This window comes from Rhodococcus sp. T7 (assembly GCF_009872365.1).
In the GTDB taxonomy this organism is placed as follows: Bacteria; Actinomycetota; Actinomycetes; order Mycobacteriales; family Mycobacteriaceae; genus Rhodococcus_F.
Map to the genome: position 1 here is coordinate 1 of NZ_WXYH01000328.1, position 56820 is coordinate 56820.

Consider the following 56820-nt stretch of genomic DNA (forward strand, 5'->3'; position numbering starts at 1 on the left):
AGGACACCGCCGAACATCCGTTACCGAAAGCCCCCCAACACTTGTTGGGGGGCTTTCGGCATTTCACAACAGTTTTGTCGACGGCAACTTGATAACGCTGCGGTAACGTCCCCCCGGTTCCCCTTTGGCAAGTCCTTCGCCTGCGTAACGTGGCCCGGGCAGATCCGTTGGGATCGTGCCGTGCGGTGCGCGTCCTCCCGGATCACCCGAGGTGACGAAGGGGAATCTGTGGTGACGAGCACGATGTCGAAACAACGTCCGGCTGTCAGAGCGGCTGTCGCCTTTGCAGGCTTGATGGTGGCCGCCGGCTCTGTCGCGGGGTGCACGAAGACCGACACGGCCAGCGGCGGATCGCTCCTCCAGCAACTACAGGACAGCGGAACGGTGACCGTCGGTTTCGCCGGCGAGGCGCCGTACAGCTTCGAACAGGACGGCCAGCTGACCGGCGCCACCGTGGCGTTGCACCGGGAAATCTTCAAGAACCTGGGCATCGACAACGTCGAAGGTGTGAGCACCGACTTCGGAGCCCTCATTCCCGGACTGCAGGCGCGCCGCTTCGACGTCGTCAGTGCCGGCATGTCGATTCTGCCGCAGCGCTGCGAGCAGGCAGCGTTCAGTGAGCCGGAATTCAACTACACGACCGCGCTGATGGTGCCCAAGGGCAACCCCGCGAACCTCACCGACATGCAGTCGGTGCAGCAGAGCGGTGTGCGGATGGCAGCGATGACCGGGGCGATCGAATCGGACTACGCGCAGCAACTGGGAATCGACGCGATGCAGGTGGCGTCGCCGCAGGACGGAATGGACGCTGTCGCCAACGGGCGTGCCGATGTCTTTGCGCTCACCGGGATCTCACTGAACTGGCTGGCGCAGAACAACCCGCAGGTCCCGGTGGAGGTGACCAACTCGTTCGTCGCCGTGATCGACGGGGTACCCCAGGTCGGTGCCGGCGGCACGGTCTTCCGCAAGGAGGACACCGAGTTGCGCGACGCCTACAACGCCGAACTCGCCAAGATCACTTCCGACAAGGAGAAGTACCTGTCGATCGTCGGACCGTTCGGATTCACCGCAGAGGAACTGCCCGATCCGAACCTGACCACCGCCAAACTCTGCGGCGAGACCGGCTGATCGACGCCGGGGTCTGCTGCCTGTGAAGGAGAACATCGACGCGCTGCTGGATGCGTGGCCGAGCATCCAGGAAGGCATCGTCGTCACGCTCCAACTGACGGCGGGAGGCGCGCTCCTGGCGTTCGTGCTCGCGCTCGCTCTCGGGTTGGCTGCCCGTGCCCACAACATCGTGATCCGGGGATCGGCTCGCGCGTTCATCGAATTCTTCCGCGGCACTTCGCTGTTGGTGCAGTTGTTCTGGTTGTTCTACGTGGTTCCGCTGTTCGGCTATCTCATCGACCCGGTGCTGTGCGGGATCCTCGCGCTCGGGCTGAACTACGGTGCCTACGGAGCCGAGGTGGTCCGCGGTGCGATCAACTCGGTGCCGCAATCGCAGTGGGAGGCGGCGACGGCGCTGGACTTCAGTCACTGGCAGCGGCTGCGCCGGGTGGTCTTCCCGCAGGCGTGGGCCGAGATGATTCCGCCGCTGACGAATCTGCTGATCCAGCTGCTCAAGGGCACCGCCCTTGCGAGCTACATCCTCCTGCAGGACCTGACGTTCGAGATCGACCAGCTCCGGCAGACGACCGGGAACACGCTGTTCGCATTCGGTGTGGGGCTCATCATCTACTTCGTCATCGGCTACGTGCTGACCTTGTTGATGAACGCACTCGAGGTGCGGGCGAAGAATCGCCTCGGTACGGGACCGTCTCTGCGTGAGATCTTCAGCCTCGCACCGTCCGATCCGCGGGGATTGGAGGCCGCGAAGCAATGAGCGTCCACTGGAGCTGGGATCGTGCGTTCGAGGCTCTGCCCGTGCTGCTCGAGGGTTTCAAGATCACCCTGATCGCCACCGTGCTCGGGTTCCTGATCTCCGTCGTACTCGGACTCGTCATCGCGTTGATCCGGCAGGCCGCACCGCGGTGGGTGAGTGTGCCGGTCCGCGCGGTCAGCGAATTCATCCGCCTGACCCCGCTCGTCGTGCAACTGCTGTTCGTGTACTACACGTTCACGGGACTGTCGCCGCTGCAGATCGGTGTGGCGGTGCTCGGAATTCACTATTCGACGTACATGGCCGAGGTGTATCGGGCGGGGATCGAGGCGGTGCCCGTCGGTCAATGGGAGGCGGCGCGGGCGTTGTCCATCGCACCGACCCGGACGTGGCGGGCGATCATTCTGCCGCAGGCCATCCGTCGCGTCGTCCCGGCGCTGGGCAATTACGCGGTGTCGATGTTCAAGGACACCCCGTTCCTGTTCGCCATCACGGTGGTGGAGATGGTGACGGCCGCGCAGCAGTTCGGCGCCCGGCACTTCCAGTACCTCGAACCGTTGACGCTGGCCGGTGTGATCTTCCTGCTCGCCAGCTACCCGACGTCCCTGCTCATACGGCGATTGGAGAGACGTCTTGCCCGATGACGCGAGCACAGCAATCCCGATGATCCGATTCGACGACGTCGTGAAGCAGTTCGGCGACCACGTCGTGCTCGATCACCTGGACTTTCAGGTCGAGCGCGGCGACCGCGTGACCCTCATCGGCCCGAGCGGATCGGGGAAGACGACGATCCTGCGGCTGCTCATGACCCTCGAGAAGGTGAACGACGGCGTCATCTGGGTGGACGGGGCGCCGCTGACGCACGAGGAGAAGGGCGGCAAACTCGTTCCGGCGTCGGAGAAGTACACACGCCGGATACGACGCCGGATCGGCATGGTTTTCCAGCAGTTCAACCTCTTCCCCAACATGAACGTGATCGAGAACATCACCGAAGCGCCGATCCACGTGCTCGGCCTGGACAAGGCCGTGGCCGCGAAGCGGGCACGCGAGTTGCTCGAGACGGTTGGTCTGTCGGACAAGGAGACCGCGCACCCGACGCAGCTGTCCGGTGGCCAGCAGCAGCGGGTCGCGATCGCGCGCGCCCTCGCGATGGACCCCGACATCCTGCTGCTCGACGAGGTGACGTCGGCGCTGGATCCGGAGTTGGTGGCGGACGTCCTCGACGTACTCAGGGACGTCGCGCGTACCACGGACATCACGATGCTGATCGTCACGCACGAGATGCAGTTCGCGCGGGACGTGTCGAACCGGGTGATGATGTTCGACGCCGGTCGCATCGTGGAAGAAGGCGACCCGGCCACGATCTTCACCGCACCGAAGCACGAGCGCACCAAGACGTTCCTGAAGGCCGTGCTGGCCGACTGACTCCCGGGCTAGCGCGAGGTGGTCGCGAGTTCCGGCTTGTCGGCGGGAGCGCGCCGTGCCAGCCGGCCCGCCATCCACGCGCACACCAGCAACTGCAGTTGGTGGAACAGCATGAGCGGCAGCACGATCAGGCCGATCGGCTGACTGGCGAACAGGACCGTGGCCATCGGAAGACCGGTGGCGAGGCTCTTCTTCGACCCGCAGAACGTGATCGTGATCTGATCGGCGCGGTCGAACCCGAGTCGCTTCGACCCGAACCAGGTGAGGGTCAGGACGATCGCGAGCAGGACCGCGCACACCGCGAGCAGGCCGAGGAGCCGGCCGGCGGACAGTGTGCCCCAGATTCCCTCGTTCATTCCTTCGCTGAATGCGACGTAGACGACCAGCAGGATGGATCCGCGGTCGACGAGCTTGAGCGGTGCGCCGTGCTCCTTCACCCACGGGCCGATCCACCGTCGCACGGATTGGCCGGCGATGAACGGGAGCAGCAGCATGACGAGGATGCCGATCGCGGACGACGCGTCGAAGCCCGCCCCCTCGCTCGTCATCAGCAACGCCACGAGCAGCGGAGTGACGACGATGCCGAGAATGTTGGAGAACGACGCGCTGACGATCGCCCCAGGCACGTTGCCGCGGGCGATCGACACGAACGCGATCGACGACTGGACGGTCGACGGCAGCAGGCAGACATAGAGAAGGCCCAGATACAGCGGCTGGGTCAGGATCGTCGGGACCAGCACGCGGGCGGCGATTCCGAGGAGCGGGAAGATGACGAACGTCGCCGCGAGGATGGTCAGGTGCAGACGCCAGTGACGCAGGCCCTGCAGCGCCTCCTGCGTGGAGAGCCGGGCGCCGTAGAGGAAGAACAGAATTCCGACGGCCACCTTCGTGGCCCAGGTGAACGCCGTCAGGGCAGTGCCGTCGGCTGGGACCAGGCTGGCGATCCCGACGGTGATCAGGATGCCGATGATGAACGGATCGAGTTTTCCGAGCAGCGGGATCTTCGTCAGCATGGTTCGACCGTAAGGAATGCGCGGATATTTCGAAAGGCGATAGTGGCGTTTACTGTAATGCCGAAACGTGATAACAATGAGCCATGCTCGATCCGGTTCACCTGCGGAGCTTCCTGGCGGTCGCGCGCACCAAGAGCTTCACCGCCGCCGCCCGGCGCCTGGACCTGCGGCAATCGACGGTCAGCCAGCATGTCGGAAAGCTGGAGAACGCTGCGGGTCGCCGCCTGTTTCTGCGGGACACGCATTCGGTCGAGTTGACCGCGGACGGCTCCGTGATGGTGGGGTTCGCGACATCGATACTCGAGCGGCACTCCGACGCCGAACGCTACTTCACGCAGTCGGGGGTGCGCGGACGCGTCCGGTTCGGGGCGTCCGAAGATCTGGTTCTGCACGAACTCCCCCGGATTCTGGGCGAGTTCCGGCGCAGCCATCCGCTCGTGGATCTGGAACTCACCGTGGCGTTGAGCGAAGTGCTGTTTCGGCAACTGCACGAGGGCCGACTGGACCTGGTCTTCGGGAAGCGTCGCCGAGGAGACCAGCACGGGGAACTGGTGTGGACCGACCGGTTGGCGTTCTTCGCCGCACCCGATTTTGTGCCGGACTCCGAGGGGCCGGTGCCGCTGGTGACGTATCCGCCGCCCTCGATCACGCGGGCAGCGGCGCTCGACGCCCTGGAGAAATCCGGCCGCGGCGCGCGGGTTGCCTGCGTGACGGACAGCTTGAACGGGTTGCGGGCCGCCTGCCTTGCGGGTCTCGGGGTCGTGTTCCACGCGGAGACCCTTCCACCCGCGGGGCTGGTTCCGGTGCGGATGCGTTCGCGCGACGAGTGGGGGCCCGCGGTCGACGTCGAATTCGTGCTCGAGGCCCGCCGGAGTGTTCTCAGCGAACCGGAGCAGGCTTTGCGCGCCGCCATCCTCGAGAACGCGGATCGACTTCGCGCGTGACCTCGGTGGGAGGGCTGCTCCACCGAGGCCGCCGAGCTGTCAGGGATCGAGCCCCGGCGTCCGGCGCGCCCGTGGAGATAGAGCTCACAGTGGCCGTCACGGCATAGACCCGGCACCGGTGACCGGCGTATAAATACATCTTGTGTCTATGTTGTATTCCGCCGCGGAGCAGGCCTATCGCGAGGTCAAGGAGCTCATCCTGTCGGGCGGTCTGCCCGGCGGTGAGCTGATCAGCGAGGGCGAGATCGCCGGACGCATGGGGCTCAGCCGCACCCCGGTGCGCGAGGCCTTCCTCCGGCTCGAAGCCGAAGGCTGGATGCGGCTGTACCCGAAGCGGGGCGCGCTCGTCGTGCCCGTCGCGGACGGCGAGGCGGAACACGTGGTCGACGCCCGCCAACTCGTCGAGACACACAGCGTCCAGGTGCTCGCCGATCAGCCGCACGCCCGCCAACTCCTCGTCGCCCGCCTGCGCGAGAACCTCGCGGAGCAGCGCGAGATCGCCGAGCGAGGCGACGTCGCCGCCTTCAGCGCCGCCGACGCCGACTTCCATCGGATGATCGTCGAGGCAGGCGAGAACCCGCTGCTCGCGACGTTCTACTCCAGCATCCGCGAGCGGCAGCGCCGCATGACGGCACACTCCATCACCCGCGACCCGGGACAGCTGCCCGGAATCATCGCCGACCACGAACAGCTGACCGAACTCGTCGAAGCCGGTGACGCCGCCGGCTTCGACACCGCGGTGCTCGTCCACATGCGCCGGGTCCACGCCCTCAACCCGAGAGGAGTCGCGCGATGACCGCCGTCCGCGAATGCCCGACGGAGATGCCGCAGGCCCTCGCGTCGCCGCGCACCTGGATGCTGGTGGCCGCGACCATGTTCGCCGTCGCCTGGGGCGGCAACGAGTTCACGCCGCTCCTCGGCATGTACCGCGCCGATCACGGATTCTCACCGGTCACGGTCGATCTTTTCCTGTTCGCCTACGTCGTCGGGATCGTGCCCGCGCTGCTCCTCGGCGGACCGCTCTCCGACCGGCTGGGGCGCCGGCCGATCCTGCTTCCGGCCCCATTCCTGACGGTCGCCGGCTCCGCGCTCCTGGCCCTCGGCGCCGACTCCGCGGCGATGCTCATCGTCGGCCGCGTCCTGTGCGGCGTCGCGCTCGGCCTCGGCATGGCCGTCGGCGGCAGCTGGGTGAAGGAGCTTTCGACGGCGCCGTGGGATCCCGCGGCCACGGACGGTGCGGGTGCGCGGCGGGCCGCGATGAGCCTGACCGGCGGGTTCGGCCTCGGCGCCGGTGTCGCCGGTGTCCTCGCACAGTGGGCGCCGCTGCCGAGCGTCCTGTCCTACGCCGTGCACAGCGCGATCGCCGTCGCCGCCGCCGTCGCACTGTGGCGGGCGCCCGAGACCCGCGCGGCCCAGCCCGCCTCCGAACGAGTCTCCCTCGCCCGCGACCTCGCGATCCCGTCCGCCGCGCACAAGCGGTTCCTGTTCGTGATCGTGCCGCTCGCGCCGTGGGTGTTCGGCACGGCGGCCGCGGCCTACGCGGTGCTGCCGTCGCTGATGTCCCGGAACACAGGTGGGCTGCCGCTCGCGTTCTCCGCGCTCATGTGCATGGTGGGCCTCGGGGCGGGATTCGCCATCCAGGCTCTCGGCCGCAAGATCGACACTCCCCGCAACGCGCGGGCCGTCGTGGTCTCGCTCGTGGTCGTCGTCGCCGGAATGGGTAGCGCCGTCGTCGCGGCGTCCGCGCTGACCGTTCCGCTCGCGCTCGCCGCGGCCGTCGTTCTCGGCTGCGGATACGGCATGGCGATGGTGTCGGGACTGCAGGAGATCCAGCGGATCGCAGGCCCCGACGACCTCGCCGGACTGACCGCGGTTTTCTACTCGCTGACGTACCTGGGATTCGGGACGCCCGCCGTGATGGCCTATCTGTCCGAGACGTTTCCGGCGGTGACGTACCCGAGGATGTTCGTGTTCGGGGTGATCGCGGCCGCCGGCTGCCTCGCGCTCGCAGTCACGAAGTGGCGCGCGCACCTGCCGAATTCGGCAGCGGCGTCAGATCACATCGACGGCAGCGTCTTCTCCCCGAGCCACGAATCCCACAGCAGGCGCAGCGATTCGTCGGTGTAGTGGGCGGCCAGGTCGGTGAACTGCTCGCTCGTGACGGTGGAGTGGCGATGGACGTGGGTCCACTCGCGCAGCAACGTGAAGAACTTCTCGTCGCCGAGTCGGCGCCGTAGGGCGTGGAGGGTGAGCGCGCCGCGCTTGTAGACGCGGTCGTCGAACATCAGCTGCGGTCCCGGATCGGCGATCACCAGGTCCTGCGGTTTGCGGGCCAGGCCCTGATGCGCCAGCAGAGCGAGCTGATGCGCCGAATGTCCACCGGAGTTCTCCGACCAGATCCACTCGGCGTAACAGGCGAAGCCTTCGTGCAGCCAGATGTCCCGCCACTGGCGGAGCGTCAGGCTGTTGCCGAACCACTGGTGGGCCAGTTCGTGCGCCACCAGACGTTCGGCCCATCGCCTGCCGGTGCAATGGTTGGCGCCGAAGATGGACAGTCCCTGCGCCTCGAGCGGGATCTCCAACTCGTCGTCCGTCACGACCACCGTGTAGTCGGCGAACGGGTAGGGGCCGAACAACCGGGAGAACACGTCCATCATCTGGGGCTGCCTGCCGAAGTCCACGTCGAACGACGCCCGCAGCCGCGGCGGGTGGACGGCGAACATGGGAACACCGCCGGAACCGAACCTGCGGCGCTCGTACGGCCCGATCTGGATGGTGGCGAGGTAACTCGGCATCGGCTCGGTCTGCTCGTACACCCACGTCGTCTGACTGGCCCGGGTCTGCTTGCTCACCAGTGCACCGGTGGCCAGCGTGTAGTACGGCGAATCGGTCGTGATGGAGATGCGGTAGCTGGCCTTCGAGCTGGGATGGTCGTCGCACGGGAACCACGAAGCCGCGCCGTTGGGCTGACTCGCGACGAGAGCGCCCTCGGACAATTCCTCCCAGCCGACCTCACCCCACATGCTGCGGATCGGTTTCGGCGAACCGCCGTACTGGACGGTGAGCACGAGGGCGCCGCCCGCGGGGATCTTCTGCGCGGGCGTGACGATCAGCTTGCCGTTGCGGTGCAGCCACTTCGTGTTGCGGGAACCGTTGGCCGCGACCTTCGTGACGTGCATGCCGGGCACCAGGTCCAGGGCGAACCGGGACCGTACCGCGGTGGTGACCGCGGTGATGGTGGCCTTGCCCGCCAGCCGGTTGCTGTGGACCTTGTAGGTGAGGTCGAGTTCGTACCGGGACACCCGGTATCCGCGGTTGCCGTTCTGGGGGAGGTACGGGTCGACCGGCTCGTCCATCCCCTTGTCGGACTTCACGTGGCCGCCCAGGGGGCGATCGGGTTCCCCTGCCACCGCGTCGACGGCGGCACGGTGTCGCCGCGCATGACGAGGGAGGCCGGTCCGACCGTGCCGCCTTCGCCGATCCGGGCGGCGGGCAGCGCGACACAGTGCGGACCGAGGGTGGCTCCGGCTCCGAGGATGACGGTGTCCATGGACATGATCCGATCATGGAACAGGTGAGTCTGCACCACGCACCCCCGTTCCACGGTCGCTCCGTCGCCCAGCGTCACGAGATCGGCCTCGGGGAGCCAGTACGTTTCACACCACACACCCTTGCCGATGGTGGCGCCGAGGCCCCGCAACCAGACGTTCAGGACGGCGGTGCCGGTGGCGGCGCGAGCGAACCAGGGTGCGGCGACGGTCTCGACGAATGCGTCCGACACCTCGTTCCGCCACACGAACGAACTCCACAGCGGGTGCTCGATCTTCCCGATCCGACCCACCACCAGCCACTTCGCGATCACGGAGATCAGTCCGGCCGCCGCACCCGCGACGAGGAGGACGAGCCCGCTGGCCAGCGCCGCGAGCCAGAACCCGACGCGGCCGGCCATCACCTCCAGTGCGAACAGCACGCCGAGCCCGATCCCGAACGTCACCATCACCGGAAGGAGACGGCACGTTTCGACGACGGCACGCGCGACCTTGAGCCGGAACGGCGGACGGAACGTGCGGGAGGCGTCGGTGTCGCCGGGTGCCCGGCGGAGGCGGACGGGGGGACTGCCCAGCCAGGAGGAACCGGATTTCGCCTTCGACGGCGTGGCCGAGAGGACCGCGACGAGACCGTTCTTGGGGACCCGGCGGCCCGGACCGGTCATCCCGGAGTTGCCGAGGAACGCGCGCTTGCCGACCTTCGCGTGTTCGATGTGCATCCAGCCGCCGCCGAGTTCGTAGCTCGCGATCATCGTGTCGTCGGCGAGGAACGCACCGTCCGCCACGGTGGTGAACTTCGGCAGCATGAGGACGGTCGACGCTTCGACGTTCTTGCCGATCCGGGCGCCGAGCAACCGCAGCCATCCCGGGGTCAGCAGGCTCGCGTACAGCGGGAACAGGAACGTGCGGGCCGAGTCCATGAGCCGTTCGGTGGCCCACACCTGCCAGCCGACGCGGCTGCGGACCGGGTGGTAGCCCTCTCGCAACCGGATCGACAGCAGCCGGACGGACACCACCGTGAGAACGGCGAACACGATGAGGCTGACGAGCGTCGCGACGGGAAGGATCACCAGCGACTGGAGCGCGGCCGCCCCGACCGTGCCCGCGTCGCGGATCCACCACCCGACGACCACGATGCCTGCGACGAGGGCGAAGATCGGCAGACCGGCGATGAGCATGGACGTCACGCCGAACGTGGGAACCCAGTAGGCCGCGCGGCGCGGGGTCTCCTCGGGCCACGGGTGGACCGCCTTGCCGACCTTGACCGCCGGTGATCCGGCCCAGTGCTGATTGGCCTTGACGCGTCCGAACACGGCGGAACCGGCCTCGACCTCGGCGTTACGGCCGATGGTGGCGCCGGGCAGCAGCGTTGATCGCGCACCGACCGAGGCGCCGGGACCGATCTTGATCGCGCCGATGTGGACGACGTCGCCGTCCACCCAGTGCCCGGACAGGTCGACCTCCGGTTCGACCGAGCAGCCGTCGCCGAGTTCGAGCATGCCGGTGACCGGCGGCAGGGTGTGCAGGTCGACGCCCTTGCCGACGTCGGCGCCGAGCGCCCGCGCGTAGTAGAGCATCCACGGGGCCCCGGACAGGTTCGCGGCGCCGCTGGCCTCGGTGAGACGCAGCGCCACCCACAGTCGCAGATGTTCGCTGCCGCCGCGGGGATACGTTCCCGGTTCGAGTCCGCGCAGCAGGATCCGTGCGCCGAGCACCGAGATCGCCATCCGGCCGACCGGGCTGATGAACGCGAAGAACGCGAGCAGAATCCACCACCACGACACCGTCGGCGCCCAGGACACGGTCGTGAACCGGGAGAAGACATTGTTCGCGATGGCCAGCCACGTCACCCACTGCAGACCGGTGAGCGTGGTGAGCGGGACCGTCGCCGCGATCTGCGCAAGCTGGCTTCGCCGCGGAGTCGGGGTGACGATGCGGGGTTCGACGGCGTCGATCGGCGCCAGCTCGTCGAGGTATTCGGCAAGTGAACCGAGCCGCGGATGGTCGTAGAGTTGCGCGACCGTCACCTCGGGGAAGCGTTCGCGCAGCGCCGTGACCAGCTGGGCGGCGGAGAGGGAACCGCCGCCGAGTTCGAAGAAGTCGTCGTCGGTTCCGGTGATCTCGGCGCCGAGAATCGACGTCCACAATTCGGCGACCCACGCCGGAGTGCCCTCGAGGCCCAGCTTCTCCGCTGCGTCGTCGACGCCCGGCGGCGGCCAGGGAAGGGCGTTCCGGTCGACCTTCCCCGACGTCCGAGTGGGGAGTTCGTCGACCAGCACCAGTCGCGGGACCAGCGCGGCCGGGAGTTGCCCGGTGAGCGCGGTGTGCGCGGCCTTGAGGTCGAAGTCGGGATTGGTGCTGGCCAGGTAGCCGACGAGGATCTGATGACCGGCACCGGTCCGGCGCACGGCCGCCGCCGCACCGCCGACGCCGGGGAGGTTCTGCAACGCGTTGTCGACCTCGCCCAGCTCGATCCGCCTGCCGCCGAGTTTCACCTGGTCGTCCGCGCGGCCCTGGAACAGGAGTCCGCGCGTGTCGAGCCGGACCAGGTCGCCGCTCCGGTAGGCCCGATCCCAGCCGAGCGTCGGCATCGGGGCGTACTTCTCGGCGTCCTTCGCCGGGTCGAGGTAGCGGGCCAGCCCGACCCCGCCGATGACCAGTTCGCCGACCTCTCCCTCGGGCACGGGTTCGCCTGCTGCGTCGACGACGGCGAGATCCCAGCCGTCCAGCGGGAGGCCGATGCTGACGGGGCTCCGGCCGTCCATCAGGGCGCCGCAGGCCACGACGGTCGCCTCGGTGGGGCCGTACGTGTTCCACACCTCGCGGCCGTCGACGGCGAGGCGTTCGGCCAGTTCGGGCGGGCAGGCCTCGCCACCGAAGATCAGCAGGCGCACGGCCTCGAGGGCCTCGGCGGGCCACAGCGATGCCAGCGTCGGCACGGTCGAGACGATGCTGACGTCGCGGGCAACGAGCCACGGGCCCAGGTCCATGCCGCTGCGCACCAGCGACCGGGGTGCGGGAACGAGGCAGGCGCCGTGCCGCCACGCCAGCCACATCTCCTCGCAGGACGCGTCGAACGCCACCGACAGCCCGGCGAGCACCCGGTCGCCGGGCCGGATCGGGTCTTCCTGCAGGAACATCCGGGCCTCGGCGTCCACGAACGCGGCCGCGTTGCGATGGTTCACCGCGACACCCTTGGGGGTGCCGGTGGAACCGGACGTGAAGATGATCCAGGCGTCGTCGTCGACGGTCGGCGGGCGGGCGCTCGGCGCGTCGGCCCTGGCCGGCGCGGTGCCGGCGACGATCCCGGCACCGGTCACGACGCACCGCACCTGCGCCTCACCGAACACGAGTTCGGCGCGTTCCTCGGGGTCGTCCGCGTCGACCGGCACGTAGGCGGCGCCGACGGCGAGCGTCGACAAGATGGCGACGTACAGCGAGCACGACCCGGACGGCATGCGGATTCCGACGCGGTCGCCGGCCCCGACTCCCGATTCGGCGAGGACGTCGGCGGTCTGCCGGATCTCCTCGAGCAGTTCCTGGTACGTGAGCGACGTGGTGCCGTCGTCGATCGCGGGGGCTTCGGGGCTCGCCTCCGCTGTCGCGAACAGGATGTCGACGAGGGTGCGCGGCGCCGGTGCGAATTCACGGCGGAGGAATTCCCGGGGTATACGGAGCGACAGGTCCGAATCCGTCGGCGACTGGAGAGACAATCCAGGATTCCTTCTCTGAGCGGGTAGTGGTGCGTTCGGCTCGTTATCTCACGATCAAGTGGCCAGATGGTGAACAGTTGGTGTTCGGTACGACTCCTTCGACCATTCTTCACCTGCTGTTGGAGGTTTCTCGCCGCGGATGTAGAAGTTCGCTCCTTTTCTTCGTCGTCTGGTCAGAGGGAGCACCCGAGTTCCCTCGCATCGAGGAAGGATGACTTCATGTACTACCTGGCATTGCTGGCGGGCGAGAAGAACGCCACCGAATGGGGACCGGACAGTCCGGAGTTCGCCGTGGCGATGGGACGGCATCAGGCGTTCTGGGAAGGGGCGGGCTCCGCGCTCGTCGGCGGTGGGGCGCTGTACCCCAGCGCGGAGGCGGCGGCCATCCGGAACGAGGACGGCCGCGCGCTGATCACGGACGGTCCGTTCGCGGAGACGGCGGAGGTGATCGGCGGCTTCTACGTCCTCGAGGGTTCGGATCTGGACGAGGTGCTCGAACACGCGCGCCGCATCCCGGAGGCGTCCGAGGGTTCGGTCGAGTTGTGGCCGATGTTCGAGTGGATGCCCGTGACCGATCAGAAGGGCTGCTGGCTCGCGTTGCTCCGCGAACCGGTGGCGGCGGCCGTGTCGCCGGGCACACCCCAGTGGGACGAGGGGATGGCCGAGCACGAGAAGTTCGGCCGTGTCGCCGGTTCTGCGGTCCGCGGCGGCGGAGCCCTGTATCCGCCGGACTCCGCGACGACGATCCGCGTCCGGGACGGGGAACTTCTGCTCACCGACGGTCCCTTCGCCGAGACCGCGGAGGTCGCGAACGGCCTGTACGTGCTGGCCGCAAACGACCGGGAGAGCGCGATCGCGTTGTCGGCGAAGATCCCGGTGTCGCCTAAAGGGTGCATCGAACTCCGGCAGATCGTCGCCGACGCCGAGTGATGGACGGCGACACTCTGAGCCGCGTCTTCCGGGAGGAGTCCGGGCGGGCGCTGGCCACCGTGGCACGGATGGTCGGCGACCTGTCCCTCGCGGAAGACGCGGTGCAGGAGGCGTTCGCCGAGGCGATCCGCAGCTGGCCGGATTCTGGTGTGCCGAACAACCCGGGCGCCTGGATCACGACCGTCGCCCGCAACCGGGCACTCGACCGGTTGCGCCGGGAGTCGCTGCGCGGCGACAAGGAGCACGATGCGGCGCGGCTCGTTCCGCCTCCGGACGAGGAAGAGGTGTGGCCGGTGCGTGACGACCAGTTGCGGCTCATGTTCACGTGCTGCCATCCCGCGCTGTCCTCGGAGTCGCAGGTGGCGTTGACGCTCCGGCTGGTGGCCGGGCTGAGGCCCGCGGAGATCGCCCGGTTGTTCCTCGCCCCGGAACCGACCGTGTCCCAACGGCTCAGCCGCGCCAAGGCCAAGATCCGGACGGCAGGGATCCCGTTCCGGGTTCCGCCCGACCACCTGCTCCCCGAGCGCACCCCGCAGGTGCTCGCCTGCATCTACCTGGTGTTCACCGAGGGCTATTCGGCGACGTCCGGTGACACCGCGATCCGGGACGAACTCTGCGAGGAGGCGCTGCGGCTCGCCCGGTTGCTGTGCGAACTGATGCCGGACGAGGGTGAGGCGTGGGCGCTGATGGCGCTCATGCTGTTCCACGACAGCAGGCGAGCCCAGCGGATCGACGACGCCGGTGATATCGTCCCTCTCGAATGCCAGGATCGCCGGCGGTGGGACCGGGCGAAGATCGAGGAGGGCGTCGTGTGCCTGCGGGCTGCCCGGCGCCGGGGAGGCGGTCCGTACAGCGCGCAGGCCACGATTGCCGCCGCCCACGCGACGGCGCCGAACTGGGAGGCAACCGACTGGGACGCCGTCGTCGCCGGGTACGACGAACTCGCCGCGTATGGCGACTCGCCCGCGGTTCGTCTCAATCATGCTGTGGCCGTGAGTTTCCGGGACGGTCCCGACACCGGTCTCGCCGAGGTGGACGCCCTCGCCGGGGAGCCGAGGCTCGCCCGGACGCACACCCTGCACGCCACCCGCGCCGACCTGCTGCGCCGAGCGGGCAGGCCGGCGGAGGCGAGCGTGGAATACCGCGCCGCGATCGGACTGGCGGCGAACGAACCGACCCGGCGTTTCCTGACCCGGCGGCTCGCGGAAGTGGACGGCGAAACCGCTGCCCGTCAGATCCGCCCGCGAGGCTGATGCTGGGTGATGCAGTGGATGCCGCCGCCCCGCGCGAAGATCTGCCGGGCGTCGACGGTGACGACGCGGCGACCCGGGTAGACGCTCGACAGGATGTCCCGGGCGAGGGCGTCGTGGGGGTCGTCGAAGCCGCACGCGATGACGCCGCCGTTGACGACGAGATGGTTGATGTAGCTGTAGTCGACCCACCCCTCCTCGTCACGCAGGACCGTCGGCGCGGGCACCTCGACGATCCGCCACGGCGCACCGGACCGGTCACGGCTGTCGGACAGCACCTTCAGGATCTCGGCGGTCACCTCGTGGTCGGGGTGGGACGGGTCGCGCTGGCAGTGCACCAGGACCACCCCGGGTGCGGGCAGGGCCGCGACGATGTCGACGTGCCCCTTGGTGCCGAACTTCTCGGAATCCCGGGTCAGACCGCGCGGCAGCCAGACGACGTGCTCGGCGCCGATCGTGCGCGCGAGTTCCGCCTCGACGCCCGCCGCGTCCAGGCCGGGGTTGCGCAGCGGGTCGAGTTGCACCGTCTCCGTGACGAGCACGGTTCCGTGGCCGTCCACCTGAATTCCGCCGCCCTCGTTGACCATCGACGACGGGACCGGCCGGGCGCCGGACCACGCCGTGACCGCCGCGCCGATCGAGCGGTCGCGGTCCCACGTGGCCCACTCCTGTTGTCCCCATCCGTTGAACACCCAGTCGACGGCACCGAGGCGGTCCTCCTCGTCGAGGACGAACGTGGGACCGATGTCGCGCATCCAGGCGTCGTCGAGTTCCGCCTCGACCACGTCGATGCCCGGGGACAGGTACTGCCGGGCGACGTTCCGGTCCACCGGATCGACGACCATGGTGACCGGTTCGAATTCGGCGATCGCGTGGGCGACGGCCGCCCACGCGGTCCGCGCCTCGTGGGCGTCGTCGGCGGTCGCGGTCATCGACGCCCCGAGGGGCGGGAACGCCATCCAGACCCGCTCCTGCGGTTCGGTCTCACTGGGCATCCGCCAGGTCATGACCGGGTCTCCGCGGCGGCGACCGTCGACGGGAGACCGTAAGGGTGCTCGTGGTCGACGGCGTCCGTGAGCCGGGTGTACGTGTCCGGCCTGCGGGTGGTCAGGAACGGGAAGAGGTCGAGCCAGTCCTTGCGCTGATCGAGGTCGAGGTCGGCCACCAGGACCGCTTCCTCGTCGCGGGGAGCGGACACCAGCACCCGGCCGTACGGGTCGGAGATGAAGGAGGAACCGTAGAAGTCGATGCCGCCCTCGTTGCCGCACCGGTTCGGGACCACCATGAATGTGCCACTGGTGATACCGTTTCCGACGATCACGTGCTGCCAGATCGGCTGCGTGTCGAACGCCGGGAAGCTCGGCTCGGACCCGATCGCGGTGGGGTAGACGAGGATCTCCGCGCCGCCGAGCGAGTACATCCGGGACACCTCGGGGAACCACTCGTCCCAGCACGTCGGCAGTCCGAGTGCGGCGCCGCCCAGTTCGGTCGGCCGGTAGACGGGGTAGGCGTCGTCGGCGGGGCCGCCGCGGAAGTAGGTGTCCTCGTAATATCCGGCGCTGACGGGGATGTGCAGCTTGCGGGTCCGGGACAGCAGTTCACCGGACGGGGACACGAGGATCGCGGTGTTGAAGCCGAGACCGTCCGGCCCGTCGGCCTTCTCGTACAGCGAGGCGTGGACGCAGACCTGGTGACGGGCAGCGGCGGCGGCCGCGAACGTGTAGGTGGGTCCGGTCGTGAGGTCCTCGGCGTCGCGTCCGGGTGTCCCGGTCGCGCGGGTGTCGGCGGGGTACTTCGACAGTGTGAGTTCCGGCAGGAACACCACCTCCGCGCCGAGGGCCGCCGCCTCACCGATCGCGTCGGTCAATGCGGTGCGCAATGCGTCCGCGTCGGCGCGCCAGCGGTGCTGCACCAATCCGACCCGCAGCGGAGTGCGGGCGGTTGCCGTGGAACGTGCTGGGGAGGCGGGTGCGGGCAGCGCGGTGATCGTGCGGATGGTCATCGTTGTTCCTTCGTTCTGGTGGTGACGGGGTTGTCGGTGGTGCGGTCGGTGGGCTCGGACATCACGACGTCGATCGCGCCGAGCAGGTGGGAGCGGGCATCGTCGGTGGAGATCTCCTTGCAGAGCCACCGCCCGGACAGTCCTTCGACGAGGGCGGTCATCGTGACCGCGGTGCGCCGGGGGTCGAGGGAGGGCGAGATCTCGCCGGTAGCCTGCGCCTGCGTGATCGCGTCGGCGATCTCCGCGACCCACGCGGCGGTGGTCCGCGCGAGGGGCTCCCGCAGCGCCTCCTCGTACACGGCGGAAGCACGTAACTCGTTCCAGGCCAGCGAGTTCTCCACGACCTCGGGGCGGTCCTGGATCTCGCCGAGGAGCGAGCGGGTGAGCCGGTCGCGAGCGGAGTCCGCGGACCCCTCGCCTTCGCTGCGGTAGTCGCGGGCACGGTCGTTGATGTAGTTCAGGGCAGCCTCGAGCAGGCCGATGCGATCCTTGAAGTGGTAGTACAGCAGTCCCGGCGAGACGCCCGCGACCTCCGCGACGTCGTTGACGCGTAGCCCGCGGATACCTCGCTGGGCAATGGCCGTCGCGCTGGCCTTCAGAATCGCGTCGCGTCGCTCGCTCATCGGGAATCTCCTTCGGTTCGTGTCGCGCTAGGACGACGGCGCTTCGACCGGGGCCACGTGTTCGGGCCACAGTCGCAGCGCGACGAGGTAGCCGGCCACGGCGATGACCGACGATCCGATCAGACTGACATCGACACCGTGCGCGATGTCGGCAAGCGGCCCGGAGTACAGCGACGTGTCGACCGCGAGCAGGCCGAACAGCGATCCGGCTGCCCAGGGGATGACGGCGCGCAGGTTCCAGCCGCCGGTGAACCAGTACCGTCCACCCTTCCGGCCCAGGTTGAAGACCTGGAGATCGACGGCGTCGTACTGCCCGCGCCGCGCAACCAGGAATCCGGCGACGTTGATCGCGACCCACGGAGCGGCGAAACCGTTGAGCACCAACGTCATCGCGGTGATCGAATCGACGGCGTCGACGACGAAGACGCCGATGTAGAGCAAGGCCACCGCGAGCGCCGACGTGATCAGCGTCGTGTGGACGCGGCGCAAGCGGGGGATCAGCGCCTCCAGGTCGAGCCCGCTGGCGTAGACGTTGAGGACGCCCTGGCCGAGTCCGCCCGCGAGGGCGACGAGGACGATCGGCAGCACGTACCAGCCGGGAGCCTCCGCCACCAGGTCGGCGACGTAGGAGTCGCTCAGCGTGGTGAATGTCGACGCGGTGAACGAACCGAACGCTGCGGTCAGGAACAGTCCGAAGAAGATGCCGGCCATGGTGGCGGCGACGATCGAACGGTCGCTGAACCGCACCCGGGAGATCCGCCTGCTGTAGTCGCCGAGCGTCGGGGCGTAGGACAGCGGACCGCCGACGGCGAGGACCACGGCCAGAATCCAGGTGGGCCAGAATCCGCCGAGCAGGTAGTCGCCGCTGCCCGCTCCGCCGTCGAAGTGGCCACCGAACGCGAAGACCCCCAGCAGGAGCAGGGCCGCGACGACGGGCAGCACGAACTTCTGGAGCGCGACCACCGTGCCGTGGCCGAACAGTGCGACGGCCACGATCTCGGCGGCGATGATGCCGTAGCCGAGGGCGAGCATGCCGTTGTCGACCGGTGTGCCGAACAGGCGGTGGGCGGCGGCGATCAGTGCATCCCCCGACGTCCAGACCGCGATCGCGGCGTATGCGAGGGCGAAGAGGAGGGTGAGCCCCGAGCCGATCATCCGTCCGCTCACTCCGAAGTGCGCACCACTCGACACGGTGTTGTTCGTGCCGGTGCGCGGGCCCAGGAGTGACAGGGGAGCGATGAGGAGCGTGCCGAGCCCGATGCCGATCGCGCTGGCCGCCAGCGCGCTGCCGAAGCTGAGCCCGAATGTGATGGGGAGCCAGCCGAACACGATCACGGAGAACGCCAGATTGCCGCCGAAGAACACCGCGAGCATGTTGAGCGGTCGCGAGTCGCGTTCCGATTCGGGGATGTATTCCACGCCGATCGTCTCGACGTGTCCGAACCGGTCCTCCGGCGGGGAGGGGGCGGTGTCGTCGAGGGGCGTCGTCGGGTCGAGATTCGTGGACACTGCGGACCTCACATTCGGGGCGGAGGTGACCGGTATCACGTCCTGTTGGGTACCGAACATATTCCAAACTGAAAATTCAGTCAAGACCCGACGGTGACGTGCGCCACCGCGGGCGGCGCGGAGTTTGCGCTGCTCCGGCGACCGGACTAGATATATGTGTGACCGTTCGTATCATGTATCTACCTGCCATTGGAGTGCCTGTGTCTGCCGCCGCCATCACCAGTCGTCTCGTGATCCGGTGGCAGCTGATCGGCTTCGTGCTCGTCGCCGTGATGGGGCTCGTCTACGTGGGTGCGAACTATGTGCGCCTCGACAACCTCCTCGGCTTCGGTGAATACACCGTGAACCTCGAACTGGAAACGTCGGGCGGCATCTTCACCAACGCCGAAGTCACCTACCGCGGCGTGCCGGTCGGACGGGTCGGGAACATGTCCCTCGCCGCGGACGGCGTCGTCGTCGAATTGAGGATCGACAAGAGCGCGCCCGACATTCCCGCGTCCACGAAAGCCGTTGTGGCAAACCGGTCGGCGATCGGTGAGCAGTACGTCGACCTGCAGCCGTCCGCCGATCGCGGACCGTTCCTGGTGGCCGGCTCCCGCATCGCGGCCCGCGACACGTCCACGCCGGTAGCCGTCGAGGAGTTGCTCGCCAGTACACAGGGATTGACCGAGTCCGTGCCGATCGACGCGCTCCACACAGTCGTGACGGAACTCGGCGCGGCATTCGACGGAAAGGGCGAAGACCTTCAGTCGCTGGCGGACTCGCTGTCCGGGCTCTCGACGTCGGGCGCCGAATCACTCGACCGTACCGTGGCGCTGGTGCGCGACAGCCGGACAGTTCTGGGCGCGCAGTCCGAACAGTTTTCGGCGATCAAGGATTTCAGTGCCGACCTCGACTCGCTCGCGGATCGCCTGCGTAGCAGCGACCCCGACGTCCGGCGGCTGATCGACAATGGAAATCCGGCGAGTGGGCAACTGGGGCAACTGGTCTCGGACGTCGGCCCCGGCGTCACGACGAACCTTGCCAACCTGTCCGCCACGGCGAAGGTGATCTCGGTGCAGGCGGCGGCCCTGCGAACCCTGTTCGTGTACCTGCCGGGCGTGGCGGCGGCGTCGTCGACGATCGCGCCCGACGACGGAACCGTTCACCTGGGCCTGGTGGCCGAGACGAACGATCCGCCGTCGTGCACCGTCGGGTACGAGGGGACCCGGGAGATCCTCCAGGAGATGAAGCGGCAGGATCCGAACTTCGACGACACGCAGCAGGACTTCCCGCAGAACACCGCCGCCACCTGTGCGGCCCCGCAGGGCAGTCTCACCGGCGTCCGCAGCGCGAACCGGATCGTGTTCGGCGACCCCGCCACCGTTCAGCCGTGGGACTCCACACCCAAGAAGGACCCGAACAAGCTGGACCTCAACCCGATTGCGAATCAGCTCGCCCCGCTGCTCGGAGTCACCCCCAACTGACGCGAGTCGTGGGACTCGGCGCCCGGACCCTCCCGGGTGCCGAGTTGACAACTGCGCGCCGATCCTGCAATCTTCGAAACAGGTCACGAGTACCAGCGTCAAGCCCCGGCTAGCTGGTCGGCAACCCTCCACCGCGGCGGGGTGCTCCGGGTGACGACCAGGCTGAGGTCCATACCGGACCCGGCAAGCGCGGACTCCGAGAGGGCACCGACCCTGCGACGAGTCCCTGACTACGAGGGATGTCGTGATGACTGCTGTATTGACCGCTGACGTGTGTGTTGCCCCCCTGGCTCAGGTTTCGGGTTCCGACCTGCGGGTTCCGCTCGTTCAGGGCGGTGACTGCACCTACGTGAACTTCGACTACGCGGCCAGTGCGCCGGCGTTGGCGCAGGTCACGGACCGTATCGGGGCCCTGCTTCCGACGTACTCCAGCGTGCACCGCGGCGCCGGCTACGCCTCGCGGGTGTCGACCGAGTGCTACGAGAAGGCCCGCGACTCGGTGGCCCGGTTCGTCGGAGCGTGCGACGACCAGGTGGCGGTGTTCACCCGCAACACCACCGACTCGCTGAACCTGCTCGCCGGGTGCGTTCCGGGCAGCACTGTCGTCCTCGACATCGAGCACCACGCGAACCTGCTGCCGTGGAAGGACTCTCGCGTCGTGCGGGCGGCGGATACCCTCGACGAGACCGTCCGGCTGCTCGTCGCCGAACTGTGCTCGAAGCCCACCGCCCTGCTCGCGGTGACGGGTGCCTCCAACGTCACCGGTGAGGTGCTGCCGATCGCCGCCCTCGCCGAAGTGGCGCATCGTTGCGGCGCACGGATTCTCGTCGACGCCGCGCAGCTCGCACCGCACCGCCGCATCGACATCGAGGAGTGGGGTGTCGACTACCTCGCCTTCTCCGGGCACAAGCTGTACGCGCCGTTCGGTGCCGGCGTGCTCGTGGGCCGCCGGGACTGGCTCGACGCCGCCGAGCCCTACCTCGCGGGCGGCGGCGCGGTCCGGAACGTGACCGTCGAATCCACCCAGTGGGCGCCCGCCCCCGCCCGGCACGAGGCGGGGACCCCCAACGTGCTCGGAGCCGCGGCCCTCGCCGCCGCGTGCGATGCGCTGTCCGAACTGGACTTCGGCACGGTGGCCGAACACGAGGCGGCACTCACCGGCAGGCTCCTCGACGGCCTCTGCTCCGTCGACGGCCTGGAGTTCCTGCGGCTGTGGTCGGACGCCCCCGACACCGTGGGGATCGTGACGTTCACGATCGACGGTTTCGAGCCGGGGGAGATCGCCGCCTACCTGTCCGCCGAACACGGAATCGGAGTTCGCGACGGACGCTTCTGCGCCCACCCGCTGCTGGGCCGCCTCGGCAGGCCCGACGGCGCCGTGCGGGTGAGCGTCGGTCTCGGAAGCTGCTCCGACGACGTGGATCGGCTGGTCGACGCCGTGCGCACCCTGGTGGCGGGACGCCGGAACTGGGCCTACGCCAAGGAGAGCGGCCAGTGGAATCCGGTGCCCGAGACCCGCTTTTCGCGAGACGCGCTAGTATGACGGCATGGCATCGCAGGCTGGGAGCACAATGATTGCTCACTGGTGCCGTCGGCATGTCGATCTGTGCCGAACCGCCTCGGGTATGTGTTCGAGCTGACCGGTCTTCCCGTTCCGTTTCACTCACACGCACACGTCATTCCCGAGGAACCCTTATGTCTCGAGACAATGCCTTCGTTTCCCGTCCCCTCCGCGTCGCCGTCGAACTGACCGGATCGGGACACCACCCGGCCGCGGAGGGCGCCGCAGGCACGCGGCCGATCAACGGCGCCGACTACTGGGTGGACCTGACCGCCGACTCGACGGATCAGCTCGACCTCACGTCGTTCCCGCCGAACGTCGTCCGGATCCGGGCCGCCGATCTGCGTGAGGCGCAGCAGGAGCGCGCACGGATCCGTGCCGAGATCGTCGCCGACGGCCGCGACCCCGACAGCGTCACCGTCCTGGTGGACCTCGAGGTGCTCATCGCCGCAGAAGCCCGCGCCGCGCGCAAGGAGCTGGCCCTCCTCGACAGTGCGCTGGACGCACCGCGCGCACCGGTGTCGTTGCAGTACATCGGAACTCCGGCCGGCCTCGCCGGGCTCATCGCCGACATCCAGGCGGCCGGCGTCGCCGACGGCGTGACCCTGCTCCCGCTGTCGCTGCCCAGGGTTCTCGAGCAGCTCGTCGACGGCACCCTCCCGTGGCTGGAGCAGCGCGGTCTCGTCACGTCCGCCGAAGCCGTGGACGAAGCGCTGCGCCGCTTCGACCTCCCCCGCGTCGAACGGGTGCTGGCGTCCTGACCAGGTCAGTTGCCGTTGTTCGCTGACCCCAGCGGAGTGGGCCGGTAGTACCGGCCCTCGTGATACAGCAGTGGAGCCGACGCGGAATCGTCGTCGGCCTCGGCGTGGACGCGGGTGACGAGGCCGATGACGAGCGTGTGGTCGCCGACCGGAATCAGCTGGTCCACGACGACCCGCATCCAGCTGGGAGTTCCGTGGAGCACCGGTTCGCCGGTGTCGAGCCGCGCCCACAGCGACTCGTCGGAGAACCGCTGGTCGGCGCTCCGCGAGAACCGCTGAGCCAGGTGCTGCTGGTGCTCCCCGAGCAGGTGGATCACCAGCGAGCCCGCCGAATGGAGCGCGTCGATGCTCGACGACGTGTTCGCGATGTTGAACGACACCAGCGGCGGGGCCAGCGAGACGGACGAAAACGAGGAAGCGGTGAAGCCGACCGGGCCCGACCCCGAGTCGAGGGTCACGATGGTGACGCCCGCCGGGTGACGACGCAGCGCTGCGCGGTAATCCTCCGCACAGATTCCGGGGGCGAGTTCGGGGTGGCGGGGGAGGTCCGAACCATCGACGGTATCGGCGTTCTCGGCTCTGTCGGACAAATCATTCTCCGGGTCGGCCCGTGTGGGCGCTGTGTCACTCGTTCACGAGATCTGACGTCAACTATAAGGGCGGGAACCGCCCGGTATTCAGTCGACGTCGATCGCCAGGCCCGCGGTGATCCGGACCAACTCCGAGAACGACGTGCGGAAGACGGTGTCCGGGTGACCGGCGGCCGCCCACAGTTCCGGGTACTCCGACAGGGCGTTGTCGACGTAGGTCGGGAGGTTCGTGGGATGGCCGAGCGGGGCGATACCGCCGATCGGCTGCCCCGTCGCGATCCGCACCATGTCGAGGGGCGCCTGGGTCAAATTTCCCTGCAGTCGTTTGCCGGTGTTCGCCAGGTCCACCTCGTGCGCCCCCGATACGAGGAGCAGGATCGGGTCGTCGTCGAGGAGGAACACCAGCGACTTGGTGATGGCGCCGACATCGACCCCCAGGGACTCCGCCGCCTCGGCCGCGGTGTGGGTGGAGTCGGGCTGGGTCACGATCACCCCATGGTGCCCTCGCGCGATCAGAGTCTCGGCGACATGCGCGGCGTGGGGGTGCAGGGGCGTCGGCATGAACCAAGAGTAGGTCCATTCCCCTGGAACGACATCAAGAAGCGTCTTCCGACACGACATCGGAACGGGGCGTAGTCGATTCCAGCTTCCGGAGGCGCCGGACGGTGAACCCGAACAGCAGTCCCAGCCCGACCGCGGAGTACAGCGCGAGGGCGAGCGCGGGCTGTCCCAGCCCCACGTCGTCGAAGTACACGATGCTACGGATTCCCTCGGTACCCGCGCCGGGAGTGATCCACCGCCCGATGGCCGCGTAGAACGTGGGGATGACGTTCGAACCGAACGCGCCGCCTGCGCTGGGATTGCCCAGGATGACGAAGACGGCGATCGCGAGCGGCACCGCGAGGATGCCGACCGAGGCGCGCAGGCCGAGCGTGAACACCGCCGTGCCGAAGACGACACCGGTCCCGAGGAGCCACAGCGGGAACCAGTGACCCGCGAACGTGCCGAGCACGTGCGTCGTGATCAGGGCGCCGAGCGCGCCGGAGAGCAGGGCGTAGCCGAACAGGACGGCCGTGTGCGCCGACGCTTGGCGCAGCGTCCGCGGGGCGCCGATGAACAGGCCGATCGCGGCCGCGAGCAGGTAGCCGCCGACCACCCATCCGACCGCCAGATAGAAACCGGACAGGCCGCGGTTGTCGTGCGCGCCGACGGGAATCTCGTCGCGAACCGTGAACTCGCGACCCTGACTGTTCTCCACCTGGGTGAAGACCGATTCGAGCGCGCTGGAGATGGAACTGCCACCCGCGCTCGCCGTGATCAGGGTGTCGGGGCCGACGGGATTCACAACGAACGCGCCCTGGATCTCACGGTCGTGGAGGAGGCGGCGGCCTTCCGCGGTGTCCGAGACGACGCGTGCGCGGAGCGGGTTGCCGTCGATCGCGTCGAGCCGGTCGGCGACCTGCTGGTCCGTCCCGGCGGGCAGTCCCGCCGCGGCGACGACCCCGACCTCGATGTCGCGGGGCGTGGGCTGATGGAACGCGGCCACGTAGCTGAGGATGAAGCCGAGTTGGAGGAGGAGAACGCCGAAGACCAGCGCGGCCATCACCTTGGGCGCGCCGTACTTCGACACCGGGCTGTCGTGGTGCACGGGAGCCGGGGTGGTGGTTTCGCTGGCGGTGGTGGTCATCGGACGTCCTTGATCCTTGTCGATACCGTGGGTATTGAATACCCTAGGTATCGTGACTGAAGAACGTCAACGGGACAGTCGTCACACCGAATGGGCGCCGACGACGCGTCCCGGTCGCGACGTCGTGCGGCAGCGCCTCCTCGACGCGGCGGCGGAGGAATTCGCGGAACGCGGATTCAGTGCGGCCCGGCTCGCCGAGGTCGCTCGCCGGGCCGGATTCACCAAGGGCGCGGTCTATTCGAACTTCGAATCGAAGCAGGACCTGTTCGCGGAACTCTTCGCGGCGCGCTCACTCGAACTGGCGGGACGGGTGCTCGCCGAGATCGCCGGCATGAATCCCACGGACGCCGCGGGCAAGGGCGGGGAGGCCGTCGCGTCGTGGATGGTGCGCGAGCCGGGGTGGTTGCTGCTGGTACTCGAATTCGGCGTGCTCGCCGCCCGCGACCCGCAGATCGCGCAGGCCTACCTGCGGGAGCGGCGGCAACTCCGGGGACGGCTCGTCGAATTGATCGGCGAGCGCGCGCGGGAGTGGGGAGTCGACGACACGTTCGACGTCCGCACCACGGCCATCTCGCTGATGGCCCTCATCTCCGGCCTCGTGCTCGAACACTCCGTCGACCCGGAGGAAGTGGACCAGCCGACGATGGGCGCCGCGGTCACCGCGTTGTTCGCCGGTGCGGTCGCCCGGGCCGGGCTCGTCTGAACAGCCCGGGCCGGGCTCGTCTGAACAGCCCGGGCCGGGCTGGTGTGATTTCAGGCGGTCTGTGCGACGACCCCGTCGAGGAAGCCGCCGATGTGCGCCCACGTGGAGTCCTTGGCCTTCGGGCCCGCGACGAGTCCCAGGTGGCTGCCCGGCGCGGACTCGAACCGCACCGACGGTGACCCGGTGAGCACGTCCGTCGCCGCCCGGACCGACGGGATCGGGGCGATGACGTCCTCGGTGCCGCCGATCGCGAGGACCGGCACCGTCAGATCGGCCAGCGTGATCGCGCCGTTCCGGGTCTCGAAGCTTTCCTCGGTGAGTGCGTTCCCGAGGATCAGCTGCGTGCAGACCTGGCGGAAGAAGCGTGCGGGGTATCCCGGCATGTCGGCCATGAACCGGTCGATGGACTCCATGCGGGCCAGGGTCTCGGTGTCGTGCAGGTTCCGCGCGATGAACCACGGCTTGGTGAGCTCGCGCTGGAGTGCGGTGAAGCGGTAGCTGGCCTGGACCAGCGGCGCGGGCAGTCCGCCCATCGCGCCCGTGGCGGTGGTGAGGGGGCGGTCGCCGGTGAACCGGCCGACGGCCCGCAGCGGCGCGATCATGGTCACCGACTCGTAGTCGATCGGCGTGCCGATCGCGGTCACCGAACCGATCGGCAGATCGCTTCGGCCCGCGGCTGTGAGCAGCGACATCGTTCCGCCGAGGCTCCAGCCGATCAGGTCGACGGGTGCGCCGTCGTGGAGCCGGGACACCCGGTCGACGGCGGCGGGGATGAAGTCGTCCACCCAGTCCTCGAACCCCAGGCCGCGGTCGGCGTAGCCCATCGTTCCGTAGTCGACGAGATATGTGGCCTTGCCCGACCCGACCAGGTGCGCGGCCAGGCTCTGGCCCGGCCGGAGGTCGAAGCACTGTGCGGGCGCGGCGAGTGGCGGCACGAGCAGGATGGGCCGGTCGTCGTCGGTCTCGGAACCGTCGAACCGATACAGGTCCTGATGGGGTGCCTCGTGGATGCGCGTCGACGGGGTGCGCTGGACGGGCGCGATGCCGCCGCCGAAGGACAGTCGCCAGGCGTTGCGGGTCAGCGTGTTCAGCGTCGGGTTCCAGGCGATGTCGAGCACGGATTTCCTCTCGTGGCGGCGCAGATCCTTCAGGTATCTGTGACGTCAACATACAGGTAATCCTGCGGTGGTCCGTCAGCGGGAGGCGAGCAGAACTCGCAGCACGGTCGCCGGCCGCAGCAGCGCGCCCGGCCGGTCCAGAAGATGCGTCACCCGGAGAAACGCCGCGCCCACCGCCGGATCGACGGACGCCGCCCTATCGAGCCGGGCCGCGTACGCATTGACCGACCGGACCCGCGCCGACCGTCGTCCCGGCACGGCCGGGATCCGGAGGTCGTTGTCGACGGTGAGATTCCACGCCGCATCGATGCACCGGTTCGCCCGCCGCAGGAACTGGCGAGCGAGATGCGCCCGCCCCGACCGCAGGCAGTCCCGCAAGATCTGCGCCTCCACCGCGGCGACGCTCATCCCCTGACCGTAGATGGGATTGAACGAGCAGACGGCGTCCGCGAACGGCAGATAATTCGACGGCAGATCGTCCGCCGAATAGTGCCGCCGGACGGTCGTCGGGATCCGGTAGCGCACGCCGTCGTCCACCGGCACGGCGGTGAGCAAGGCGTCGTACATATCCGGGGCCGGGAACGACTTCACGAAATCGAGGAACCCGTCCGGATCCAGCGGCGGCACGTCGTCGCCGTACCCGGCCAGCGTGACGATCCACGTGCCGTTCTCCTGTACGCCCATGAATCCACTCCGCGGACTCGACGGTCCCGGCGCCATCCCGATGCCGGAATCGCCGTCGAGGTGCGGCGGATCGAGCCGGAAGTGTCTCGTCGCGTAGCTGACGTCCACGGCCACCTGCGACTCGGACGGCGGCGAAAACCCCAGCGCGCCGAGCCGGGCGACACTCTGCGAACTGCGGCCCGACGAGTCCACGACGAGATCGGCCCCGACGACCTCCGGCGGAACCCCGCCCCGGTGCTGCACGGTCACGCCGGTCACTTCTCCGCCGTCCAGGGCGAGGCCTGTGACGTCGGAACGGTCCAGGATCCGCACGTTCGGCAGGGCCCGGACCCGTCGGCGCACCTGCCACTCGACCAGCGGCCTGCTCGCGAGAATGCCGGGAACCCCGCTGGTCCCGCGGGCCATCCGATGCCCGTCGACGATCCACCGGATGTCGCCGAGCGCGTCGCCCGCAGTGGCGCCGAGCGCCAGGAGTTCGGGCACCAGGCCCGGCAGGAGGTCTTCCATCGCGGCCTGCCCACCGGCGAGGAGGGCGTGCACGTGCCGGGCCTGCGGCACACACCGGCGCGCCGTGGCCTCGTCGGGCAGGACGTCGCGGTCGAGGACGACGACGTTGCGGAACGTGCTGCCGAGCGCCGCCGCGGCCAGCAGACCGCCCATTCCGGCGCCGACGACCACGGCGTCGCCATCCGGGGTCGTCCGGTGCGTCATCGCGGCTGTCCGTTCGCAGACGGTGCAGAGACCTCCAGGGTATTTCGCCGGACACCGGCGAGCGGAGGTTACTCTCGAGTAATGACCGAACAGAAGACCTGGAATGCGTTCACCGTCGAGCGCAAGGATCACGTCGCGCAGGTGACGCTCATCGGGCCCGGTAAGGGCAACGCGATGGGGCCGGATTTCTGGAGCGAGCTTCCCGAGATCTTCGGTGAACTCGACTCCGATCCCGACGTGCGGGCCGTGGTGGTCGCCGGCTCGGGCAAGAACTTCTCCTTCGGCCTCGACCTGCCCGCCATGAGCGGCAGCTTCGGTTCCGTCCTCGCGGACAAGGCGCAGGCGGGCCCGCGCACCGCGTTCCACGACATGATCAAGCGGATGCAGTCCGGCATCAACGCGGTCGCCGACTGCCGCAAGCCGGTGGTCGCGGCAATCCAGGGCTGGTGCATCGGCGGCGGCGTCGACCTCATCTCCGCGTGCGACATCCGGTACGCCAGCGCGGACGCCCAGTTCAGCATCCGTGAGGTGAAGGTCGCGATCGTCGCCGACATGGGCAGCTTCGCCCGGCTGCCCGCCATCATCGGCGACGGACATCTGCGGGAACTCGCACTCACCGGCAAGGACATCGGCGCGGGTCATGCGGAGAAGATCGGTCTCGTCAACGGTGTCTACGCGGACGCCGACGCCGTCCTCGCGGCCGCGCACGCCACCGCAGGCGAGATCGCGGCGAACCCGCCGCTCGTCGTGCACGGCATCAAGGACGTCCTCGACCACTCCCGGGCGGCCGCCGTCGACGACAGCCTGCGCTATGTCGCCGCGTGGAACGCCGCGTTCCTGCCGTCACAGGACCTGACCGAGGCGATCACCGCCGTCTTCGAGAAGCGCACCCCCGACTTCAAGGGCGAGTAATCAGTCCGCACCGTCGGCGGTGGACGCTTATCCGCAGGTAAAGCCCAGTCCATCAGTTGCCCGAGTCCTCGCTGCGCTCGCATACTTGCCGACTACAAGTAAACGACCAGCGCAGCGAGGATACAGTGTCGAATTCGGTCGAAACGCCGGTGGCCTACACCCACCGGCAGATCCTGGCTGTACTCAGCGGGTTGATGCTCGGCATGTTCCTCGCCGCGCTCGATCAGACGATCGTGGCGACGGCGATCCGCACCATCGCCGACGACCTCGACGGCTACTCGCTGCAGGCGTGGGCCACCACCGCCTACCTCGTCACCGCCACCCTGGCGACGCCGCTCTACGGCAAGCTGTCCGACATCTACGGCCGCAAACCGTTCTTCATGTTCGCCATCACGGTGTTCGTGATCGGCTCGGTGCTGTGTACGTTCTCGACGTCGATGTACATGCTCGCGGCCTTCCGCGCGGTGCAGGGACTCGGCGCCGGCGGTCTGTTCTCGTTGGCGCTCACCATCATCGGCGACATCGTCTCCCCGCGTGAGCGTGCCAAGTACCAGGGCTACTTCCTGGCCGTGTTCGGCACGTCCAGCGTGCTCGGGCCGGTCCTCGGCGGACTGTTCGCCGGGCAGGACGCGATCCTCGGAATCGACGGCTGGCGTTGGGTTTTCCTGGTCAACGTGCCCGTCGGGCTGGTCGCGCTCACCGTCGTCTCCCGGGTGCTGCACCTCCCGCGACGATCGGGCGGAAGCCGGCGGATCGACTGGTGGGGCGCGATCGCCCTCGCGGTGGGGGTCGTGCCGTTGCTCATCGTCGCCGAACAGGGGCATACCTGGGGATGGGACAACTCGAAGTCGTTGGTGTGCTATGTGATCGGCGTCCTCGGCGTGCTGGCGTTCGTGCTCGTGGAACTCGCGATGAAAGACGACGCACTCATCCCGATGCGCTTCTTCCGCAACAGCACTTTCGCGCTCGGCGTCGTCATCAGCCTCGTCGTGGGCGCCGTCATGTTCGGCGGCATCAGCCTCCTGCCCCAGTACCTGCAGGTGGTGAAAGGCTCGAGCCCCACCCTCGCCGGATTCCAGATCCTGCCGATGGTCCTCGGCCTCATGGCGGGTTCGGTGGTGAGCGGCCAGATGATTTCGCGGACCGGGCGTTACCGGTACTTCCCGATCCTGGGGACCGCCCTCATCGCGGTCGGCGCGTTCCTGCTGCACACGCTGGCAGCGGACACCCCGATGCCCGTCGTGATGGCGTTCATGCTGATCCTGGGACTCGGTCTCGGAAACCTGATGCAGCCGCTCACCCTCGCCATTCAGAACGCCCTGCCGCCGCAGGACATGGGAGTGTCGACCGGAGCGGCCACCTTCTTCCGGCAGATCGGCGGCACCGCAGGCGTCGCGATCTTCCTGTCGATCCTCTTCTCCCGCCTCACCCCGGCCATCGGCGAGCGGGTGACGGCCGCAGCGGGCACGTCCGACTTCCGGCGGGCCGTGGTCGCCGCCGCGCAGAGCAACGACCCCGCCGAGGCCGCCATGGGTCAGGGAATGCTCAGCCCCGACCACGCAGGCGTCAGCGGCGTCCTCACGGACAGTTCGGTGATCGGAAGGCTCGACGACGTGCTCGCCCTGCCCTTCCGGGAAGGATTCGCCGACGCCATCGGATCCGTCTTCCTCACCGTGTCGATGCTCGCCGTCGTCGCATTCGTCCTCACCGTGCTGTGGAAGGAAGTGCCCCTCCGCAGCGAGTCCGGACTCCAGGCCGCGGCACGGGGCGACGCGGGGGAGTGAGACGGCAACGGCGCCCAGCCCACCCGATGACCGGGGAACTGGACGCCGTCGCCGCGAACGTCGGGAGGGCTCAGTGCCCGCCGTTGTCCTTCAGACGCTTGATCGACGCCTCGACCTCCGCCTTCGCCTCGGCGAGCCCGACCCAGTCGGCGCCCTCGACGTGCTTGCCCGGCTCGAGGTCCTTGTAGTGGACGAAGAAGTGCTTGATGGCGTCCAGTTCGAACTGCGGAACGTCGCCGATGTCCTGGATGTGGTCCCAGCGCGGGTCACCGGCAGGCACGCACAGCACCTTGTCGTCGCCGCCGGCCTCGTCGACCATCTTGAACATGCCCACGGGGCGTGCCTCGACGATGACGCCGGGGAACACCGACTCGGGGAGCAGGACCAGCGCGTCCAGCGGGTCGCCGTCCTCGCCGAGGGTGTTCTCGATGAAGCCGTAGTCGGCCGGGTAGCCGAACGCGGTGTACAGGTAGCGGTCCAGCTTCACGCGACCGGTCACGTGGTCGACCTCGTACTTGTTTCGCTGACCCTTGGGGATCTCGATGGTGACGTCGAACTCCACGCCGATTCCTCGCTGTCGTGTCGATGATGATTCGGGGAGAGGATATCGGGTCGAGGATAAGGTTGGTTGTCTGACCACCCACGAATCACAGTGAAGACGGAGGCGCGTTGCCGGGCCAGGGAAAGAAGAAGATGGGCTCGTTGGCGGGACGCCACCGTCGGAACATGCGAATTCTGTTCGCGTCGGTCGTCGTCGTGGTGCTCGCGATGGCCGCCGTGCTGGTGGTCGCGGTGAGCGCGCACAACGCGTCGGCGGGGCGCGGCGAACTGACGATCGTCCCCGAACCGGCTCCGATCATCGCGGCCCCGCAGGTCACGCCGGTCCCGGACGACGCGCCGATGCCGAGCGCGCAGGGGATTGCCGCCGCGGTCGGTCCGGCCGCCGCCAACCCGGACCTCGGCAAGTTCAGCGGAACGGTCGCCGACGCCGTCACCGGCCAGGTGCTGTGGAGCGTCAACCCGCAGACCCCGATGACGCCTGCGTCCACCACCAAGGTCCTCACCGCCGGATCCGCGCTGCTGTCGCTGCCGTCCGATCACCGCGTCACGACGACGGTGGTGCAGGGGGCGGCTCCCGGGGAGATCGTCCTCGTCGCCGGTGGTGATCCCACTCTCACCGCGAAGCCGGTCGGGGAGAACGGCTACTACCCGGGTGCGGCGCACATCTCGCAACTGGTCGATCAGATCCGCAATGCGGGCATCCAGGTGACGCGCATCGTGGTCGACACGAGCATCTACTCGGGCGACACCATGGCGCAGGGATGGTTCCCGACCGATGTCGGCGCCGGATTCATCACCCCCACCGAGCCGATCATGATCGACGGCGGACGCGCCGACCCGCTCGTGGACGAGTCGCCGCGCAGTTCGACGCCCGCGCTCGACGCCGGGCGGACGCTGGCCGGTGCGCTCGGTGTCGACCCCTCGGCGGTCGCGTCGGGGGTCGCGGCACCCGGCGCCGCTACTGTCGCGAGTGTGCAGTCCGCGCCGCTGCGCGACCGGTTGCGGCAGATGATGGAACACTCGGACAATGTGCTTGCCGAAGCGATCGGGCGGGAGGTTGCCATGAATGCCGGCGCAGAAGCATCGTTCGCGGGCGCCGTCGCGACCATCGGCCAGACCCTGACCGGCGCCGGATTCGATCTGTCGGGGCTCACCTTGCACGACGCGAGCGGGCTGTCTGTCGACGACCTCATCGCACCGCACACGCTCGACCAGGTCCTGACGGCCGCCGCCGGGGAGGGGAATCCCGCCCTGCGGCCGATGCTCGACTACCTGCCGGTGGCAGGCGCCACGGGCAGCCTGTCGGACCGGTACGCGTCGGGCAACCGCACCGGCGCCGGATGGGTGCGCGCGAAGACCGGCACCCTGTCCACGGCCAGCGCCCTCGCCGGCTACGTGGTGGACCAGAACGGGCGCGTCCTCACGTTCGCGCTGATGTCCAACGACCGCCCGCCGGAGGTCAGCCGTCCCGCACTCGACGCACTTGCGGCCGCGCTCCGCACGTGCGGGTGCCAGTGATGGCCGCCGAAGGAAACGCCTTCAGCGGTGCCGTCGACTGGAAACTCGCAGCCAGGACGGGGGTGAGGCTGGCGCGCAGCGGGCCGGCCACGTCGCGGTATACGGCCGAGACCGTGGTCGCGGAACTGGCCGACGCGTCGATGCGTGCGGAACTGCCCGTGCGGGAAGTCACCGGACTCGCCGACGGACTGCCGGTGCCCACCGCCCAGATCCTCGACCGGGCGGGGTGGATCCACGCAGCCGCGCATTCGATGTCGCAACTCACCGGCGGCGACGCCGCCCCCGGCATGCTGCTCGGCAAGCCGGCGGGCATTCAGGCCGGGGCGATGCTCGCCTACCTGTCCTCGGCGATCCTCGGCCAGTACGACCCGTTCACCGGCGACAACGGAACCCTGCTGCTCGTCGCGCCCAACGTGGTGGCCGTGGAGCGCACACTGCGGGTGCAGCCCAGCGACTTCCGGCTCTGGGTGTGCCTGCACGAGGTGACGCACCGGGTGCAGTTCTCGTCGTCACCGTGGCTCACCGGGTACATGCAGGAATCGGTGGAGACCCTCGGATCCGCCGAGGACGAGTCGATCACCGACATCGTCGGCCGGTTGTCCTCCGCGCTGCGCGACCGCGGGCGCACGGAGCCCGACGAGTCGGGTGCACCGGGCGGCATCGTCGGACTCCTGCGCGCGACCCAGGCCGAGCCGCAGCGTGACGCACTCGACCGCCTGCTGGTGCTCGGAACCCTCCTCGAGGGACACGCGGACCACGTGATGGACGCGGTCGGTCCCGCGGTCGTGCCGTCGGTGGCCGCCATCCGCGCGGCCTTCGACAGCAGGCGCCGCCGCAAGAGCAACCCGGTGCAGCGCCTCATCCGGGCGCTGCTCGGGATGGACGCGAAGATGGCGCAGTACGTGCGCGGTAAGGCGTTCGTCGACGCCGTCGTGGACAAGGTCGGGATGGACCGGTTCAACGTCGTGTGGACCGGACCCGACACGTTGCCCCGCCTCGCGGAGATCGACGCGCCGGACGCCTGGGTGTCCCGGGTGCTGGGCTGATTCGCGAAGGGCTGAGCCGGTGACAGTGCTTCCCGAGGAACCGGCGATCCTCGAGGTTCGTCACGCCGTGCGGCGCTGGATCGTGGCACACGCCCCGGACGGCGACGTCGCGGTCGCGCTGTCGGGTGGCGCCGATTCGCTGGCCCTGACCGCGGCGGCCGCCGCCGAGGCGCGTTCGGTTACTGCCCTGGTCGTCGATCACCGGCTGCAACCGGGGTCAGCAACCGTCGCCGACGAGGCGGCAGAGCGCGCCCGGGACCTCGGCTGTGTGTCCGCCGAGGTGCTTCCCGTCGACGTGACCGGATCCGGCGGGCTGGAGGCCGCCGCCCGGCAGGCCCGCTACCGGGCCCTCGACTCGGCGCGCGGAACCCGCCCGGTGCTGCTGGGACACACCCTCGACGATCAGGCCGAAACGGTGTTGCTGGGCCTGTCTCGCGGTTCGGGCGGTCGATCCATCTGGGGGATGAGCCCCTACGACAGTCCGTGGGGCAGGCCGCTGCTGGACGTGCGACGCGCGGTGACCCGGCAGACCTGCGCGGAACTAGGCCTCAGCCCGCACGAGGATCCGCACAACGCCTCACCCGACTTCGTCCGGGTGCGGCTGCGCACCGAGGTGCTGCCGCTGCTGGAGGACGTCCTCGGCGGCGGCGTCGCCGGGGCCCTCGCCCGCACCGGGGAACACCTGCGCGAGGAGGGGGCGGTCCTCGACGCGGTGGCCGCCGACGCCGAAGCGAAAGTCGTGGTGGACGGGGAAATCGACGCAGCGCTTCTCGCCCTGTCGGCGCCGCCCGTCCGCAGGCGGGTACTGCGTAGCTGGCTCCTCGCGGCCGGTGCGCGCGGTCTCGGAGACACCCAGTTGCGGGCCGTGGACGACCTCGTCGCCCGATGGCGGGGGCAGGGACAGGTGGCGGTCGGGGGCGGAACACCGGACGCGAGGTTGGTGGTCCGACGGCGACGTGGCAGGCTGAACGTCGGATTGGACGACCGACGAAGGGTTTGATCGCGTGTACGAAGGCGACATCGCATCGGTACTGATCTCCGAGGACGAGATCCGTCGACGTACCGTCGAACTGGCCGAGGAGATCGCCAAGCGCTACCCGGAGGGCGCCCCGGAAGGGGATCTGCTCCTGGTGGGTGTCCTCAAGGGCGCCATCTTCTTCATGACCGACTTCGCGCGGGCCCTCCCCATCCCCACCCAGATGGAGTTCATGGCCGTCAGCTCCTACGGGTCGTCCACGTCGTCCTCGGGTGTCGTGCGCATCCTCAAGGACCTCGACAAGGACATCGCCGGCCGCCACGTGCTGATCGTCGAGGACATCATCGACTCCGGTCTCACACTGTCCTGGCTGATGCGCAACCTCTCGACGCGGAACCCGGCGTCGCTCGAGGTCGTCACGTTGCTGCGCAAGCCCGACGCCATCAAGGTCGACATCAACGTCGCGAACGTCGGCTTCGACATTCCCAACGAGTTCGTCGTCGGATACGGCCTCGACTACGCCGAGCGGTACCGCGACCTGCCGTACATCGGAACGCTCGAGCCCTCCGTCTACGGCGGCTGAACCCAGCCCGTCAGCGGGCGGTTTCGTGGGACACGGCGAGTTCCAGGGCCCGCAGATCCTGCTCCAGCTGCCGGAACAGCCAGTACACGCCGACGAACGCGAAGATGCCACCGACGCACAGAATGCGGACGGCGATGATCACCAGCGTGATCTCGTCGGGCGACAGGAACGTCACCCCGGCCACACCGGCCAGCGGAACCGACGCGGCCACCGCGAGATACAGCGTGCTGCGGCGGTCGAGGCCCCGCAGTTTGTGCGCGTCGGCGCTGCTCGCGATGTCCTGCGGTAGCAGGGTCGGGTAGATGCAGCGCACCGCGAAGAACGCCACCACGAAGAACGGGTACGCCACCGACACGGCACCGCACACGATCAGCGACGCGATGAAGTGCACGTACGCGCCCGGCGGCACGTTCCCCGCCGCCAATTGCAGGGAAATCGGATAGGCGATTCCCGCGATCACCCACAACCCGAACACCACGAGCACCACGCGGTCGCCGAGCAGCAACGTGTCGGTGCGCGCACGGGCCAGGGTCTGGCGGTCGTACGTCCGGCCCTTGCGCAGACCCCGCGGAACCAGCAGCGGGTAGCGGCACCAGTAGAGCAGCATGATCGCGCCCAACGGGAACGCGATCGAGTTGATCACCAACTGGATCCCCTCGAACGACTGCTGCGCCTCCGGCGTCAGATTGCTGATGATCAGCATCTTGTTGTGGTGATAGTTGTACGCACCCGCGAGGGCGTTCGGCACCGCGATACCGAAAACCAGAATCGGGAGGGCGAACCGGCGCAACCGCATGCGCCAACTGTTCGGCGGCGGATCGACGAGATCACGGGCCCGCGGGTTCAGGCACAGGTCGAACTGCTGGGCCAGTTCGGCGCCCGTCGACCACCGGTCCTCCGGCTTCGGCGCCAGACACGTCAGCAGTACCCGGCGCAGCGACGGCGGGCAGTCGGCGGGCAACTGGTCCAGGAACTCCGGGTCGACGTCCCGGCTGCGGCTGTCCAGCATCGCCTCGAGCGCGGCGAGCGACTCGCTCGACACGTCCTCGTCCTGGAACGGGCGCCGCCCGCACATCAGCTCCCACAGCATCACCCCGAGCGCGAAAATATCGCTGCGGGTGTCGAGGTCCGCCGCCGTTCCCGGCATTCCGCGGTGACACGCCTCCAGTTGCTCGGGGGACATGTAGGCCAGGGACCCGCCGAAGTAGGCGAGCGGTGACGCCCCGGTGACGGAGTCGCTGAAACTGATGTTGAAATCGGCGAGCTTGGGCACACCCTCCGCCGTCAGCAGGATGTTGGCGGGTTTGATGTCGCGGTGCAGGACGCCCCGTTTACCGGCGTAGTCGAGGGCCTCGGCCAGTCGCCGTCCCAGCCACGCGATCGTCTCGGGCCAGGTGAGCGACGCGATCTCGTCCCGCACACTCGAGTCGGTGGGCCTGAGCTCGCCCTTCTCCCGCATCTCCTCGTCGACGACGTCGAGCAGCAGGCTGCCGGTCCGCTCCTGCTCGGGCGTGACGCGCACCCGCCGCAGAACCCGCAGCAGGGTGCCACCCGGCAGGTACTGCATGTAGAGCAGGCGCAGTTCGCGGTCCGCGAGCAGCCGCTGGTCGAACACGCGGACGATGTAGTCGTGATCGAGCTTCGCGAGGGTCTGCGGCTCGTTCCCCTTGTCGTGGGAGATCTTCACCGCCACGAGACGCTGCATCGACCGCTGACGTGCGAGGAACACGCGGCCGAACGCGCCGCTGCCCAAACTCATCAGCAGATCGAAGTCGTCGACCTGCTGCCCGACCTCCACGTCGTCGAGCGCCGCATTGCCCGGCGGCATGGTGATGAGCGTGTCCGGCTGCCGGGCGGTCACGGTCGGACCGGCCTCCGCGGTCTGTTCCGCGGCAGCGGTTTGTTCGGCCGCGGCGGTCTGCTCGGCGAGTGCGGTCTGCTCGGCGGTTATCGTCCGTGCGGACCGGGTTTGCTCAGCCGTCACCGTCGGCGGGCCGGCCGCGACCGTCGCTTCGCTGCTCTCGTGTTCGGAGTTCGTGACTCCGACGGTCCGTTCGGCAGAGTCCGATCCAGCGGCCGATCCGTCTCTGCCCGACCCGTTTCCTCTGGTCATTGCACATCGAGGGTTCTACTGGGCGGGTTCTCTGGGCACATCGAGGTTGTCTGGAGCGGTGTGAAGAGTCCCATCCAGGGACAAGCGAATGGTAACCCCGCAGACCTGCCGTATCCAGCGCGAATACTCGAAATTGCTGCTGCGCTGCACCATATACTCAGGTGATGGGGGACTCCCCGTTCACCTCAGCCGTCGTCGTCGCCGAGCAGGTCCGCTCGGGCGTCTCGAGCCCGATGGAGCAGGTCGAGGCCGCGCTCGCGGCCATCGCGGAGCGTGAACCGAAGATCCAGGCGTTCGCCGCCGTCCTCGGCGACCAGGCCCGAGCCGAAGCGCTCGCCCTGTCCCGCCGACCGGATCTGGCCACCCTTCCACTGGCCGGAGTGCCCGTCGCGATCAAGGACGTCATCCCCGTGGCCGGGTGGCCTATGCGCGAGGGATCGGGCGCGACCAGCGCCGAACCGAAGGCCGCCGACCATCCGGTCGTGGCGCGACTGCGTGCGGCGGGAGCGGTCGTCGTGGGCCTGACGACTCTTCCCGAACTGGCGGTGTGGGGAACCACCGACGCGCCCGGGCACATCACCCGCAACCCGTGGAATCCGTCGCGGACCTGCGGCGGCTCGTCCGGGGGAGCCGCCGCCGCCGTCGCCGCGGGAATGGTGCCGCTGGCACACGGGACCGACGGTCTGGGTTCGATCCGCATCCCCTCGGCCAACTGCGGAGTGTTCGGCATCAAACCGGGCAGGGGAGTCGTGCCGTCCGAACTCGGCGCCACCTCGTGGTTCGGCATGGCCGAGAACGGGCCCATCGCCACGACCGTCGACGACGCCGCCCTCATGCTGTCCGTGATCGCCGACCGTCCCGAACTCGCGCGGATCGGGCCGTCGGAGCCGCTGCGGATCGCGGTGGCGTCGGGGTCGCCGACGTTCCTGGCGACGGTCGATCCGCAGTGGCGGGACGCGGCCGTGCGCGCGGGGACGGAACTGACCGGCTCGGGCCACGACGTGGAGCCCGCGACGTTGCCGTACCCAATCAACCTGATTCCGGTTCTCGCCCGCTGGACGGCGGGAACGGCCGCCGACGCGAAGGGCCTCGACCGCAGGCGACTGCAGCCGCGGACCCGCAGGCACGTCGCGCTGGGCCGCGCACTCGGCCGGTTCGTCCGCCCGGAGCAGGTGAACAGGCTCGAGGACTCGCTGCGCGCCTTCTTCGAGAACTACGACGTCGTGATCACCCCGGCGCTCGCACAGCCGCCGCTCGCGGCGACGACGTGGAGCGAGCGGTCGTGGTTGTCGAACATCGTGGCCAACGTGCGGTACGCCCCGCTCAGCGCGCTGTGGAATCTCGTCGGCTGGCCGGCGGCCAGTGTCCCCGTCGGCACGCACTCGCATTCGGGCACCCCGCTGGCCGTGCAGATCGCGGCGCCGCCCGGTGGCGAGGCCAGGATCCTGGCCCTGGCCGCGCACATCGAGCGGGTCGGCGGCGGCTGGCCGAGGGTCGCGCCCACGCGGTGAACTCGCGCACATCCGGACCCGGATCGAGGCGGAGGGAACCGATGGGCCGCCGCGTGCGTTGAACGAAATAGCGACCGCTCGCGACAGCGGTTGGCTGCTACCTGGAGTCGCCGGGGTGCCTTCGCGGTAACCTGGTTTGTCCGGTTGGCAGCCGGAAGGCGCACCCGGAAGACCCGCACTCTCGAAAGGACCGGCCATCTCGGCCGACCTGTATGAACCGTAAGACTGTGTTTCGAAACCTGGCGATAGTTGCCGGCATCCTGCTGGTGATCTACGCCTTCAGCTACTTCGGCAACGACACGCGCGGATTCAAGGGTGTCGACACCTCCGTGGCGATCGCGCAACTCGACGCGAACAACGTCGACAAGGCGCAGATCGACGACCGGGAGCAGCAGGTGCGCCTGTGGCTGAAGGACGGCAACGACGCCACCGACGGCAAGACCGAGATCCTTGCCAAGTACCCGGCGTCGGCGTCCGAGCAGATCTTCAACGAGATCTCCGACAAGGGGCTGCAGAGCTACAACACCACGGTCACGCAGGAGAGCTGGCTCACGTCGATCCTGCTGTTCGTGCTGCCGATGGTGATCCTGCTCGGCATCTTCTTCTTCGTGATGAGCCGCATGCAGGGCGGCGGTCGCGGCGGCGTAATGGGCTTCGGCAAATCCAAGGCCAAGCAGCTCAACAAGGACATGCCGAAGACCACGTTCGCCGACGTCGCGGGTGCGGACGAGGCGGTCGAAGAGCTGTACGAGATCAAGGACTTCCTGCAGAATCCGGCGCGCTACCAGGCATTGGGCGCGAAGATTCCCAAGGGCGTCCTGCTATACGGTCCGCCCGGAACCGGTAAGACTCTGCTCGCCCGCGCGGTAGCAGGCGAGGCCGGTGTCCCCTTCTTCACGATCTCCGGTTCGGACTTCGTCGAGATGTTCGTCGGTGTCGGTGCGTCCCGTGTGCGCGACATGTTCGACCAGGCCAAGCAGAACAGCCCCTGCATCATCTTCGTCGACGAGATCGACGCCGTCGGACGTCAGCGTGGCGCCGGTCTCGGTGGCGGTCACGACGAGCGTGAGCAGACCCTCAACCAGTTGCTCGTCGAGATGGACGGTTTCGGTGACCGCACCGGCGTCATCCTGATCGCCGCCACCAACCGCCCCGACATCCTGGACCCGGCGCTGCTGCGCCCGGGCCGCTTCGACCGGCAGATCCCGGTCGGCGCCCCCGACCTCGCCGGCCGACGCGCCATCCTGAAGGTTCACTCGCAGGGCAAGCCGATCGATCAGCACGCCGACCTCGAGGGCCTGGCCAAGCGCACCGTCGGAATGTCGGGCGCGGATCTGGCCAACGTCATCAACGAGGCCGCGCTGCTCACCGCCCGCGAGAACGGCACCGTCATCACGGAGGCCTCGCTCGAGGAGTCCGTCGACCGGGTCGTCGGCGGCCCCCGCCGCAAGAGCCGCATCATCAGCGAGCACGAGAAGAAGATCACCGCGTACCACGAGGGCGGGCACACGCTCGCCGCGTGGGCGATGCCCGACATCGAGCCGGTCTACAAGGTCACCATCCTGGCCCGTGGCCGCACCGGTGGTCACGCGATGACGGTGCCCGAGGACGACAAGGGCCTGATGACGCGGTCCGAGATGATTGCACGCCTGGTCATGGCGATGGGTGGCCGCGCCGCCGAGGAACTCGTGTTCCACGAGCCCACCACCGGCGCATCCTCCGACATCGACATGGCGACAAAGATCGCCCGGTCGATGGTCACCGAGTACGGCATGAGCGCCAGGCTGGGTGCGGTGCGGTACGGCCAGGAGGGCGGCGACCCGTTCCTGGGCCGGTCGATGGGGCAGCAGTCCGACTACTCCCACGAGGTCGCGCGCGAGATCGACGAAGAGGTCCGCAACCTCATCGAGGCGGCGCACACCGAGGCGTGGGCGATCCTCAACGAGTACCGCGACGTGCTGGACATCCTGGCGACCGAACTGCTCGAGCGCGAGACCCTCACCCGCAAGGATCTCGAGAAGATCTTCCACAGCGTCGAGAAGCGCCCCCGGATCACGGCGTTCAACGACTTCGGCCACCGGACTCCGTCCGACAAGCCGCCGGTCAAGACGCCGCGGGAACTCGCGACCGAGCGTGGCGAGCCGTGGCCCCAGCAGGCCGAACCGGTGTTCGCGCAGCAGCAGTCGCAGTCGGCCCCGCCTCAGCAGCAGTACCCGCAGCCGTCGCCGGCCAACGGCTACTCGCAGCCCACTCCGGCCAGGCCGCAGGGCGGCATGACGCAGCAGCCGCGTCCCGACTACGGCGCCCCCGCCGGATGGTCGGCTCCGGGCTGGCCGCCGCGCGATCCGGGCAACCAGAATCCGGAGGGGCAGTACCCCGGAAACCAGGGCCCGGGCACCAACCAGGGTCCGGGGAACCAGTGGAATCCGCCGCACGAGCAGCGGGGCACCGGGGACGACGACGCGCAGACGAGGGCCTGGAAAGGACCGGACGGATCGAACTGATCCGCCCGACACTAGGCTGTTGCTTCGGGACGATCGGTCCCGGTACTGGAGGAGTTTCGGTTGTCGGTGAATCATCTCGGTAGTGAGCCCGTGGCACTCGAGACAGGCCGGGTGTTCGATCAGCCGCGGGCCGAGGCTGCGGTGCGGGAACTGCTGATCGCGATCGGTGAAGACCCGGATCGTCCCGGACTCCGCGATACGCCCGCCCGCGTGGCGCGGTCGTACCGCGAGGTCTTCGCGGGCCTGTACACCGACCCGGACACCGTGTTGAACACGACGTTCGACGAGGGCCACCAGGAGTTGGTGCTGGTCCGCGACATTCCGCTGTACTCCACGTGTGAACACCATCTCGTGTCGTTCCACGGGGTCGCGCACGTCGGGTACATCCCGGGCCGGACGGGCAAGGTCACCGGGCTGTCGAAGCTGGCCCGCGTGGTCGATCTGTATGCCAAGCGCCCGCAGGTCCAGGAGCGTCTGACCAGTCAGATCGCCGACGCCGTCATGCGCAAGCTCGATCCGCGCGGTGCGATCGTGGTCATCGAGGCCGAGCACCTGTGCATGGCGATGCGGGGGATCCGCAAGCCTGGTGCGAGTACCACCACCTCTGCGGTGCGTGGTCTGCTCCAGTCCAGCGCGGCCTCACGTTCCGAGGCTCTGGACCTTATTCTGCGGAAGTGACCGTGATCGAGCTGCCCTCCCCGGGCCGCACCGTGGTGATGGGGATTCTCAACGTCACCACCGATTCCTTCTCCGACGGCGGACGCTTCCTCGACCGTGACGCGGCGCTCGAACGCGGTCTCGCGCTGAAGCGTCTCGGCGTCGACATCGTCGACGTCGGCGGCGAGTCCACCCGGCCGGGCGCGGCGCGGGTCGATCCCGACGTCGAGGCCGGACGGGTCGCACCCGTCATCGCGGACCTGGTCGCCGAGGGCATCTGCGTGAGCGTCGACACGATGCGGGCCTCCGTCGCGGAGGCCGCGATCGAGGCGGGCGCGTCGATCATCAACGACGTGGCCGGTGGCCGGGCCGATGCGGCGATGGCGTCGGTGGTCGCGGACGCCGGAGTTCCGTGGATCCTGATGCATTGGCGTTCGGCCGGCGACTACGTGCACCGCGGCACCGCCGACCACTACGACGACGTGGTCCGTGAGGTCCGGGACGAACTGATGACGCAGGTCGACCTTGCCGTGAAGGCCGGGGTGGATCCGGGCTCGCTGGTGCTGGATCCGGGTCTCGGTTTCGCGAAGAACTCCGATCACAACTGGGCGCTGCTGAAGGCGCTGCCCGAGTTCAACGAGCTGGGATTCCCCGTTCTCGTCGGCGCATCCCGCAAGCGGTTCCTGGGTTCGCTGCTCGCGGATGCGGACGGCGAACCCCGTCCCCCCGCGGGCCGGGAGACCGCGACCGCCGTCGTGTCGGCGCTCGCCGCGACCCACGGAGCGTGGGGAGTGCGCGTGCACGACGCGCAGGCCTCCCTCGACGCCATCGCGGTCGCCGAGGCCTGGACGAGGGGTGCAGCCGGACGTGAGTGATCGAATCGAGTTGCGCGGATTGAAGGTTCGCGGCAATCACGGTGTCTTCGACCACGAGAAGCGGGACGGTCAGGACTTCTACGTCGACATCACCGTCTGGATGGACCTCGCGCCCGCCGCGGCGTCGGACGACCTCGACGACACCCTGGACTACGGCGGCCTCGCCGAACGCGCGGCCGCGATCATCGCGGGCCCCTCCCGGGACCTCATCGAGACCGTCGCCGCCGAGATCGCGGACGGGGTGATGACCGACCCCCGCGTCCGGAGCACCGAGGTGGTGTTGCACAAGCCGTCCGCGCCGATCCCGCTGACCTTCGCGGACGTCGCGGTGGTGGCGCACAGGTCGAGACCATGAGTCGCGCGGTGCTGTCGATCGGGTCGAACGTCGGCGACAGCCTTGCCCACCTGCAGTCCGTCCTCGACGGTCTGGGTGACGCGGTCGTTGCGGTCTCCCCGGTGTATTCGACGGCACCGTGGGGCGGCGTCGAGCAGCAGGACTTCCTCAACGCGGTCCTCGTCGTCGACGATCCCGCACTCGACGGCTACGGCTGGCTGCGGCGTGGGCAGGAACTCGAGGCCGCCGCCGACCGGGTGCGGGTCGAACGATGGGGTCCGCGGACGCTCGACGTCGACGTGGTCACGTGCGACGACGTCCGCAGCGACGACCCGGAACTGACGTTGCCGCACCCGCGAGCGCACGAACGCGCCTTCGTGCTGATTCCGTGGCTGGACGTCGAACCGGACGCCGTGTTGCCGGTCGACGGCACGACCACCCGTGTGGACGCGCTGCTGCCGCTGCTGGACGACGAAGAGCGGTCCGGTGTGCACCGGACGGACCTCGCCCTGGACCGGCGGTCGCGATGAAGCCGGAACCGACGGGCACGATGAAACCCACCCGCATCTGGGATCTGCTGTTCCTTGCCGCGCTCGCCGTCGCCGCCACCTGGATCCTGGTGCGCGTGTTCTACGGATCGTTCCCGCCCATCCCCGTGTACGCCGGGGCGTCGCTGTATCCGGTCGCGCTGATCGAGGTCGTGCTCGCGTTCATGGTGCGATCCCGGGTCAGCAACCATCAGGTGGGCGACGGGCCGCGCCAGTTGCACCCGATCACCGCCGCCCGGGTTGCCGCTCTGGCCAAGGCATCCGCACTCGTGGGCGCCGCGACGGCCGGGGTGTGGGGAGGCGTCCTGCTGTATCTGCTTCCGCAGCAGTCGGTGCTGCGCGCAGCCGCCTCGGATACTCCCGGCGCGTGGGTCGGTCTCGTCGCGGCACTGGCGCTCGTCGGCGCCGCGCTGTGGCTGGAACATTGCTGCCGCACCCCCGACGACCCCTCGGACGAGCCCGCGCATTAGGGCACAGGGGATCGCCGCAGGTCGGATGGAATGCGCGGCGCACCCTTCGCGGCCAAGTACCCTTGGCACCATGACGAATCCTGGTCGCCTCAAGTCTGCGCGCCGCAAGAGGCGCAGCGCGAGCCAGATGATCGTTGCGGGTTTGCTCGCCCTCGCGGTGATCGCGTCCCTCTTCCTGATCTTCAGTGACAGCGTCCAACTCCTGCGGGTGGGGCTGGTGGCCGCGCTCTGGGCCGCCACGGTCGGTGCCATCGCCATGACGAAGTACCGGCGCGAGTCGGCGCTCGACAAGGCGAAGGTCAGCGACCTGCAGACCGTCTACGAGTTGCAGCTCGAGCGGGAGATCTCGGCACGGCGCGAATACGAGCTCACCGTCGAGAAGCGGGTGCGCAGCGAAGTGCGCGCCGATGCAGAGGAACTCGCCGCGCTGCGCGCCGAACTGTCGTCGCTCCGCAAGAATCTCGAGGCACTGTTCGACGGCGCGATGCCGACCGAACGGATCGCGCTGCGGGCGGATTCGACGCGGGTGCAGGAACTGGCAGGCCGCTCGTACAGCAGCTATCAGCCGGCCGCGTCGGGCCTGTACGTCCCGGGTGCGGGGCACGCGGCGGGCGCCGGGCATCAGAGCGGTTCCGCGCAGTCCTCGCATTTCGCGAATCCCGACGACGATCCGGTCACTGCCGAGACGTCCATCGTCGAGCCTGCCGGTGCCGGACAGACCGAACCCGAGATCGAGGTCGAACCCGAGCCTGAGCCCACGCCGGAGCCGGTCGCCAAGACCGCAACGGTCGCCGCGCCCGCACCTGTCGCGAAGGTCGCGCCCCAGCCGGTCGTCGAGCCGGAACCAGAGCCCACGGAGCCCGAGGCGGCCGAACCGGAGCCCGAGGGGCGGCGGGGCCGCAGGCGGGCGGCCGAGGAGGACGAGACTTCGGGCGCGCACTCGAACGGGCTGTCCGTCGCCGAGATCATGGCCAACATGCAGTCGGCGTCCGGGGCGTCCCAGAGCGCCGGCGGCAGGCGTCGCCGCGCCGAATAGGTCCGGACTCGCCCGGGGATCAACCCGCATTGTGTGAGGCATATATCACTCTGCCTGCTCATGGCGTGGTGAGTTCGCGCCGGGCTATCCTCACCGTGGAACGTCTGGTACCCGCCGAGCGGGACTGGAACGAACGAGAGGACGAAGGTGACCTCTTTCGGGATCACTAATGGCCCTGCGCCTGCGAGATTGACGGTAGGAATCGTCTCCGCAGGCCGGGTCGGAACAGCAATCGGTGCCGCGTTGGAGCGGGCGGGTCACGTGGTCGTCGCCTGCTCGGCCGTCTCCGACGCGTCACGGCATCGGGCACGCACCCGGCTCCCCGAAACGGAGATTCTGCCGGTCGCAGAGGTCGCGGCCCGCTCCGAACTGCTCATTCTCGCAGTCCCGGACTCCGAACTGCCCTCGCTGATCGCAGGGCTGGCCTCAACCGGTGCCGTGCCGGGTCGCGCGATCGTGGCCCACACGTCCGGCGCGAACGGCATCGGCATCCTCGGCCCCCTCACCGAGCAGGGTGTCGTTCCGCTCGCGATCCACCCTGCGATGACGTTCACCGGTCACGACGAGGACACGGTTCGTCTCGCGTCCGCCTGTTTCGGTATCACCGCCGCCGACGACATCGGCTACGCGATCGCGCAGTCGCTGGTCCTGGAGATCGGCGGTGAGCCGGTGAGGGTCCGCGAGGACATGCGGCCGCTGTACCACGCCGCACTCGCTCACGGCAGCAATCACCTGGTCACGCTCGTCGTCGACGCCGTGGCTGCGCTGCGGGTCGCGCTCGAAGGCGAGGAACTGCTCGGCCAGGAGTTGATCGGCGACGATCCGAACGGCCTCGCCGAACGAGTTCTCCAGCCGCTGCTGTCGGCGGCGCTCGACAACGCCTTGCGCCGCGGGCCTGCGGCGCTCACCGGGCCCGTCGCCCGGGGTGACTCCGAGGCGGTGGCCACACATCTGCGCGTCCTCGAGGAAGTCGATCCGCGGATTGCGGCCGGCTACCGGGCCCTCTCACTGAGGTCGGCGCAGCGCGCCGGCGCGACATCTGAACTGCTGGACATCCTGGAAGACCGGAGGTGAGCCCCGTGAGCGATCTGCAGGGCGGATACAAGCGCGGCGAACTGACCGTGCACCACGACCCGAGTGTGCTGACCCGGGTCTCGAAGGCGCTGCGCGGCGTCGGCCGCCAGGTCGCGCTTGTGCCCACGATGGGAGCCCTCCACACGGGTCACCTGGAGTTGGTGCGGCAGGCCAAGCTCACCGGCGCGGTGGTGATCGTCTCGATCTTCGTCAACCCGCTGCAGTTCGGTGCCGGCGAAGACCTCGACGCCTACCCGCGCACTGTCGACGCCGACCTCGAACTGCTGCGTGAGGCCGGAGTCGAGCTGGCGTTCGTGCCGACGGCGGCCACCATGTACCCGGCCGGTCCGCGGACGACGATCCATCCCGGACCGCTGGGCGCGGAGCTGGAGGGCGCGTCCAGGCCCACGCACTTCGCGGGCATGCTCACCGTCGTCGCCAAGCTGCTGCAGATCGCCGCACCGCACGTCGCGTACTTCGGCGAGAAGGACTACCAGCAGCTGACGCTGATCCGGCAGATGGTGACCGACCTGAACTTCGATGTCCGCATCTTCGGGGTGCCGACGGTGCGTGAACACGACGGACTCGCGTTGTCCTCGCGGAACCGCTACCTCGACGAGGATCAGCGGAACGCGGCGACGACGCTGTCCGCGGCCCTGATCGCCGGTGCCCATGCCGCGGCCGGTGGCGCCGAGGCGATCCTCGCCACCGCGCGCGAGGTGCTGGCGTCCACCCCCGAGGTGGAGGTCGACTACCTCGAGGTTCGGGGCGTCGACCTCGGTCCGGCCCCCGAACGAGGCGACGGCAGGCTGCTCGTCGCCGCCAAACTCGGCAACACCCGCCTGATCGACAACGTCGGTGTCGCCGTCGGCACCGGTTTCCTCGAACGTGACACCGAGGCGTCGGACGCGTCGGTGACAGACGAACTTCTTTCCCGCTAGAAGAGTAAGGACCGGAACATGTTTCGCACCATGATGAAGTCGAAGATCCATCGCGCCACCGTCACACACGCCGACCTGCACTACGTGGGCTCGGTGACGGTCGACCAGGATCTGATGGATGCCGCCGACCTCCTCGAGGGCGAGCAGGTGTGCATCGTCGACATCGACAACGGCGCGCGGCTCGAAACCTATGTCATCGCCGGCGAGCGGGGAAGCGGCGTCATCGGGATCAACGGTGCGGCAGCGCATCTCGTCAAGCCCGGCGACCTCGTCATCCTCATCGCCTACGGCGTCATGAACGAGCAGGAGGTGCGCGACTACGAGCCGCGCGTAGTGTTCGTCGACGCCGCCAACTCGCCGGTCGAACTCGGTGCCGACCCGGCGCACGCGCCGGAGGGCTCCGGCCTGATCACCCCGCGCATGCTGTCGACGCTCGACGCCGAGCGCGAATCCAGTTTGGTGTAACCCGTGCTCCTCACCGTCGACGTCCGGAACACGAACATCGTTCTCGGACTGTTCACCGGTACCGGTGAACATTCGAAGTTGGTGCAGGACTGGCGGATGCGCACCGACGCGAGGATGACGGCCGACGAACTGGCGCTCATCTTCCGCGGGCTCCTCGGCGCACACACCGATCAGATCACCGGTGTGTCCGCGCTGTCGACGGTGCCGTCGGTGCTCAGGGAGATCCGCGTGATGCTGACGCGGTACTGGGGGCACGTCCCGCACGTGCTGGTGGAACCCGGGGTGCGAACCGGTGTTCCGCTGCTCGTCGACAACCCCAAGGAGGTCGGCGCCGACCGGATCGTGAACAGCCTTGCGGCGCATCACCTCTACGACGCGCCGTGCATCGTGGTCGACTTCGGGACGTCCACGTGCGTCGACGTCGTGTCCGCCAAGGGTGAGTTCCTCGGCGGCGCCATCGCGCCCGGCCTCGAGATCTCCTCGGACGCACTCGCGTCGCAGTCGGCGGCGCTGCGCAAGGTCGAACTGGTGCGGCCCCGCTCCGTCGTCGGCAAGAACACCGTCGAATGCATGCAGTCGGGTGCGGTGTTCGGTTTCGCCGGACTCGTCGACGGACTGGTGCGCCGGGTGCGCAAGGAACTGACCGCCTTCTCCGGTTCCGACGTGGTGGTGATCGCGACCGGTGACCTGGCGCCGCTGATCATGCCCGAGACGGAGACCGTCGACGAGCACGAACCGGATCTCACACTCGAAGGGCTGCGCCTGGTGTACGAGCGGAATCAGGCTCGCCGGGGAGCGCGCCGCAGCCCGCTCGACTGAAGGGTTCCCTCTTTCCGGAAGTTATGTCAGAATGGTCCCCGTGAATCTCTGCACGAGTGCTCAGGAGTGTTGTCGAGGCTGAACGCTGCCTTGACCAATTCACACTTCTGGGAGTCTCTCTCGTGCTCGCAACGTATTCTTCTGCATCTGTACCCACCCGTCTTCGCCCGGCTGACCTGCTGCGCATCACCGATCAGGGTGCTTCCGAGGTCCTCGACGGCCGCCACGACGCCCTGCTCCCGCAGGGCTGGCCCACCGACGAGCGCTGGTCGACACGGCTTTACTCGGACGACGACGTCGATGTCTGGCTGATCAGCTGGGTTCCCGACCGGAACACCGAATTACACGACCACGCAGGTTCTTTCGGTGCGCTCACCGTTCTCAGTGGCGCGCTGTCCGAGTTCCGTTGGGCCGGTGATCAACTGCGTCATCGCACCCTCGGCGCCGGCGATCAGGCCTCGTTCCCGCTCGGCTGGGTCCACGACGTGGTGCGGGCGCCCGACGCACCCGGGGCGGAGGTGGTGACGCCGACGCTGAGTGTGCACGCCTACTCGCCACCACTGTCGGCCATGTCCTACTACGAGGTGACCGATCACGGCACGCTGCGCCGTACCCGGACCGAGCTCACCGATCTCCCCGAGGGCGGTTCGAAGTGAACATCGACCAGATGCTCGAAGAAGCCCGCACCAAGATCGACCGGATGTATGCGTTCGAGCTGCCCGACGCCGTGGCGCGTGGCGCGATCGTCGTGGACATCCGCCCGCAGGCACAGCGCGCGATCGAGGGAACGCTGCCCGGCGCGCTCGCCATCGAACGCAACGTCCTCGAGTGGCGCTGCGATCCCACCAGCTCGGCGCACCTGGCGCTGGCGGTGGACCACGACGTCGAGTGGATCATCGTCTGCTCCGAGGGCTACACGTCGAGCCTGGCCGCCGCGGCCCTGCAGGAGCTGGGTCTGCACAAGGCGACCGACCTCGTCGGCGGGTACAAAGCGATCAAGGCGGCGGGACTGCTGGGGTCGCTCATCGCGACGCAGCACTGCGTGCGGGAGTTGGCCACCGTCTCGGCGCACTGATGAACGCTGACCTCTGAATAGGGGCACGACCGGCTGTCGATTAGGCTGGTGACCCGTGAGTGAAGTAGCAGCCCAGCCAGTCGACGACACCCCCGAGCAGCTTCGGATCCGCCAGGAGAAGCGTGAGCGCATTCTCGCGGAGGGACGCGAGGCATACCCGGTGTCGGTGGCGCGCACCCACTCGCTGGCGGAGATCCGCGCCAAGTATCCGGAACTCGAGCCCGACACCGCCACGGGCGACCAAGTCGGTGTCGTCGGCCGGGTGATCTTCGTGCGCAACACGGGCAAGTTGTGCTTCGCGACGCTGCAGGAAGGCGACGGCACCCAGCTGCAGGCGATGATCAGTCTCGCCGCCGTCGGTGAGGATGCGCTCGCGTCGTGGAAGGCCGATGTCGACCTCGGCGACTTCGTGTTCGTGCACGGTGAGGTGATCAGCTCCCGTCGCGGTGAGCTGAGCGTGATGGCCGATTCGTGGCAGATCGCGTCCAAGTCGCTCCGGCCCCTGCCCGTTGCGCACAAGGAGATGAACGAGGAGTCCCGGGTCCGGCAGCGTTACGCCGATCTGATCGTGCGCCCCGAGGCGCGGGACAATGCGCGTAAGCGTGTGGCGGTTGTTCGTGAACTCCGGAACGCGCTCGAGCGTCGCGGGTTCCTCGAGGTCGAGACGCCGATGCTGCAGACGGTCGCGGGCGGCGCGGCGGCCCGTCCCTTCATCACGCATTCCAATGCCCTCGACATCGACCTGTATCTCCGAATCGCGCCCGAACTGTTCCTGAAGCGGTGCGTCGTCGGCGGTATCGAGAAGGTTTTCGAGATCAACCGGAATTTCCGTAACGAGGGCGTCGACTCGACGCACTCGCCGGAATTCGCGATGCTCGAGACGTACGAGGCTTACGGCACGTATGACGATTCGGCGGTCATGATCCGCGAACTCGTTCAGGACGTGGCGCAGGCCGCTTTCGGTTCGCAGGTCGTCACTCTTGCCGACGGCACCGAATACGATCTCAGCGGTGAATGGAAGACCCTCGAGATGTATCCGTCGCTGTCGCAGGCGATCGGTGTCGAGGTCACTCCGGATACCACTGTCGAGGAATTGCTGGCTCTCGCCGAGAAGGTGGGCCTCGAAGTCCCGAAGGACAAGGGTTACGGGCACGGGAAGCTGGTCGAGGAACTGTGGGAGCACCAGTGCGGCGACCAGTTGTTCGAGCCGACTTTCGTCCGTGATTTCCCGGTCGAGACGTCACCGCTGACGCGTGACCACCGCAGCAAGGCCGGGGTGACCGAGAAGTGGGACCTCTACATCCGTGGGTTCGAGTTGGCCACGGGCTATTCGGAATTGGTCGATCCGGTCATTCAGCGTGAGCGGTTCGTCGATCAGGCGCGACTCGCGTCGGCCGGCGACGACGAGGCGATGGCCCTCGACGAAGAATTCCTCGCCGCAATGGAGCAGGGAATGCCGCCGACCACCGGTACCGGAATGGGAATCGACCGTCTGCTCATGGCTTTGACGGGATTGGGAATCCGCGAAACAATCCTCTTTCCCATTGTTCGGCCTTCTTCTCGCTGATTCGCGGGGGTGAATTCGCGGTTAAATTCGATCCATTCCTCGTATTCCGAATCGGAAGAACAGGGGTATGGTTACCTCGGGTCGTAGCTCACGTTGACGATGAGACGTCGCTTCATTCGAGAGGAATTTCATCCCATGGCTAAGAAGGTCACTGTCACCCTGATCGACGATGTCGATCAAGAGGCGTCTGCCGACGAGACGGTCGAGTTCGGACTCGACGGTGTTCAGTACGAGATCGACCTTTCCTCGGAGAATGCGGCGAAATTGCGTGAGCAGCTCGACGTGTGGGTTTCCCACGCGCGCAAGGTGAGCTCGCGCAAGCGCGGCAAAGCGGTGGCGGCCCCGGCTGTCGCGAAGTCCCGAGTTTCGGTCGATCGGGAACAGAGCGCCGCTATCCGGGAATGGGCGCGCAAGAACAACAAAAAGGTTTCTGCGCGCGGCCGTATCTCCGCCGAAATTATCGAGGCCTACAACAAGGCGAACTGAAAGTTAGCTGGGAACAGAATTCACTGATTCGCTCCGCAACGCGACCTGGACTGTTACCGTCCCGCTCTGATCCGACATTCGGGGAGTCTGGGGGGTAGCTGTGCGCCGCTGTGTGTCCATTTCGGGGATTCTGTTCCTGGCTTTCGTGATGTGGGCCGGGGTGGCGTCCGCAGCGCCTGCCTATCCGGTGCCGGATTCGTTCCTCGCCGGAGTTCCCCTCGAATTGGGAAATCCGGACGGTTCGGCCCCGGGCTCGAACGACTGGTCCTGCCGGCCGAGTGACGCGCATCCCGAACCGGTGGTCCTCGTCCACGGGACGGGAGGCGCGCGCCAGACCAACTGGGCGGTGTACGCGCCGCTGCTCGCCAACGAGGGCTACTGCGTGTACTCCCTCACCTACGGCAACTTCCCCGACCTGCCGTGGCCGCTCGACGCGATCGGCGGAATGACGCCCATCGACACCGGCACCGCTCAGATCGCCGCGTTCGTCGATCGGGTGCTGGCGAGCACGGGCGCCGCGAAGGTCGACCTGGTGGGACATTCCCAGGGCACCCTGCAGGCGAACAACTACGTGAAGTTCTTCGGGGGTGCGGACAAGGTCGCGAAGATCGTGTCGCTCGCCCCGCCGTGGCAGGGCACGTACGGAAACGATCGGATCAGTGCCGGGCGGTTCCTGCGTTCACTCGGCGTCGACGACGCGGTGGCGGCTGGTTTCCCCGTCTGCCAGGCGTGTCCCGAGATGCTCCAGGGGTCGAAGTTCGTCGACCGCATGCGCGCGGGCGGGGTCTACGAACCCGGGATCGAGTACACGAACATCGTCACCCGCTACGACGAACTGGTCGTCCCGTACACCAGCGGCCTCGAGCCGGGGCCGGACACCACCAACATCGTCGTCCAGGACGGGTGTGAGCAGGACTATTCCGACCACGTCGCCGTCGCCGGTTCGGCACGCGCCGCCGGGTTCGTACTGAACGCGCTGGACAGCGGCCACCCGCGTGAGGTGCCGTGCCGTTTCGTCGCCCCTGTCGCGGGGTAGGCCTCCGCGAGATCCATCGCGTCGCCAGTTACCGGGGGAGGCCGGAGCAACCCGCTGGGTAACGCCGCGGACGCCGGCGGCAAGGAATGGGTGGCGAACTCACAGCTCGTCGACATACCCTGTCCGGATACGCAGGTCTCGCCCCTTCGAGGAGCGGGCCGGCGGCCTCTGTCGACCGGATGCCTACCGGGCACCGCCGGACCTGTTCGCTCCAGGCGTACAGCGAAGGGGAAACGATTGCCGGAGCTGGGGCGTTAAATACGAATAAGCAGGCGTGCTCGCCCACCTAAAGGGGTGGAGGGGCAGCAGGTCGATCGGCAGCCAACTAGAGTAATAGCTGGGGTCGTGGAACCTACGTCGGTTCGGGGCTTCTGCCCTCGGAGCAGGCGCTGGCGATCTGTTTGTAGTGCCGGAGCGAAACGCGGCGAACAGGGACGAGACACCCGGTCTCGTGACTGCACGTCGGAAAGTGTGAGGGAGAGCGATGTTCGAGAGGTTCACCGATCGCGCACGGCGCGTTGTTGTCCTGGCTCAAGAAGAAGCCAGGATGCTCAACCACAACTACATCGGTACGGAGCACATCCTCCTCGGCCTCATTCACGAGGGCGAAGGTGTGGCTGCCAAGTCGCTGGAGTCGTTGGGCATCTCCCTCGAAGGAGTGCGCAGCCAGGTCGAGGAGATCATCGGCCAGGGCCAGCAGGCCCCGTCCGGCCACATCCCCTTCACCCCGCGTGCCAAAAAAGTCCTGGAGCTCAGCCTGCGCGAGGCACTGCAGCTCGGACACAACTACATCGGTACGGAGCACATCCTGCTCGGCCTCATCCGCGAGGGTGAAGGTGTCGCAGCGCAGGTTCTGGTGAAGCTCGGCGCCGATCTCAACCGGGTCCGTCAGCAGGTCATCCAGCTGCTTTCCGGTTACCAGGGCAAGGAGCCTGCCGAGTCCGGCGGCACTCGCGGCGAGGCGGGCACCCCGTCCACGTCGCTGGTGCTCGACCAGTTCGGTCGCAACCTCACCCAGGCGGCCCTCGAAGGCAAACTCGACCCCGTCATCGGCCGCTCGAAGGAAATCGAGCGCGTCATGCAGGTGCTGTCGCGGCGTACCAAGAACAACCCCGTGCTGATCGGTGAGCCCGGTGTCGGTAAGACCGCCGTCGTCGAAGGTCTCGCTCAGGCCATCGTCAACGGCGAGGTCCCCGAGACGCTCAAGGACAAGCAGCTGTACACGCTCGACCTCGGGTCGCTCGTGGCAGGCAGCCGTTACCGCGGTGACTTCGAAGAGCGCCTGAAGAAGGTCCTCAAGGAGATCAACACCCGCGGCGACATCATCCTGTTCATCGACGAGCTGCACACCCTCGTGGGTGCCGGCGCGGCCGAGGGCGCCATCGACGCGGCCTCGATCCTCAAGCCGAAGCTCGCCCGCGGTGAGCTGCAGACCATCGGTGCGACCACCCTCGACGAGTACCGCAAGTACATCGAGAAGGACGCCGCACTCGAGCGCCGCTTCCAGCCGGTGCAGGTCGGCGAGCCGACGGTGGAGCACACCATCGAGATCCTCAAGGGTCTGCGCGACCGTTACGAGGCGCACCACCGCGTGTCCATCACGGACGGTGCACTGGTCGCCGCGGCCACCCTGGCCGATCGCTACATCAACGACCGCTTCCTGCCGGACAAGGCCATCGACCTCATCGACGAGGCCGGAGCGCGGATGCGCATCCGCCGGATGACCGCACCGCCGGACCTCCGCGAGTTCGACGACAAGATCGCCGACGCCCGCCGCGAGAAGGAGTCCGCGATCGACGCGCAGGACTTCGAGAAGGCCGCGAACCTGCGCGACAAGGAGAAGACCCTCGTCGCTCAGCGCGCGGAGCGGGAGAAGCAGTGGCGTTCCGGTGACCTGGACGTCATCGCCGAGGTCGACGACGAGCAGATCGCCGAGGTCCTGGGTAACTGGACCGGTATCCCCGTGTTCAAGCTCACCGAGGAGGAGACCACCCGTCTGCTCCGCATGGAGGAGGAGCTGCACAAGCGGATCATCGGTCAGGAAGACGCGGTCAAGGCTGTCGCCAAGGCCATCCGTCGTACCCGTGCAGGCCTGAAGGACCCGAAGCGTCCGTCCGGTTCGTTCATCTTCGCCGGCCCGTCCGGTGTCGGTAAGACCGAGCTGGCCAAGTCGCTCGCCAACTTCCTGTTCGGCGAGGACGACGCACTCATCCAGATCGACATGGGTGAGTTCCACGACCGGTTCACCGCGTCGCGGCTGTTCGGTGCCCCTCCCGGCTACGTCGGCTACGAAGAGGGCGGCCAGCTCACCGAGAAGGTGCGCCGCAAGCCGTTCAGCGTGGTGCTGTTCGACGAGATCGAGAAGGCACACCAGGAGATCTACAACACCCTCCTGCAGGTGCTCGAAGACGGCCGTCTCACCGACGGTCAGGGCCGGACCGTGGACTTCAAGAACACGGTGCTCATCTTCACCTCGAACCTCGGCACGTCGGACATCTCCAAGGCCGTGGGTCTCGGCTTCACGTCCGGTAAGGGCGACGAGTCGAACTACGAGCGGATGAAGCTCAAGGTCCACGACGAGCTGAAGAAGCACTTCCGTCCCGAGTTCCTCAACCGCATCGACGACATCGTCGTGTTCCACCAGCTCACCACCGAGCAGATCGTTCAGATGGTGGACCTGATGGTTGCGCGCGTCGAGGTGGCCTTGAAGAACAAGGACATGACGATGGAGGTCACCGAGAAGGCGAAGTCGCTGCTGGCCAAGCGTGGTTTCGATCCGGTCCTGGGTGCGCGGCCGCTGCGTCGCACCATCCAGCGCGAGATCGAGGACCAGCTGTCGGAGAAGATCCTCTTCGGCGAGGTCGGCCCCGGTCAGATCGTGTACGTCGACGTCGAGAACTGGGACGGCGAAGGCGCGGGCGAGGACGCGAAGTTCACGTTCCGCGGCGAGGCGAAGCCGGTCACGGTTCCCGACGAGGTTCCGGTCGACCTGGCCAAGTCGGGCGCAGCCGACTCGGAGTAGTCGCGCAGTAGTCGAACGAGAAGGGCCGCCGGTGGTTTTCCACCGGCGGCCCTTCTCGTGTGTGCGGGGTCAGACGCTCTTGCGTCCCGACCAGTTGGCGAGGCGTTCGGTGGGGCCCGCGGTGGGGAGCGGGTCGACGACGTCCGCGAACGGCACGTGCCCGCCGCGTGGTTCCGCCGGGATCGCGCGCTGTGCGACGGCGAGCATGGCCTCGGCGAGTTCGGGGCGGGTTTCGGAGGGCTGGCCGGTGGCGACCGCCAGGTCCCAGCCGTGCACGAGCGTCTCGTTGATGTAGCCCCAGATCGCGGCGCGGCCGGGGACCGTTCCCCACGGCGCGGTCACCGTCGCGTCGAGTCGGCTGTCGTCGGTCCAGACGGGCCACATACGGTCGGCGGCGGACCGGTAGGCGTCCGCGTAGCTTTCGTCGTCGATGTCGGCGACGACGAGTGGAATAGTGCCCGGGTCGCCGCCCTCTCCGATCACGCGGGCACGTTCCACGGTGGCGACGAGGTGGCCGAGCATGGTGCGGACGTCGAAGTCGGCGCACGGGGTGGATGCCGTCAACTGGTCCTTGCGGACGTTGTCGATGAGGCCGGTGGTCCAGGTGAGGGCTTCGCGGTACAGGGGCCGGGGGTCTGTCGTGTTTGTCATGAGGCAACTATCGCTGCAATACATGACATCTTCTGTCGTGTATTTCTGACAGACTTTCGGCATGCGCGCCGACCGTCTGCTCTCCCTCGTCCTCCTGCTCCGCAACCGCGGCCGGATGTCGGCTTCGGCGCTGGCCCGT

The 56820-nt window shown here is 68.3% G+C and carries 54 protein-coding genes and 1 riboswitch (1 of these 55 only partly in view); of the genes, 39 read left to right on the forward strand and 15 right to left on the reverse strand.

The genetic code is table 11. The features are described 5' to 3' along the window. The first annotated feature begins 243 nt into the window (after window positions 1-243). Genes ehuB through ehuA form a run of 4 tightly spaced genes read left to right on the forward strand, consistent with a single transcriptional unit; the run spans window position 244 to window position 3304 of the window. Window positions 244-1128, forward strand: a complete 885-nt coding sequence (ehuB, locus tag MLGJGCBP_RS27845; protein WP_087559829.1) for an ectoine/hydroxyectoine ABC transporter substrate-binding protein EhuB — start codon at window positions 244-246, stop codon at window positions 1126-1128. A gap of 22 nt (window positions 1129-1150) precedes the next feature. Continuing rightward, entirely contained in the window at window positions 1151-1882 is a 732-nt protein-coding gene (ehuC, locus tag MLGJGCBP_RS27850; protein WP_160099543.1) for an ectoine/hydroxyectoine ABC transporter permease subunit EhuC, read from the forward strand. Further along, window positions 1879-2523, forward strand: coding sequence for an ectoine/hydroxyectoine ABC transporter permease subunit EhuD (gene ehuD, locus MLGJGCBP_RS27855; protein WP_087559807.1), 645 nt, complete (start codon window positions 1879-1881; stop codon window positions 2521-2523). The genes ehuC and ehuD overlap by 4 nt, the downstream gene beginning before the upstream one ends. A 19-nt stretch (window positions 2524-2542) precedes the next feature. Then, window positions 2543-3304, forward strand: a complete 762-nt coding sequence (gene ehuA, locus MLGJGCBP_RS27860; protein WP_160099611.1) for an ectoine/hydroxyectoine ABC transporter ATP-binding protein EhuA — start codon at window positions 2543-2545, stop codon at window positions 3302-3304. An 8-nt stretch (window positions 3305-3312) separates the two neighbouring features. Here ehuA and MLGJGCBP_RS27865 read toward each other — a convergent pair whose 3' ends face one another. Further along, a complete protein-coding gene (locus MLGJGCBP_RS27865; RefSeq protein ID WP_160099545.1) occupies window positions 3313-4317 on the reverse strand; it encodes a bile acid:sodium symporter family protein in 1005 nt (334 codons plus the stop codon). 83 nt (window positions 4318-4400) lie between these two features. On the opposite strand from MLGJGCBP_RS27865, the gene MLGJGCBP_RS27870 reads away from it, so the two are divergent. From MLGJGCBP_RS27870 to MLGJGCBP_RS27880, 3 genes are all read left to right on the forward strand, one after another. Beyond that, window positions 4401-5261: a LysR family transcriptional regulator gene (locus tag MLGJGCBP_RS27870; protein WP_160099547.1), complete on the forward strand. Its 861-nt coding sequence runs from the start codon at window positions 4401-4403 to the stop codon at window positions 5259-5261. A gap of 148 nt (window positions 5262-5409) precedes the next feature. Further along, the gene (locus tag MLGJGCBP_RS27875) at window positions 5410-6057 is read left to right on the forward strand and encodes a GntR family transcriptional regulator (RefSeq protein ID WP_160099549.1); all 648 of its coding nucleotides are present in this window, start codon (window positions 5410-5412) and stop codon (window positions 6055-6057) included. Continuing rightward, window positions 6054-7388 (forward strand): MFS transporter, encoded by a 1335-nt coding sequence (locus MLGJGCBP_RS27880; protein ID WP_160099551.1) that lies wholly within the window; start codon window positions 6054-6056, stop codon window positions 7386-7388. The genes MLGJGCBP_RS27875 and MLGJGCBP_RS27880 overlap by 4 nt, the downstream gene beginning before the upstream one ends. Here the strand turns inward: MLGJGCBP_RS27880 and MLGJGCBP_RS27885 are convergent. Both MLGJGCBP_RS27885 and MLGJGCBP_RS27890 read right to left on the reverse strand, forming a co-directional pair. Beyond that, the gene (locus MLGJGCBP_RS27885; protein WP_201453218.1) at window positions 7319-8617 is read right to left on the reverse strand and encodes a M1 family metallopeptidase; all 1299 of its coding nucleotides are present in this window, start codon (window positions 8615-8617) and stop codon (window positions 7319-7321) included. The two genes, MLGJGCBP_RS27880 and MLGJGCBP_RS27885, sit on opposite strands and share 70 nt — an antisense overlap. 14 nt (window positions 8618-8631) lie before the next feature. After that, window positions 8632-12522, reverse strand: coding sequence for a Pls/PosA family non-ribosomal peptide synthetase (locus MLGJGCBP_RS27890; protein WP_160099555.1), 3891 nt, complete (start codon window positions 12520-12522; stop codon window positions 8632-8634). A 219-nt stretch (window positions 12523-12741) separates the two neighbouring features. Between MLGJGCBP_RS27890 and MLGJGCBP_RS27895 the strand changes: the two genes are divergently transcribed. Then, complete coding sequence (locus MLGJGCBP_RS27895) at window positions 12742-13452, forward strand: YciI family protein (RefSeq protein WP_160099557.1); 711 nt, start codon at window positions 12742-12744, stop codon at window positions 13450-13452. Further along, the gene (locus MLGJGCBP_RS27900; RefSeq protein WP_160099559.1) at window positions 13452-14705 is read left to right on the forward strand and encodes an RNA polymerase sigma factor; all 1254 of its coding nucleotides are present in this window, start codon (window positions 13452-13454) and stop codon (window positions 14703-14705) included. Before MLGJGCBP_RS27895 ends, MLGJGCBP_RS27900 begins: the two co-directional genes overlap by 1 nt. Here MLGJGCBP_RS27900 and MLGJGCBP_RS27905 read toward each other — a convergent pair. Genes MLGJGCBP_RS27905 through MLGJGCBP_RS27920 form a run of 4 tightly spaced genes read right to left on the reverse strand, consistent with a single transcriptional unit; the run spans window position 14684 to window position 18836 of the window. Beyond that, window positions 14684-15709 (reverse strand): agmatine deiminase family protein, encoded by a 1026-nt coding sequence (locus MLGJGCBP_RS27905; protein WP_160099561.1) that lies wholly within the window; start codon window positions 15707-15709, stop codon window positions 14684-14686. The two genes, MLGJGCBP_RS27900 and MLGJGCBP_RS27905, sit on opposite strands and share 22 nt — an antisense overlap. Next, the gene (locus tag MLGJGCBP_RS27910; RefSeq protein ID WP_160099563.1) at window positions 15706-16704 is read right to left on the reverse strand and encodes a nitrilase-related carbon-nitrogen hydrolase; all 999 of its coding nucleotides are present in this window, start codon (window positions 16702-16704) and stop codon (window positions 15706-15708) included. Before MLGJGCBP_RS27910 ends, MLGJGCBP_RS27905 begins: the two co-directional genes overlap by 4 nt. After that, window positions 16701-17327 (reverse strand): TetR/AcrR family transcriptional regulator, encoded by a 627-nt coding sequence (locus MLGJGCBP_RS27915; protein ID WP_160099565.1) that lies wholly within the window; start codon window positions 17325-17327, stop codon window positions 16701-16703. The genes MLGJGCBP_RS27910 and MLGJGCBP_RS27915 overlap by 4 nt, the downstream gene beginning before the upstream one ends. A 27-nt stretch (window positions 17328-17354) precedes the next feature. Further along, on the reverse strand, window positions 17355-18836 hold the full coding sequence (locus MLGJGCBP_RS27920) for a purine-cytosine permease family protein (protein WP_087559826.1): 1482 nt from the start codon (window positions 18834-18836) through the stop codon (window positions 17355-17357). 215 nt (window positions 18837-19051) lie between these two features. Here MLGJGCBP_RS27920 and MLGJGCBP_RS27925 point away from each other — a divergent pair, with 215 nt between their 5' ends. From MLGJGCBP_RS27925 to MLGJGCBP_RS27935, 4 genes are all read left to right on the forward strand, one after another. After that, window positions 19052-20302: an MCE family protein gene (locus MLGJGCBP_RS27925; protein WP_160099613.1), complete on the forward strand. Its 1251-nt coding sequence runs from the start codon at window positions 19052-19054 to the stop codon at window positions 20300-20302. Between the two features lie 81 nt (window positions 20303-20383). Next, a riboswitch (SAM riboswitch) is annotated at window positions 20384-20498 on the forward strand. 51 nt (window positions 20499-20549) lie between these two features. Beyond that, window positions 20550-21845, forward strand: a complete 1296-nt coding sequence (locus MLGJGCBP_RS27930) for an aminotransferase class V-fold PLP-dependent enzyme (RefSeq protein ID WP_160099567.1) — start codon at window positions 20550-20552, stop codon at window positions 21843-21845. 28 nt (window positions 21846-21873) lie between these two features. Further along, window positions 21874-21942, forward strand: a complete 69-nt coding sequence (locus tag MLGJGCBP_RS54380; protein ID WP_369325290.1) for a putative leader peptide — start codon at window positions 21874-21876, stop codon at window positions 21940-21942. Window positions 21943-21997: 55 nt separating this feature from the next. Further along, window positions 21998-22624, forward strand: a complete 627-nt coding sequence (locus MLGJGCBP_RS27935; protein WP_160099569.1) for a hypothetical protein — start codon at window positions 21998-22000, stop codon at window positions 22622-22624. Between the two features lie 5 nt (window positions 22625-22629). Here the strand turns inward: MLGJGCBP_RS27935 and dszD are convergent, their stop codons facing one another. The 3 genes from dszD to MLGJGCBP_RS27950 form a co-directional block, all read right to left on the reverse strand. Then, a complete protein-coding gene (gene dszD / locus MLGJGCBP_RS27940; protein WP_087559824.1) occupies window positions 22630-23214 on the reverse strand; it encodes an NADH:FMN oxidoreductase DszD in 585 nt (194 codons plus the stop codon). An 87-nt stretch (window positions 23215-23301) separates the two neighbouring features. Then, complete coding sequence (locus tag MLGJGCBP_RS27945) at window positions 23302-23775, reverse strand: YbaK/EbsC family protein (protein ID WP_087559784.1); 474 nt, start codon at window positions 23773-23775, stop codon at window positions 23302-23304. 34 nt (window positions 23776-23809) lie between these two features. Beyond that, the gene (locus MLGJGCBP_RS27950) at window positions 23810-24901 is read right to left on the reverse strand and encodes a hypothetical protein (RefSeq protein WP_160099571.1); all 1092 of its coding nucleotides are present in this window, start codon (window positions 24899-24901) and stop codon (window positions 23810-23812) included. A 124-nt stretch (window positions 24902-25025) separates the two neighbouring features. Here MLGJGCBP_RS27950 and MLGJGCBP_RS27955 point away from each other — a divergent pair, with 124 nt between their 5' ends. Further along, the gene (locus tag MLGJGCBP_RS27955; RefSeq protein WP_160099615.1) at window positions 25026-25604 is read left to right on the forward strand and encodes a TetR/AcrR family transcriptional regulator; all 579 of its coding nucleotides are present in this window, start codon (window positions 25026-25028) and stop codon (window positions 25602-25604) included. A 50-nt stretch (window positions 25605-25654) separates the two neighbouring features. On the opposite strand, the gene MLGJGCBP_RS27960 is transcribed toward MLGJGCBP_RS27955, so the two are convergent. Then, window positions 25655-26722: an alpha/beta fold hydrolase gene (locus MLGJGCBP_RS27960; protein WP_160099573.1), complete on the reverse strand. Its 1068-nt coding sequence runs from the start codon at window positions 26720-26722 to the stop codon at window positions 25655-25657. A gap of 75 nt (window positions 26723-26797) precedes the next feature. Continuing rightward, window positions 26798-28117, reverse strand: a complete 1320-nt coding sequence (locus MLGJGCBP_RS27965; protein WP_160099575.1) for a monooxygenase — start codon at window positions 28115-28117, stop codon at window positions 26798-26800. 81 nt (window positions 28118-28198) lie between these two features. On the opposite strand from MLGJGCBP_RS27965, the gene MLGJGCBP_RS27970 reads away from it, so the two are divergent. Both MLGJGCBP_RS27970 and MLGJGCBP_RS27975 read left to right on the forward strand, forming a co-directional pair. After that, window positions 28199-29029, forward strand: coding sequence for a crotonase/enoyl-CoA hydratase family protein (locus MLGJGCBP_RS27970; RefSeq protein WP_160099577.1), 831 nt, complete (start codon window positions 28199-28201; stop codon window positions 29027-29029). A 125-nt stretch (window positions 29030-29154) separates the two neighbouring features. Next, complete coding sequence (locus tag MLGJGCBP_RS27975) at window positions 29155-30813, forward strand: MDR family MFS transporter (protein ID WP_087559779.1); 1659 nt, start codon at window positions 29155-29157, stop codon at window positions 30811-30813. A 70-nt stretch (window positions 30814-30883) separates the two neighbouring features. Here the strand turns inward: MLGJGCBP_RS27975 and MLGJGCBP_RS27980 are convergent, their stop codons facing one another. Further along, a complete protein-coding gene (locus tag MLGJGCBP_RS27980; RefSeq protein WP_124391753.1) occupies window positions 30884-31375 on the reverse strand; it encodes an inorganic diphosphatase in 492 nt (163 codons plus the stop codon). Window positions 31376-31506: 131 nt separating this feature from the next. Between MLGJGCBP_RS27980 and dacB the strand changes: the two genes are divergently transcribed. The 4 genes from dacB to hpt are packed head-to-tail and all read left to right on the forward strand — an operon-like array spanning window position 31507 to window position 35497. Next, window positions 31507-32892, forward strand: a complete 1386-nt coding sequence (gene dacB / locus MLGJGCBP_RS27985) for a D-alanyl-D-alanine carboxypeptidase/D-alanyl-D-alanine endopeptidase (protein ID WP_160099617.1) — start codon at window positions 31507-31509, stop codon at window positions 32890-32892. Then, complete coding sequence (locus tag MLGJGCBP_RS27990; protein ID WP_087559776.1) at window positions 32892-33938, forward strand: zinc-dependent metalloprotease; 1047 nt, start codon at window positions 32892-32894, stop codon at window positions 33936-33938. Before dacB ends, MLGJGCBP_RS27990 begins: the two co-directional genes overlap by 1 nt. A 19-nt stretch (window positions 33939-33957) precedes the next feature. Then, the gene (tilS, locus tag MLGJGCBP_RS27995) at window positions 33958-34938 is read left to right on the forward strand and encodes a tRNA lysidine(34) synthetase TilS (RefSeq protein ID WP_160099579.1); all 981 of its coding nucleotides are present in this window, start codon (window positions 33958-33960) and stop codon (window positions 34936-34938) included. A 4-nt stretch (window positions 34939-34942) separates the two neighbouring features. After that, complete coding sequence (gene hpt / locus MLGJGCBP_RS28000; protein ID WP_072947351.1) at window positions 34943-35497, forward strand: hypoxanthine phosphoribosyltransferase; 555 nt, start codon at window positions 34943-34945, stop codon at window positions 35495-35497. Between the two features lie 10 nt (window positions 35498-35507). On the opposite strand, the gene MLGJGCBP_RS28005 is transcribed toward hpt, so the two are convergent. Continuing rightward, window positions 35508-37610 carry a serine/threonine-protein kinase gene (locus tag MLGJGCBP_RS28005; RefSeq protein WP_087559774.1) on the reverse strand — a complete coding sequence of 701 codons (2103 nt, stop codon included), beginning with the start codon at window positions 37608-37610 and terminating at the stop codon, window positions 35508-35510. 164 nt (window positions 37611-37774) lie between these two features. Here MLGJGCBP_RS28005 and MLGJGCBP_RS28010 point away from each other — a divergent pair, with 164 nt between their 5' ends. From MLGJGCBP_RS28010 to MLGJGCBP_RS28095, 18 genes are all read left to right on the forward strand, one after another. Further along, complete coding sequence (locus MLGJGCBP_RS28010; protein WP_160099581.1) at window positions 37775-39121, forward strand: amidase; 1347 nt, start codon at window positions 37775-37777, stop codon at window positions 39119-39121. 212 nt (window positions 39122-39333) lie between these two features. Continuing rightward, window positions 39334-41625: an ATP-dependent zinc metalloprotease FtsH gene (gene ftsH / locus MLGJGCBP_RS28015; RefSeq protein WP_160099583.1), complete on the forward strand. Its 2292-nt coding sequence runs from the start codon at window positions 39334-39336 to the stop codon at window positions 41623-41625. 60 nt (window positions 41626-41685) lie between these two features. After that, window positions 41686-42303, forward strand: coding sequence for a GTP cyclohydrolase I FolE (folE, locus tag MLGJGCBP_RS28020; RefSeq protein ID WP_043826734.1), 618 nt, complete (start codon window positions 41686-41688; stop codon window positions 42301-42303). Next, complete coding sequence (folP, locus tag MLGJGCBP_RS28025; RefSeq protein WP_087559771.1) at window positions 42300-43157, forward strand: dihydropteroate synthase; 858 nt, start codon at window positions 42300-42302, stop codon at window positions 43155-43157. Before folE ends, folP begins: the two co-directional genes overlap by 4 nt. Then, the gene (gene folB / locus MLGJGCBP_RS28030) at window positions 43150-43512 is read left to right on the forward strand and encodes a dihydroneopterin aldolase (protein WP_087559822.1); all 363 of its coding nucleotides are present in this window, start codon (window positions 43150-43152) and stop codon (window positions 43510-43512) included. The genes folP and folB overlap by 8 nt, the downstream gene beginning before the upstream one ends. Beyond that, the gene (gene folK / locus MLGJGCBP_RS28035) at window positions 43509-44021 is read left to right on the forward strand and encodes a 2-amino-4-hydroxy-6-hydroxymethyldihydropteridine diphosphokinase (RefSeq protein ID WP_087559770.1); all 513 of its coding nucleotides are present in this window, start codon (window positions 43509-43511) and stop codon (window positions 44019-44021) included. The genes folB and folK overlap by 4 nt, the downstream gene beginning before the upstream one ends. A gap of 20 nt (window positions 44022-44041) precedes the next feature. Further along, entirely contained in the window at window positions 44042-44509 is a 468-nt protein-coding gene (locus tag MLGJGCBP_RS28040; RefSeq protein WP_179220319.1) for a DUF3180 domain-containing protein, read from the forward strand. A 70-nt stretch (window positions 44510-44579) separates the two neighbouring features. Beyond that, the gene (locus MLGJGCBP_RS28045; protein ID WP_160099585.1) at window positions 44580-45545 is read left to right on the forward strand and encodes a DUF6779 domain-containing protein; all 966 of its coding nucleotides are present in this window, start codon (window positions 44580-44582) and stop codon (window positions 45543-45545) included. A 147-nt stretch (window positions 45546-45692) separates the two neighbouring features. Further along, window positions 45693-46619: a Rossmann-like and DUF2520 domain-containing protein gene (locus MLGJGCBP_RS28050; RefSeq protein ID WP_087559767.1), complete on the forward strand. Its 927-nt coding sequence runs from the start codon at window positions 45693-45695 to the stop codon at window positions 46617-46619. Window positions 46620-46624: 5 nt separating this feature from the next. Beyond that, on the forward strand, window positions 46625-47560 hold the full coding sequence (gene panC, locus MLGJGCBP_RS28055; protein ID WP_124391742.1) for a pantoate--beta-alanine ligase: 936 nt from the start codon (window positions 46625-46627) through the stop codon (window positions 47558-47560). A gap of 18 nt (window positions 47561-47578) precedes the next feature. Beyond that, window positions 47579-48025 (forward strand): aspartate 1-decarboxylase, encoded by a 447-nt coding sequence (gene panD, locus MLGJGCBP_RS28060; RefSeq protein ID WP_087559766.1) that lies wholly within the window; start codon window positions 47579-47581, stop codon window positions 48023-48025. Window positions 48026-48028: 3 nt separating this feature from the next. Continuing rightward, window positions 48029-48844 (forward strand): type III pantothenate kinase, encoded by an 816-nt coding sequence (locus MLGJGCBP_RS28065; protein ID WP_087559765.1) that lies wholly within the window; start codon window positions 48029-48031, stop codon window positions 48842-48844. Window positions 48845-48966: 122 nt separating this feature from the next. After that, window positions 48967-49500, forward strand: a complete 534-nt coding sequence (locus MLGJGCBP_RS28070) for a cysteine dioxygenase (RefSeq protein ID WP_087559764.1) — start codon at window positions 48967-48969, stop codon at window positions 49498-49500. After that, entirely contained in the window at window positions 49497-49919 is a 423-nt protein-coding gene (locus MLGJGCBP_RS28075; protein WP_087559763.1) for a rhodanese-like domain-containing protein, read from the forward strand. Before MLGJGCBP_RS28070 ends, MLGJGCBP_RS28075 begins: the two co-directional genes overlap by 4 nt. Window positions 49920-49974: 55 nt before the next feature. Continuing rightward, complete coding sequence (gene lysS / locus MLGJGCBP_RS28080) at window positions 49975-51486, forward strand: lysine--tRNA ligase (RefSeq protein ID WP_087559762.1); 1512 nt, start codon at window positions 49975-49977, stop codon at window positions 51484-51486. 135 nt (window positions 51487-51621) lie between these two features. Beyond that, the gene (locus MLGJGCBP_RS28085) at window positions 51622-51972 is read left to right on the forward strand and encodes a histone-like nucleoid-structuring protein Lsr2 (protein ID WP_087559761.1); all 351 of its coding nucleotides are present in this window, start codon (window positions 51622-51624) and stop codon (window positions 51970-51972) included. Between the two features lie 100 nt (window positions 51973-52072). Further along, a complete protein-coding gene (locus MLGJGCBP_RS28090) occupies window positions 52073-53008 on the forward strand; it encodes an esterase/lipase family protein (RefSeq protein WP_160099587.1) in 936 nt (311 codons plus the stop codon). 484 nt (window positions 53009-53492) lie between these two features. Continuing rightward, complete coding sequence (locus MLGJGCBP_RS28095; RefSeq protein WP_160099589.1) at window positions 53493-56030, forward strand: ATP-dependent Clp protease ATP-binding subunit; 2538 nt, start codon at window positions 53493-53495, stop codon at window positions 56028-56030. A 69-nt stretch (window positions 56031-56099) separates the two neighbouring features. Here the strand turns inward: MLGJGCBP_RS28095 and MLGJGCBP_RS28100 are convergent, their stop codons facing one another. Next, entirely contained in the window at window positions 56100-56681 is a 582-nt protein-coding gene (locus tag MLGJGCBP_RS28100; protein ID WP_160099591.1) for a TIGR03086 family metal-binding protein, read from the reverse strand. 61 nt (window positions 56682-56742) lie between these two features. On the opposite strand from MLGJGCBP_RS28100, the gene MLGJGCBP_RS28105 reads away from it, so the two are divergent. Continuing rightward, a protein-coding gene (locus MLGJGCBP_RS28105; RefSeq protein WP_160099593.1) for a helix-turn-helix transcriptional regulator crosses the window boundary here: on the forward strand, window positions 56743-56820 show its beginning. The gene runs 873 nt beyond the window's last position; only the first 78 of its 951 coding nucleotides appear in the window; its start codon is at window positions 56743-56745; its stop codon lies off the right edge, out of view.

Excerpts from the sequence above, each read along its gene's own strand:
- ehuA (WP_160099611.1), top strand. The coding sequence starts at position 2,543 with ATGATCCGATTCGACGACGTCGTGAAGCAGTTCGGCGACCACGTCGTG.
- MLGJGCBP_RS27875 (WP_160099549.1), top strand. The coding sequence starts at position 5,410 with ATGTTGTATTCCGCCGCGGAGCAGGCCTATCGCGAGGTCAAGGAGCTC.
- MLGJGCBP_RS27870 (WP_160099547.1), top strand. The coding sequence starts at position 4,401 with ATGCTCGATCCGGTTCACCTGCGGAGCTTCCTGGCGGTCGCGCGCACC.
- MLGJGCBP_RS27885 (WP_201453218.1), bottom strand. The coding sequence starts at position 8,617 with ATGGACGAGCCGGTCGACCCGTACCTCCCCCAGAACGGCAACCGCGGA.
- MLGJGCBP_RS27965 (WP_160099575.1), bottom strand. The coding sequence starts at position 28,117 with ATGACGCACCGGACGACCCCGGATGGCGACGCCGTGGTCGTCGGCGCC.
- ehuB (WP_087559829.1), top strand. The coding sequence starts at position 244 with ATGTCGAAACAACGTCCGGCTGTCAGAGCGGCTGTCGCCTTTGCAGGC.
- MLGJGCBP_RS28085 (WP_087559761.1), top strand. The coding sequence starts at position 51,622 with ATGGCTAAGAAGGTCACTGTCACCCTGATCGACGATGTCGATCAAGAG.
- MLGJGCBP_RS28100 (WP_160099591.1), bottom strand. The coding sequence starts at position 56,681 with ATGACAAACACGACAGACCCCCGGCCCCTGTACCGCGAAGCCCTCACC.
- MLGJGCBP_RS27905 (WP_160099561.1), bottom strand. The coding sequence starts at position 15,709 with ATGACCTGGCGGATGCCCAGTGAGACCGAACCGCAGGAGCGGGTCTGG.
- MLGJGCBP_RS27935 (WP_160099569.1), top strand. The coding sequence starts at position 21,998 with ATGTCTCGAGACAATGCCTTCGTTTCCCGTCCCCTCCGCGTCGCCGTC.
- ftsH (WP_160099583.1), top strand. The coding sequence starts at position 39,334 with ATGAACCGTAAGACTGTGTTTCGAAACCTGGCGATAGTTGCCGGCATC.
- ehuD (WP_087559807.1), top strand. The coding sequence starts at position 1,879 with ATGAGCGTCCACTGGAGCTGGGATCGTGCGTTCGAGGCTCTGCCCGTG.
- MLGJGCBP_RS27990 (WP_087559776.1), top strand. The coding sequence starts at position 32,892 with ATGGCCGCCGAAGGAAACGCCTTCAGCGGTGCCGTCGACTGGAAACTC.
- panD (WP_087559766.1), top strand. The coding sequence starts at position 47,579 with ATGTTTCGCACCATGATGAAGTCGAAGATCCATCGCGCCACCGTCACA.
- MLGJGCBP_RS27945 (WP_087559784.1), bottom strand. The coding sequence starts at position 23,775 with ATGCCGACGCCCCTGCACCCCCACGCCGCGCATGTCGCCGAGACTCTG.
- MLGJGCBP_RS28005 (WP_087559774.1), bottom strand. The coding sequence starts at position 37,610 with ATGACCAGAGGAAACGGGTCGGGCAGAGACGGATCGGCCGCTGGATCG.
- dacB (WP_160099617.1), top strand. The coding sequence starts at position 31,507 with ATGGGCTCGTTGGCGGGACGCCACCGTCGGAACATGCGAATTCTGTTC.
- MLGJGCBP_RS28095 (WP_160099589.1), top strand. The coding sequence starts at position 53,493 with ATGTTCGAGAGGTTCACCGATCGCGCACGGCGCGTTGTTGTCCTGGCT.
- MLGJGCBP_RS28045 (WP_160099585.1), top strand. The coding sequence starts at position 44,580 with ATGACGAATCCTGGTCGCCTCAAGTCTGCGCGCCGCAAGAGGCGCAGC.
- MLGJGCBP_RS27910 (WP_160099563.1), bottom strand. The coding sequence starts at position 16,704 with ATGACCATCCGCACGATCACCGCGCTGCCCGCACCCGCCTCCCCAGCA.
- folK (WP_087559770.1), top strand. The coding sequence starts at position 43,509 with ATGAGTCGCGCGGTGCTGTCGATCGGGTCGAACGTCGGCGACAGCCTT.
- MLGJGCBP_RS27900 (WP_160099559.1), top strand. The coding sequence starts at position 13,452 with ATGGACGGCGACACTCTGAGCCGCGTCTTCCGGGAGGAGTCCGGGCGG.
- MLGJGCBP_RS28040 (WP_179220319.1), top strand. The coding sequence starts at position 44,042 with ATGAAACCCACCCGCATCTGGGATCTGCTGTTCCTTGCCGCGCTCGCC.
- MLGJGCBP_RS27915 (WP_160099565.1), bottom strand. The coding sequence starts at position 17,327 with ATGAGCGAGCGACGCGACGCGATTCTGAAGGCCAGCGCGACGGCCATT.
- MLGJGCBP_RS27865 (WP_160099545.1), bottom strand. The coding sequence starts at position 4,317 with ATGCTGACGAAGATCCCGCTGCTCGGAAAACTCGATCCGTTCATCATC.
- MLGJGCBP_RS27895 (WP_160099557.1), top strand. The coding sequence starts at position 12,742 with ATGTACTACCTGGCATTGCTGGCGGGCGAGAAGAACGCCACCGAATGG.
- MLGJGCBP_RS27880 (WP_160099551.1), top strand. The coding sequence starts at position 6,054 with ATGACCGCCGTCCGCGAATGCCCGACGGAGATGCCGCAGGCCCTCGCG.
- MLGJGCBP_RS27970 (WP_160099577.1), top strand. The coding sequence starts at position 28,199 with ATGACCGAACAGAAGACCTGGAATGCGTTCACCGTCGAGCGCAAGGAT.
- MLGJGCBP_RS27930 (WP_160099567.1), top strand. The coding sequence starts at position 20,550 with ATGACTGCTGTATTGACCGCTGACGTGTGTGTTGCCCCCCTGGCTCAG.
- MLGJGCBP_RS27950 (WP_160099571.1), bottom strand. The coding sequence starts at position 24,901 with ATGACCACCACCGCCAGCGAAACCACCACCCCGGCTCCCGTGCACCAC.
- MLGJGCBP_RS28010 (WP_160099581.1), top strand. The coding sequence starts at position 37,775 with ATGGGGGACTCCCCGTTCACCTCAGCCGTCGTCGTCGCCGAGCAGGTC.